At 65.5% G+C, this 56994-nt stretch carries 46 protein-coding genes and 1 rRNA gene (1 of these 47 only partly in view); 33 read left to right on the top strand and 14 right to left on the bottom strand.

Translation table 11 applies throughout. The features are described from left to right. The 8 genes from rrf to ABNW52_RS05325 form a co-directional block, all read left to right on the top strand. Positions 1 to 86 (top strand): 5S ribosomal RNA (gene rrf / locus ABNW52_RS18600); the annotation flags it as partial. A 401-nt stretch (positions 87 to 487) separates the two neighbouring features. Beyond that, complete coding sequence (locus tag ABNW52_RS05295) at positions 488 to 874, top strand: type IV pilin protein (protein WP_349585053.1); 387 nt, start codon at positions 488 to 490, stop codon at positions 872 to 874. Further along, entirely contained in the window at positions 874 to 1338 is a 465-nt protein-coding gene (locus tag ABNW52_RS05300; protein WP_349585056.1) for a GspH/FimT family pseudopilin, read from the top strand. The genes ABNW52_RS05295 and ABNW52_RS05300 overlap by 1 nt, the downstream gene beginning before the upstream one ends. Continuing rightward, the gene (gene pilV / locus ABNW52_RS05305; protein WP_349585059.1) at positions 1316 to 1930 is read left to right on the top strand and encodes a type IV pilus modification protein PilV; all 615 of its coding nucleotides are present in this window, start codon (positions 1316 to 1318) and stop codon (positions 1928 to 1930) included. Before ABNW52_RS05300 ends, pilV begins: the two co-directional genes overlap by 23 nt. Continuing rightward, the gene (locus tag ABNW52_RS05310; RefSeq protein ID WP_349585062.1) at positions 1894 to 2994 is read left to right on the top strand and encodes a PilW family protein; all 1101 of its coding nucleotides are present in this window, start codon (positions 1894 to 1896) and stop codon (positions 2992 to 2994) included. Before pilV ends, ABNW52_RS05310 begins: the two co-directional genes overlap by 37 nt. Continuing rightward, on the top strand, positions 2994 to 3455 hold the full coding sequence (locus ABNW52_RS05315) for a pilus assembly PilX N-terminal domain-containing protein (RefSeq protein ID WP_349585065.1): 462 nt from the start codon (positions 2994 to 2996) through the stop codon (positions 3453 to 3455). The genes ABNW52_RS05310 and ABNW52_RS05315 overlap by 1 nt, the downstream gene beginning before the upstream one ends. A gap of 28 nt (positions 3456 to 3483) precedes the next feature. After that, the gene (locus ABNW52_RS05320) at positions 3484 to 6654 is read left to right on the top strand and encodes a pilus assembly protein (RefSeq protein ID WP_349585067.1); all 3171 of its coding nucleotides are present in this window, start codon (positions 3484 to 3486) and stop codon (positions 6652 to 6654) included. A 228-nt stretch (positions 6655 to 6882) separates the two neighbouring features. Next, complete coding sequence (locus ABNW52_RS05325; protein WP_349586027.1) at positions 6883 to 7323, top strand: ProQ/FINO family protein; 441 nt, start codon at positions 6883 to 6885, stop codon at positions 7321 to 7323. A gap of 80 nt (positions 7324 to 7403) precedes the next feature. On the opposite strand, the gene ABNW52_RS05330 is transcribed toward ABNW52_RS05325, so the two are convergent. Beyond that, positions 7404 to 8306 carry a LysR substrate-binding domain-containing protein gene (locus tag ABNW52_RS05330; RefSeq protein WP_349585070.1) on the bottom strand — a complete coding sequence of 301 codons (903 nt, stop codon included), beginning with the start codon at positions 8304 to 8306 and terminating at the stop codon, positions 7404 to 7406. 112 nt (positions 8307 to 8418) lie between these two features. Here ABNW52_RS05330 and ABNW52_RS05335 point away from each other — a divergent pair, with 112 nt between their 5' ends. The 3 genes from ABNW52_RS05335 to ABNW52_RS05345 are packed head-to-tail and all read left to right on the top strand — an operon-like array spanning position 8419 to position 11193. Further along, complete coding sequence (locus ABNW52_RS05335) at positions 8419 to 9573, top strand: methionine aminotransferase (RefSeq protein ID WP_349585072.1); 1155 nt, start codon at positions 8419 to 8421, stop codon at positions 9571 to 9573. A gap of 10 nt (positions 9574 to 9583) precedes the next feature. Further along, positions 9584 to 10396, top strand: a complete 813-nt coding sequence (locus ABNW52_RS05340; RefSeq protein WP_349585074.1) for a carbon-nitrogen hydrolase family protein — start codon at positions 9584 to 9586, stop codon at positions 10394 to 10396. 29 nt (positions 10397 to 10425) lie between these two features. Continuing rightward, entirely contained in the window at positions 10426 to 11193 is a 768-nt protein-coding gene (locus ABNW52_RS05345) for a transporter substrate-binding domain-containing protein (protein WP_349585076.1), read from the top strand. Positions 11194 to 11288: 95 nt separating this feature from the next. On the opposite strand, the gene ABNW52_RS05350 is transcribed toward ABNW52_RS05345, so the two are convergent. Further along, on the bottom strand, positions 11289 to 11723 hold the full coding sequence (locus tag ABNW52_RS05350; protein WP_349585079.1) for a DUF411 domain-containing protein: 435 nt from the start codon (positions 11721 to 11723) through the stop codon (positions 11289 to 11291). 183 nt (positions 11724 to 11906) lie between these two features. Here ABNW52_RS05350 and ABNW52_RS05355 point away from each other — a divergent pair, with 183 nt between their 5' ends. From ABNW52_RS05355 to ugpQ, 7 genes are all read left to right on the top strand, one after another. Beyond that, positions 11907 to 12773, top strand: coding sequence for an AraC family transcriptional regulator (locus tag ABNW52_RS05355; protein WP_349585081.1), 867 nt, complete (start codon positions 11907 to 11909; stop codon positions 12771 to 12773). Positions 12774 to 12872: 99 nt separating this feature from the next. Further along, positions 12873 to 13841 (top strand): DMT family transporter, encoded by a 969-nt coding sequence (locus tag ABNW52_RS05360; protein ID WP_349585083.1) that lies wholly within the window; start codon positions 12873 to 12875, stop codon positions 13839 to 13841. 211 nt (positions 13842 to 14052) lie between these two features. After that, positions 14053 to 15120, top strand: a complete 1068-nt coding sequence (locus tag ABNW52_RS05365; protein ID WP_349585086.1) for an extracellular solute-binding protein — start codon at positions 14053 to 14055, stop codon at positions 15118 to 15120. 93 nt (positions 15121 to 15213) lie between these two features. Continuing rightward, a complete protein-coding gene (locus ABNW52_RS05370) occupies positions 15214 to 16308 on the top strand; it encodes an ABC transporter ATP-binding protein (RefSeq protein ID WP_349585089.1) in 1095 nt (364 codons plus the stop codon). A gap of 5 nt (positions 16309 to 16313) precedes the next feature. Beyond that, positions 16314 to 17183, top strand: a complete 870-nt coding sequence (locus tag ABNW52_RS05375; RefSeq protein WP_349585091.1) for an ABC transporter permease — start codon at positions 16314 to 16316, stop codon at positions 17181 to 17183. 10 nt (positions 17184 to 17193) lie between these two features. Beyond that, positions 17194 to 18051: an ABC transporter permease gene (locus ABNW52_RS05380; RefSeq protein ID WP_349585094.1), complete on the top strand. Its 858-nt coding sequence runs from the start codon at positions 17194 to 17196 to the stop codon at positions 18049 to 18051. A gap of 17 nt (positions 18052 to 18068) precedes the next feature. Beyond that, positions 18069 to 18806, top strand: a complete 738-nt coding sequence (ugpQ, locus tag ABNW52_RS05385; protein WP_349585097.1) for a glycerophosphodiester phosphodiesterase — start codon at positions 18069 to 18071, stop codon at positions 18804 to 18806. A 67-nt stretch (positions 18807 to 18873) separates the two neighbouring features. On the opposite strand, the gene ABNW52_RS05390 is transcribed toward ugpQ, so the two are convergent. Next, positions 18874 to 19791, bottom strand: coding sequence for a bestrophin family protein (locus ABNW52_RS05390; RefSeq protein ID WP_349585100.1), 918 nt, complete (start codon positions 19789 to 19791; stop codon positions 18874 to 18876). A gap of 186 nt (positions 19792 to 19977) precedes the next feature. Here ABNW52_RS05390 and ubiU point away from each other — a divergent pair, with 186 nt between their 5' ends. The 3 genes from ubiU to ubiT are packed head-to-tail and all read left to right on the top strand — an operon-like array spanning position 19978 to position 22308. Continuing rightward, entirely contained in the window at positions 19978 to 20976 is a 999-nt protein-coding gene (gene ubiU, locus ABNW52_RS05395; RefSeq protein ID WP_349585103.1) for a ubiquinone anaerobic biosynthesis protein UbiU, read from the top strand. Between the two features lie 5 nt (positions 20977 to 20981). Then, positions 20982 to 21887 (top strand): U32 family peptidase, encoded by a 906-nt coding sequence (locus ABNW52_RS05400; RefSeq protein ID WP_349585105.1) that lies wholly within the window; start codon positions 20982 to 20984, stop codon positions 21885 to 21887. Continuing rightward, positions 21874 to 22308 carry a ubiquinone anaerobic biosynthesis accessory factor UbiT gene (gene ubiT / locus ABNW52_RS05405; RefSeq protein WP_349585108.1) on the top strand — a complete coding sequence of 145 codons (435 nt, stop codon included), beginning with the start codon at positions 21874 to 21876 and terminating at the stop codon, positions 22306 to 22308. The genes ABNW52_RS05400 and ubiT overlap by 14 nt, the downstream gene beginning before the upstream one ends. A 314-nt stretch (positions 22309 to 22622) precedes the next feature. On the opposite strand, the gene ABNW52_RS05410 is transcribed toward ubiT, so the two are convergent. Then, the gene (locus tag ABNW52_RS05410) at positions 22623 to 23963 is read right to left on the bottom strand and encodes a HAMP domain-containing sensor histidine kinase (protein WP_349585111.1); all 1341 of its coding nucleotides are present in this window, start codon (positions 23961 to 23963) and stop codon (positions 22623 to 22625) included. Positions 23964 to 23965: 2 nt separating this feature from the next. Further along, positions 23966 to 24670, bottom strand: coding sequence for a response regulator (locus ABNW52_RS05415; RefSeq protein ID WP_349585114.1), 705 nt, complete (start codon positions 24668 to 24670; stop codon positions 23966 to 23968). Between the two features lie 179 nt (positions 24671 to 24849). On the opposite strand from ABNW52_RS05415, the gene ABNW52_RS05420 reads away from it, so the two are divergent. From ABNW52_RS05420 to ABNW52_RS05440, 5 genes are all read left to right on the top strand, one after another. Next, positions 24850 to 26253, top strand: coding sequence for an efflux transporter outer membrane subunit (locus tag ABNW52_RS05420; protein ID WP_349585115.1), 1404 nt, complete (start codon positions 24850 to 24852; stop codon positions 26251 to 26253). Next, the gene (locus tag ABNW52_RS05425) at positions 26250 to 27362 is read left to right on the top strand and encodes an efflux RND transporter periplasmic adaptor subunit (protein ID WP_349585118.1); all 1113 of its coding nucleotides are present in this window, start codon (positions 26250 to 26252) and stop codon (positions 27360 to 27362) included. The genes ABNW52_RS05420 and ABNW52_RS05425 overlap by 4 nt, the downstream gene beginning before the upstream one ends. After that, positions 27359 to 30415, top strand: coding sequence for an efflux RND transporter permease subunit (locus ABNW52_RS05430; RefSeq protein ID WP_349585121.1), 3057 nt, complete (start codon positions 27359 to 27361; stop codon positions 30413 to 30415). Before ABNW52_RS05425 ends, ABNW52_RS05430 begins: the two co-directional genes overlap by 4 nt. 396 nt (positions 30416 to 30811) lie before the next feature. Further along, entirely contained in the window at positions 30812 to 31975 is a 1164-nt protein-coding gene (locus ABNW52_RS05435) for a response regulator (RefSeq protein WP_349585123.1), read from the top strand. 10 nt (positions 31976 to 31985) lie between these two features. Continuing rightward, a complete protein-coding gene (locus ABNW52_RS05440; RefSeq protein WP_349585126.1) occupies positions 31986 to 36263 on the top strand; it encodes a PAS domain-containing protein in 4278 nt (1425 codons plus the stop codon). Positions 36264 to 36313: 50 nt separating this feature from the next. Here ABNW52_RS05440 and ABNW52_RS05445 read toward each other — a convergent pair whose 3' ends face one another. Both ABNW52_RS05445 and ABNW52_RS05450 read right to left on the bottom strand, forming a co-directional pair. Continuing rightward, positions 36314 to 37675 (bottom strand): MBL fold metallo-hydrolase, encoded by a 1362-nt coding sequence (locus ABNW52_RS05445; RefSeq protein WP_349585129.1) that lies wholly within the window; start codon positions 37673 to 37675, stop codon positions 36314 to 36316. A 173-nt stretch (positions 37676 to 37848) separates the two neighbouring features. After that, a complete protein-coding gene (locus ABNW52_RS05450) occupies positions 37849 to 39057 on the bottom strand; it encodes an MFS transporter (RefSeq protein ID WP_349585132.1) in 1209 nt (402 codons plus the stop codon). A 143-nt stretch (positions 39058 to 39200) separates the two neighbouring features. On the opposite strand from ABNW52_RS05450, the gene ABNW52_RS05455 reads away from it, so the two are divergent. From ABNW52_RS05455 to ABNW52_RS05465, 3 genes are read left to right on the top strand one after another with little or no spacing between them, the layout of a single operon-like run. After that, entirely contained in the window at positions 39201 to 40715 is a 1515-nt protein-coding gene (locus tag ABNW52_RS05455; protein WP_349585135.1) for a DUF4118 domain-containing protein, read from the top strand. After that, positions 40702 to 41391: a response regulator gene (locus tag ABNW52_RS05460; RefSeq protein WP_349585138.1), complete on the top strand. Its 690-nt coding sequence runs from the start codon at positions 40702 to 40704 to the stop codon at positions 41389 to 41391. The genes ABNW52_RS05455 and ABNW52_RS05460 overlap by 14 nt, the downstream gene beginning before the upstream one ends. A gap of 16 nt (positions 41392 to 41407) precedes the next feature. Continuing rightward, on the top strand, positions 41408 to 43282 hold the full coding sequence (locus tag ABNW52_RS05465; RefSeq protein ID WP_349585141.1) for a potassium transporter Kup: 1875 nt from the start codon (positions 41408 to 41410) through the stop codon (positions 43280 to 43282). A gap of 73 nt (positions 43283 to 43355) precedes the next feature. Here the strand turns inward: ABNW52_RS05465 and ABNW52_RS05470 are convergent, their stop codons facing one another. The 4 genes from ABNW52_RS05470 to aptA all read right to left on the bottom strand — a co-directional run bounded on the left by ABNW52_RS05470 (position 43356) and on the right by aptA (position 49229). Further along, a complete protein-coding gene (locus ABNW52_RS05470) occupies positions 43356 to 44351 on the bottom strand; it encodes a sensor domain-containing diguanylate cyclase (protein WP_349585144.1) in 996 nt (331 codons plus the stop codon). A gap of 347 nt (positions 44352 to 44698) precedes the next feature. Next, a complete protein-coding gene (locus ABNW52_RS05475) occupies positions 44699 to 46003 on the bottom strand; it encodes an NAD(P)/FAD-dependent oxidoreductase (RefSeq protein ID WP_349585147.1) in 1305 nt (434 codons plus the stop codon). Positions 46004 to 46337: 334 nt separating this feature from the next. Then, positions 46338 to 47831, bottom strand: coding sequence for a CoA-acylating methylmalonate-semialdehyde dehydrogenase (locus ABNW52_RS05480; protein ID WP_349585150.1), 1494 nt, complete (start codon positions 47829 to 47831; stop codon positions 46338 to 46340). A gap of 57 nt (positions 47832 to 47888) precedes the next feature. Beyond that, positions 47889 to 49229 (bottom strand): omega-aminotransferase AptA, encoded by a 1341-nt coding sequence (aptA, locus tag ABNW52_RS05485; protein WP_349585153.1) that lies wholly within the window; start codon positions 49227 to 49229, stop codon positions 47889 to 47891. A 103-nt stretch (positions 49230 to 49332) separates the two neighbouring features. Between aptA and ABNW52_RS05490 the strand changes: the two genes are divergently transcribed. From ABNW52_RS05490 to ABNW52_RS05505, 4 genes are all read left to right on the top strand, one after another. Beyond that, complete coding sequence (locus tag ABNW52_RS05490; RefSeq protein ID WP_349585156.1) at positions 49333 to 50250, top strand: LysR family transcriptional regulator; 918 nt, start codon at positions 49333 to 49335, stop codon at positions 50248 to 50250. A 132-nt stretch (positions 50251 to 50382) separates the two neighbouring features. Further along, positions 50383 to 51726 carry an HD-GYP domain-containing protein gene (locus tag ABNW52_RS05495; RefSeq protein WP_349585159.1) on the top strand — a complete coding sequence of 448 codons (1344 nt, stop codon included), beginning with the start codon at positions 50383 to 50385 and terminating at the stop codon, positions 51724 to 51726. Between the two features lie 65 nt (positions 51727 to 51791). Then, positions 51792 to 52667, top strand: a complete 876-nt coding sequence (locus ABNW52_RS05500) for a helix-turn-helix domain-containing protein (protein WP_349585162.1) — start codon at positions 51792 to 51794, stop codon at positions 52665 to 52667. A 60-nt stretch (positions 52668 to 52727) separates the two neighbouring features. Beyond that, on the top strand, positions 52728 to 54092 hold the full coding sequence (locus ABNW52_RS05505; RefSeq protein ID WP_349585165.1) for an NAD(P)/FAD-dependent oxidoreductase: 1365 nt from the start codon (positions 52728 to 52730) through the stop codon (positions 54090 to 54092). 167 nt (positions 54093 to 54259) lie between these two features. On the opposite strand, the gene ABNW52_RS05510 is transcribed toward ABNW52_RS05505, so the two are convergent. The 3 genes in view from ABNW52_RS05510 to fdhF are tightly spaced (at most 14 nt apart) and all read right to left on the bottom strand, a layout consistent with a single transcriptional unit that may run on beyond the window. After that, positions 54260 to 54490, bottom strand: coding sequence for a formate dehydrogenase subunit delta (locus tag ABNW52_RS05510; RefSeq protein WP_349585168.1), 231 nt, complete (start codon positions 54488 to 54490; stop codon positions 54260 to 54262). 14 nt (positions 54491 to 54504) lie between these two features. Next, complete coding sequence (gene fdhD / locus ABNW52_RS05515; RefSeq protein WP_349585171.1) at positions 54505 to 55350, bottom strand: formate dehydrogenase accessory sulfurtransferase FdhD; 846 nt, start codon at positions 55348 to 55350, stop codon at positions 54505 to 54507. Beyond that, a protein-coding gene (gene fdhF, locus ABNW52_RS05520) for a formate dehydrogenase subunit alpha (RefSeq protein ID WP_349585173.1) crosses the window boundary here: on the bottom strand, positions 55347 to 56994 show its 3' portion. The gene runs 1211 nt beyond the window's last position; the window shows 1648 of its 2859 coding nt (coding positions 1212-2859); its start codon lies beyond the right edge, outside the window — the gene reads right to left on this strand; its stop codon occupies positions 55347 to 55349. The genes fdhD and fdhF overlap by 4 nt, the downstream gene beginning before the upstream one ends.

The following is a 56994-nucleotide window of genomic DNA, read 5'->3' on the forward strand; positions in this document are numbered from 1 at the left end:
CGCCTTCCCATTCCGAACAGGACCGTGAAACGCCTTAGCGCCGATGATAGTGCAGATACCTGTGTGAAAGTAGGACACCGCCAGACTCCCCCACAAACAGCCCAGCTTGAGAGATCAAGCTGGGCTTTGTGCTTTGGTGCGTGGGTGAGGCAGGCCCCACCCGGACCGCCGCCTCACCCCGGTCCCTGACACGCCTGCTGCGGCCAACGTGGGCCGCACCCGCACCGAACCAACCATAAAGCCCGCATTCGCGGGCTTTGGCTTTGGTGCTAAAGTAACTCAATAGATCGTGAGTGGCGTGCCTTGTACGAAGGCAAACTGTTTTATAGTGATAACACAGAAAAGAAATGGTGATGGGGGCGATACACGGGGTAGGTAAAGTGGCAAAATTGCGAACAAGAAAAGTTGTAGTAAATATTTTCAAAACAAACAAATGCTATATGCGTACAGGCTGTGGCATATGGCGAGTCTAATGCGGGAGAGAGCGATGCAGCGTGGCGTGACATTGATCGAGTTGCTAATCGTTGTTGTCGTGCTTGGCATAATTGCAGCGTTTGCTTATCCATCCTACATTTCATATGTCATAAAAACTAATCGATCTGCTGCCATGTCATTTATGACGGAAGCGGCGGCTCGGCAGGAAGAGTTTGTTCTGGATGCCAGACGCTATGCAAGCAGCGTAACTGAACTGGGTGTCAGTGCACCGACAGATGTGACCAAGTTCTATAACATTACGATTACAGCCTTCAATGCCTCTACTCCTCCTGCGTATTCTGTCGTGGCAACGCCGGCGTCGGGCGGTATGCAGGCAACCGATGGTACGCTAACGTTGATGTCGAACGGGCAAAAACTCCCAGCCAACAAGTGGAACTGATGATGAAAGTCCATGCAATGGAGCGGGGTTTTACTTTGCTGGAGCTGATGATTGCTTTTTTATTGTTAGCGGTCTTTACAGCAATAGCAGTGCCCAGTTTTCAGTCGTTTATTGCGCGTAATAAAGTCAAATCCGCTTCCGAGCAATTACAGTCGGCTTTGTTTTATGCGCGTTCCGAAGCTGTAAAAAGAAGCCAGACAATTACGCTTAGTTGTAATGGTGGTGGCTGCCAGCAAGGTTGGGTGGTCGCAACTGCTGCATCTCCAACTATTCAACTTGCAGTTCAGAATGCATTTAACGATAGTTATTTGACTATCAGTGGTGGTACGGCAGCTTCGATTAACCGTAATGGACGTGCAACTGCAGCTGTTTCATTTAACGTCGCCAGGACAGATCAGGGAACGCAGCGTTGCGTTAAGCTTTACCTATCCGGGGTGACCGATGTCTCTGATTCCGGGTGCTGATATGCAGACGGCCAAACACAGGCAGGCAGGTTTTTCTTTAATAGAAGTGCTGGTTGCCATCATTATTCTGTTGATTGGCTTCATGGGTATTGCTGCCTTGAGTTTGAGAGCCAATCAGGTGGAATTCGAGTCGTATCAACGGGCGCAGGCATTAGTCTTGCTCGACGATATGTCGCAGAAGCTTCGCGCCAATCAGGATGCGGCATCTTGCTACTACGCCTACACGGCGGTGGGGCCAAGCAGTGGTACATCCTACCTGGGTACTGGTTCTAGTGTGTCTGGGTACTCATGCGTTGCGTCAGGCACGGTCAGCGTCGATGCTGCTGCCATGGCAACACAGGATGTGCAGGATTGGGATGCGCAGCTGGATGGGCTGGCGGTACAGGGAGGGGCGGGGGCGATGATAGGTGCCCGTGGCTGTATTATCAACGATGCATCAGGGGTACTGATTCAAGTGGCATGGCAGGCCAAGACGGTGACCGCCGCGCCACCGGCTGGCTTGAGCTGTGGTCAGAATCTTTACGGTGATGAGAAAAATCGCAGGGTGATGGCCAGATGGGTAAAGATCGTCAACCTGACGCCGGCTTACTGAAAATGCGTAATCGGCAAGCGGGCTTGAGTATTGTCGAGATCATGATTGCCATGACGCTCGGGCTGATACTGCTTACTGCAGTGGGTGGCTTCTATGTAGCGCAGCACCGCAATCAACGTGAGTTGAGCAATCAATTTGCGCAGATCGAAAACGGGCGCTATGCCATGGATGTACTGACAAAGTATCTGGAGAATGCCGGCTACTATGGCAACTATGTCTATATGGATGACTTTCCGAATGCCTCTGCTACGTTGCCGAGTGCATGTGAAACGGATGCGCAGTATATGTACAGCACGTCTACCGGGACCAATGCACTAGCCTTTGCCGTGCAAGGAGCAACATCTGCAACGATGAGTGCGACTTTCCCCTGTATTCCTGGTGCCAATTTGTATTCCGACAACGATGCCTTCCTGGTACGTGAGGTCGACCCAACGCCTGTTGCTTCTTCGACGCTGGTTGCCCGCAATGTTTATCTGCAAGCAGTCGCTCGCCTGAAGGATCCGGTTATTACCACGGGTAACAAGGTCGCGTCCTTTACGTTGACCAACCTGGATGGCTCGGCCGGGGAAATTCGTCGTTACCCGCCACGTATTTTTTATATTGGCCGCTGTCTGGATGCATCGGCAGGTACTTGCAGTACGGGTAGTGACATACCAACTTTGCGTATGCTGGAGTTGGGTGATACCGGTGCCGCGACCGACTTTACCGATTCACCGATGGTGGAAGGCATTGAGCGCATGGTGATTGAGTATGGGCTGGATCTGAAAGGTAGCAACCACAGCTATGTGGATGCATCCGGCGTGACTCATGTGGTGCAATATGACGGTGCCCCTGACAGCTATAGCCGCTCGCTGACGACTACAGATCAATGGGCACGGGTCGTTGCGCTGCGTATTACGCTGCTGGCCCGGGCGGGCAGGATCACCGCTGGTTATTCCGATACTCGCAGCTACACCCTGGCCTCTGGTGTTAGCTATACCCCTAGCGGCACTGCGGCCAACTATAAGCGCAAGCTGTTCCGCAAGACGGTTTACCTGATCAACGTCGGGTCGAGGAGAAGGTAGTGAATAGGCGCGCTACGGGCAATATCCTGTTTATGACTCTGATGTTCCTGCTGATCTCAACCATACTGGTCACCATGGGCATTCGTCTGGGCATGACTCACTTGCGCATCGTGTCCAATAGCCAGGCACACGACGAGGCGCTGGGGGCTGCTCAACTGGTGATAGACCAGGTGCTCAACCAACCCGTGTCCGCGACAACCGACCCGATTGCCAATCCAGGTGCCTATCCACAAACTTTTCAGGTGGATGCTGATAAAGACGGTAGCAATGACTACACCGTACTGTTGGCACGCCCCAGTTGTCTGGGGTTTCGCGAGTTCGATAATTCTTCCGTGGGTTACCAGACCTATGCCGTGCAATGGGATTTCCAGGCCACGGTGACAGATAGCCGCACAGGGACCCAGGTGATTACTCACCAAGGCGTGCGTGAGCTGACCAAAACGGCCGATCCTTGCAGTTGATCGCAGCGCAGGGGCGAAGGAGCAGGTGATGAAAAAGTGGTTGCTGGCAGTATTGCTGCTGTGTTCGTTTTCCAGCCAGGCGGTGGATCTGCAGAATCAGGATATCGATATCTTTCTGAATAATCCCAATGTCTCCAACTCTGCCGACGTGCCGAATGTATTGATCATTCTGGATAATACGGCGAACTGGAATACACCGTTTACCGCCGAAAAAACTGCACTGGTCAATTTGTTCGGCACTCTATCATCAGGTGCTTTCAATATAGGCTTGATGATGTTTTCTGAAACCGGTGGTAGCAACGGTAACATCGATGGTGGTTATGTCCGTTCTGCTATCAAGAACATGACATCAACCAATCTGGCTGCACTAAGTACGCTTGTTAACGGACTGAACAAGAATGACGATAAGAGTAACGGTGGCAAACTCGGGCAAACCATGCGCGAGGCTTATCTTTATTTCAAAGGCTCGACGGCGTATTCCGGTATCAAAGATAAGCGCGATCTGAATGCATTCACTCCCAGCACTTCCAGCAGTACGACCTATTTGAGTCCGGCAACGGGCGTGTGCCAGAAGAATTTCATCATCTTTATCAACAACGGCCCTGTTCAAGACAACACCTCTGATACCAACAGTGCTACGACAGCGTTAACCAACGTTGGCGGTAGCACCACGATGATTCCGCTGTCCCCGAACGGCAGTCAGGACAATATTGGCGATGAATGGGCGCGGTTCATGAATGGCGCTGACCTCAGCTCGGCGCTGGATGGCCAGCAGAACATCATTACCTATGCCATTGAGGTTCAGCCGAGTACCACCGGCCAGGGGCCAGGTATGACTGCTTTGCTGAAAAGCATGTCCGGTGGTGTCGGCGGTGGGCGATACATCAGCATTACCGATCCGCTCAGTTCGGAGGAGCTCAAAAACGCCCTCAAGGGGGTGTTCGACGAGATCCTGTCGGTCAACAGCGTGTTCACATCCGCTGCCGTAACCAACAGCGTCAACAACTATGGCACCACGCTGGACCAGATCTACGTGGGCATGTTCCGCACCGATGCCGATGCCAAGCCACGCTGGCATGGCAACCTCAAGCAATACCGGCTGGGGCTGTCCGGCAACAAGTACACCTATCTCGACAAGAATGGCCAGGTGGTAGTCAACTCCCAAGGCCAGGTGACGGATACGATCACCAGTTACTGGACAACCAGTTCTTCGTTCTGGACGGCGGCTAACTATCCGGATCAGCAGACCCCTGGTGGAACATCCGATGCGCCAGATGGCTCGCTGACCATCAAGGGTGGTAATGCGCAGCACCTGCGCAGCGATAATCTGACAGCGGACAACCGTATCATCTACACCTGCACCAGCTGCAGCAGTGGCGGCTCATTGGTGGATGACACTGCCAACACTACTGATCCGACACTGTTCAACACCAATAATGCCGGCATCACCACCACGCTGCTGGGCGTCAGTACCACAACGGATCGCGATAAGCTGATCAACTGGGTGCGCGGGCGTAATATCAAGCAGGACGATCCAAGCGCCGGCTCCCTTACTGGTGTGCGCGGCTTTGTGCATGGCGATGTGGTGCACTCCAGCCCGCTGGCGATCAACTACAACCGCAGCGGCCAACCTAGCAACCGGGACGTGGTGGTGTACTACGGTGGCAACGATGGCCTGCTGCGCGCAGTGAAGGGCGGGGCGGACAATAGTGATGGCGGCGAGTTGTGGTCGTTCCTGCCGCAGGAGTTCTATTCCGGGTTGAAGCGCTTGTACGACAACACCACGGTGTTGTCGTCCTCTGCTACCAAGCCGTACTTCTTTGACGGCCCGATTGGCAGCTATCTGCTGGATGCCGACAACGATCGGCGGTACGACAATACGGGTAAGGTCGATGCCACCAAGATGGACAAGGTCTACATCTATCCGACCGCACGTCGTGGCGGCCGGCTGATTTACGCCTTCGACGTCACCGTGCCGGGGCAACCCAAGTTCCTGTGGAAGCACACCAATAGCGACACCGGCTTTAACGAGCTGGGGCAAACCTGGGCCAAGCCCAAAGTGATGAAGATTGCCGGTTACAGCAACCCGGTGCTGGTTTTTGGCGGCGGTTATGATGCCGCGGCCAACGATACCGCGGTCCAGGGCACGGCAACTATGGGGCGTGCCATATTTGTGGTGGATGCGTTTACTGGTGCTTTGGTGTGGAAGGCGGTGCCCACCGGCAGTAGCGATTGTGACTCTGCCACCTGCACCACAGTTAGTGGGCTGAGCTACAGCATACCGGCTGCCGTGGCCACGGTGGATCGCGATCTGAATGGCTCTGTGGATCGTCTGTATGCGTCTGATACTGGTGGCAACCTCTGGCGGGTCGATATTGGCCTCAACTCGGCGGTTACCCCGGCGGTGCCCAGCTTTAGTGTCAACAAGATTGCCGCGCTGGGTGGTAGTGGCAGTAGCGCCCGCAAATTCCTGTATGAACCGGACGTGGTGTTGGGGCAGAGCTATGACCGTGTGCAGCTGGGGTCCGGTGACCGTGAGAAGCCGTTCAGCCTTGCTATCCAGGACATGTTCTTCTCCATCAAAGACCCGGGGCTGACCACTAATGTGATCAGCACGCCGTATACCTTGTCCAACCTCTATGATGCGACCGACAATCTGGTGCAGCTTGGCACTACCAGCCAGCAGGCGGCGGCAAGCAGTGCGCTGGCCTCCAGCCAGGGCTGGTATATCAAGCTTAACGGCGGGCTGAGCAGCCGTGATCTAGGCTGCAGCCTGCTGGGGGGCGAGCGGGCATCCGGCAAGGCGGTGACGCTGGATGGCATCCTGTATTTCTCCACCTTCCTGCCAAACTACACCTACACCTATAGCGGCAGCACCGGTTGCACCGCTACGGCGACCTACAACAGCAATAGTTGCAACCCCACGCTGGGCGCGGCACGGATTTACATCCTCAATTTTGGTGATGGCTCGGCCTACAGCGACGCCACCGACGCGCAGGCGGGCTGGGCGCTGACCGACCGCTATGTGTCGGCAGGTACCGGCTTCCTGGGGGACCCGACCGTGGCCACTCAAGTCGACAGCAACGGCAATATCGTCAACGTGCCGCTGTTCGGCCTGATTTCCGACCCGGGCGGTTTGTCCGGTGGCCTGGGTAACAAGACGCGCGCCAAAGTGTACTGGTACGAACTCACCGACTAAACCCGTTGCCAGCCGGCATCGCCAGCCGTGTGCGATGCCGGTTTAGCTTTTATCGCCTGCTGTAGCTGTCCATGCAACGGGCATGATCGTTGCCGTTAAGTGCTGGTGGCGCACGCCACAACTGGTATACAATCCCGCGCGAATGTTGTCAGCTAACAGAACCTGTGCTTCGTCTCAGGGTCAGGTTTGCATAACCCTGTGAAGAATTCCATGAAAGACAAAGCTAAAGTGGCTAACGAAACCGCGCTGGGTGCAGCGCTGAAGAATGCGGTACAGAGCCTGAGCAAGAAAAGCCAGACTGAAATGATTGCCGCCCACGTGTACGCCAAGTACGACGTGTTCAAGCAGTTCCGCCCGCTGGCGCTGGGTATCCACGAGGTACTGATCGCCGCGCTGCCGCAGTTCGATGCGCAACTGGTATCGCGCGTACTGGCCAACCACTGCCGTCGTCAGCGCTACCTGAAGGCGCTGGCCCGCGGTGGCAAGCGCTTCGATCTGGCGCTGAAAGCGGTGGGCGAAGTGACTGCCGAGGAGAAGGCCGCTGCCGAGCGCATGTGCCAGGCCCGCGCCGAAAAAGTGGCGCCGAAAGTGGCAGACGCACCGGTGGTGGATGCCCCGGCAGCCGATGCTCCGGTTGTCGATACTGCCAGCGAAACCAGCGCCGAATAAGCCTGTCAGGTTTGGCAACAACACCGGCCACGTGCCGGTGTTGTCGTTTCTGCGGCGGGCAACGTTGGCCGCAGGCAGCGTTAACTGCTGCTGACGCTGGCCGACTGCCGGCATTGCGCCAGCAGCCAGTCGCGCACGCTGTGCAGCGCCGGGCGGGCTTCGTCCGGCTTGCTGGCCAGCGCATAGGCGTAGCCGCTGTGCCACGGTGGTGAGAACGGAGCCACCACCTCGCCTTCCGCCAGCTCGCGTGCCAGCAGGGTGATGTCGCCCAGGGTGATGCCGTAGCCTTGCAGCGCGGCGTTCATCGCCTGATCCAGGGTGTCGAATACCGTGCCACCGCGATAATCCACCGCGGTGGCGCCACGGAAGGCCAGCCACTGCCGCCAGTCGCGCTTGTCGTGCGAGGGGTGCAGCAACGGGTAGTGCGTCAGGTCGCTTTCCTGCGCCAGCGGGCGGGCAACCTGCCGCAGCAGCCGCGGCGCGAGCACCGGCGTCATCACCTCCTCGAACAGCAACTGCTCGTTGTCGCTCAGTGCCGCCAGCGGTTTGTAGACGATGGCCAGGTCCACATCCTCCTGCGCAAAGTTCACCGCGTGCTCATGCACCCCGGCTAGCTGTACCGGAATGTCCGGCGACTGCGCAGCAAAGTCGTGCAGCGCCGGCAGCAGCCAGCGCACCACACAGCTGGGCGCCTTGATACGGATCGGTGTGGTCAGCGCTGCCGCTGCGTCCATGCCTTGTTCCAGTACCTTGAAGCCGCGCTGCACATAGCCCAGCAGCAGCTCACCCTGGACGGACAAGCGCAGGCTGCGCGCATAGCGGTGGAACAGCGGGTAGCCCAGATGTGCCTCCAGCTGCGCCACCTGCTTGCTCACCGCGCCCTGGGTCAGGCACAGCTCGTTGGCGGCACGGGTAAAGCTCTGGTGGCGGGCGGCGGCTTCGAACACCGACAGCGCGTACAGGGGTGGGGTCTTGCGTGGCATGTGGCATCCCATGACTGAATTTTTCTCGGTCATAACATGCCGATAAATCGTTTGTCGCACAAGTGCCCATCGCGTTGAATAGCGCAACAACACCACAACGCGGCGAGACATCATGCACACCCCCATTGCCCAACGCTCCAAGCTGCCCCACGTCGGCACCACCATCTTTACCGTCATCGGCCAGCTGGCCGCCAAGCACCAGGCCATCAACCTGTCGCAGGGCGCGCCCAACTTTCCGTGCAGTGCCGATCTGATCCGCCATGCCCACGAGGCGATGCAGGCCGGCCACAACCAGTACGCGCCGATGAGCGGCCTGCCGGCGTTGCGCCAGGCCATCGTCGACAAGGTGGAAGCGCTGTACGGCCAAGGTTACGACGTCGACAGCGAGGTGACGGTGATGGCCAGCGCCAGCGAGGCGCTGTTCTCGGCGGTGACCGCGCTGGTGCACGAAGGCGACGAGGTGATCGTGTTCGAGCCGGCGTTCGACAGCTACATCCCGATGATCGAGCTGCAGGGCGCCACCCCGGTGGTGATCAAGCTGGCGGCGCCGGACTTCGCCATCCCGTGGGACGAAGTGGCGGCGCGCATCACCCCGCGCACCCGCATGCTGCTGCTGAACACCCCGCACAACCCCACCGGCACCGTGCTGTCCGCCGCCGACGTGGCGCGGCTGGAGGCCATCACCGAAGGCACCGACATCGTGGTGCTGTCCGACGAGGTGTACGAGCACGTGGTGTTCGATGGCGAGCTGCATCACAGCATGAGCCGTCATCCCAAGTTGGCCGCACGCTCGGTGGTGGTGACCTCGTTCGGCAAGACCTTCCACGTTACCGGCTGGCGTGTCGGCTATTGCCTGGCGCCGCAGGCGCTGATGGACGAGATCCGCAAGGTGCACCAGTTCGCCATGTTCGCCGCCGACACCCCGATGCAGTATGCGCTGGCCAAGCTGATGGCCGAACCGCAGCACTACCTCGGCCTGTCCGCCTTCTACCAGCAAAAGCGCGATCTGCTGAGCCAGGCGCTGGCAGACTCGCCGCTGCAGCTGATCCCCAGCCGCGGCAGCTTCTTCCTGCTGGCCAGCTTCGCCCACCTGTCGGACGAGAGCGACAGCAGTTTCGTGCAGCGGCTGATTACCGAACACGGCGTGGCCACCATCCCGGTATCGGCGTTCTACCGCGACGGCACCGACCAGCGCGTGATCCGGCTGTCGTTCGCCAAGGACGAAGCCACCCTGCTGGCCGGCGCCGAGCGCCTGTGCCGCATCTGAGGAGCACCGCATGAGCCAGACCTTTACCGCCGCCGCCGTGCAGATGGTGTCCGGCGACGACCTGGCGGCCAACCTGGCGCGCGCCGAGGCGCTGGTGGCCGAGGCCGCCGGCCGTGGCGCGCAGCTGGTGGCGCTGCCGGAATACTTCTATCTGATGCCGGGCGACGAGCAGGCGCGGCTGGCGATTACCGAGCCGTTCGGCGCCGGCCCGCTGCAGCAGCGCATGGCAACGTTGGCCGCATGCCACGGCATCTGGCTGCTGGCCGGCACCCTGCCGCTGGCGGGCAGCCAGCCGCAGCGCTTTTTCAACAGCAGCCTACTGTTCGGCCCGCAGGGGCAATGTGCGGCGCGCTACGACAAGATGCACCTGTTCGGCTTCGACGACGGCGCCGAGCGTTACGCCGAGGCCGATACCATGCAGCCGGGCGACAGTGTCACCAGTGCCGACACGCCGTGGGGCAGCCTACGGCTGTCGGTGTGCTACGACCTGCGCTTCCCAGAGCTGTATCGTCACGGCCCGGCGCCGATGCTGATCACCGCGCCGGCGGCCTTTACCCACACCACCGGCCTGGCGCACTGGGAGCTGCTGCTGCGTGCCCGTGCGGTGGAAAACCTCGCCTTCGTCATCGCCCCCGGCCAGGGCGGCGTGCACCCGGGCGGCAAACGCACATTCGGCCACAGCATGATCGTCGACCCGTGGGGGCAGGTACTGGCCTGCCATGCCGAGGGCGAGGGCATCGCGCTGGCCGCATTGGATCTAGACAGGCAACAGACCTGGCGCACGCGCCTGCCGGCGCTGCAACACCGTCGCATCAACAGCTGATAACAAACATGTCTTCAAAGGAGAATCACATGAAACGCAAGATCGCATTCGCTGCACTGCTGCTGTCCCCGCTGTTTGCCCTGTCTGCGCAGGCTGCCGACAAGCTGCTGATCGCCACCGACGCTACCTACCCGCCGTTCGAGTTCGTCGACGCTGCCGGCAAGGTGGCCGGCTTCGAGGTGGACTTCGCCTACGCCGTGTGCAAGGCGATGCAGACGCCGTGCGAAGTGATCAACCAGCCGTGGGACGGCCTGATTCCCGGCCTGCAGGCGAAGAAATACGACGCGATCATGTCGTCGATGAACATCACCGACAAGCGCCGCCAGGTAGTGGACTTCAGCAAGGTGTACTACCTGATGCAGAACCGCTTTGTCGGCCGCAAAGGGGCGCAGCTGTCGGCCGACCTGAAGGGCAAGGTGATTGCGGTGCAGACCGGCACGCCGCAGGACAGCTATGTCAGCCAGTACTTCAAGGCGGCCACCGTCAAGCGCTACGTCAATGCACAGGATCCGATGCTGGAGCTGACTTCCGGCCGCGCCGACTTCACCTTCGGCAACACCGTGCAGCTGCAGAAGGGCTTCCTGGATACCGCCAACGGCAAGGCGTTCGCCTTCACCGGCCCGGTGTTCGACGGCCGCAAGGACAAGGTGCTGGGCGAGGGTGTGGCGGTAGCGCTGCGCAAGAGCGATGGCACGCTGAAAGAGCGCTTCAACAAGGCGATCGATCAGGTGAAGAGCAGCGGCGAATACGCGGCGCTGCTGAAGAAACACAATCTGGATGGTCTGCTGGAAGACTGATTCGCTCCGCAGTCCGGTTTGCCTGTTGCCTGCCACGTCCGTGGCAGGCTTTTTTCATGGGGCAAGGTTGGCCGCATGCGGCCAACCTTGCGGCCTTATTCCACCGAGAACACCACCGGCTTGGCGCTTTGCTGCCGCGTCAGCGCATAGATGGTGAGCGTGCCCGGCTTCATCTCGCCCATGCCGGGCGAATTGGCCGGCATGCCCGGCGCGCTGATGCCGACGATGTCCGGCTTGTCGCGCAGCAGTTTGCGGATCGCGGCCACCGGCACGTGGCCTTCCACCACATAGCCACCGATCAGCGTGGTGTGGCAGCTTTCCAGCTTGCCGACCTTGTACTGCGTTTTTACCGTGTCCATATCGTTGCGGTTGATGGCATTGACCTTGAAACCGTTGCTGTTGAGATAGCTGACATAGGCTTCGCAGCAGCCACAAGTCGGGCTTTTGTACAGCGTGACTGGCATGGCGGCGGCAAAGACTTGCGGGCTGATCACGGCCAGCGCGAACAGCAGGCGGGGCAGGCGTTTCATGGCGTACTCCTGAAAGAAAACATGGGCGGACTAACGGTAGCAGGCTGGCGCGCAGCGCGGCCTTGACTATCGTCACGCGGGCAAGTGGTGCAGCACAGACCCGGCTGCGGCGGCCGGGTTCCCGCTGTCGTGACGGGGGTTTTCTGCCACAATCGCATTATCCCCACTTGCCTAGCCGTTGCCATGACCTGCCTTTTGCCGACCACGTCTCCCGTCGCGCCGCTGCCGTTGGCCGGCGTGCCGCAGGCGTTCGAGCATCCGGCGGACAACGCCGAATTCTGCCAGCCGGTACCGGGGGTCGAGCTGTACCGCGCGCATATCGTGCGTTACGCCTTCGAGCCGCACACCCATCAGGCGTTTGGCCTGGGCGCGATCGAAAGCGGGGTGGAGCGCTTCCGCTACAGCGGCAGCGAGCATCTGGCGGCGCCCGGTTCGGTGGTGATGATGAACCCGGACGAGCTGCACACCGGCCGCGCCGAAACCGAGCACGGCTGGCGCTACTGCATGCTCTACATCGACCCGGCGGCGGTGGCGCGCATCACTGGCGAGGACGGCTGGTGGTTCGACGACGCCGTGCGCCACGACCCCGCCACCGCGCAGCGCGTGGGGCAGCGGCTGGCGGCGCTGTGGCAGGCGGACGAGCCGCTGGCGTTCGACAGCCAGCTGTACGAGCTGCTGGCCGAGTTCCGCCCGCTGGCGCGGGTGCCACGCCCGGCGCGGCCACAGGCCGATGTACGGCTGAGCGCGGTGGTGGACTACCTGCGCGCCCACCTGGCCGAGCGCTTGACGCTGGAGCAGCTGGCCGCGGTGGCCGGGCTCAGCCCGTATCACTTTCTGCGCCGCTTCCGTGCGCAGTATCACGCTACACCGCAGCAGATGCTGATGGCGCTGCGACTGTTCGAGGCCAAGCGTCTGCTGGCCAGCGGCATGCCGCCGGCGCAGGTGGCCGCCGCCGCCGGTCTTACCGACCAGTCGCACCTCACCCGCAGCTTCGTGAAACGCTACGGCGTCACCCCGGCGCGCTACCAGCAGCAGCTGGGCCTGCGCTAGCGCCCGCGGCGCCGGCGGCCGTATTCAGCGCAATCTGGTACAAGACCGCCGCGTTGCGGCCAACCTACACTGTGCCCAAATCAATCGGGAGTGATACGTATGTTGGCAGGGGTGCTGTACGCCTTGGTGGCGGGCTTGATGTGGGGGCTGGTGTTCCTGGCGCCGCAGATGCTGCCGGAGTACCCGGCCGCGTTGCTGTCGGTCGGCCGCTATCTGGCGTTTGGCCTGATCGCGCTGCCGCTGGCGTGGTTCGACCGCGCCGCGCTGCGGCAGCTGAGCCGTAGCGACTGGCTGGAGGCGCTGAAGTTGGCCGCAGTCGGCAACCTGCTGTACTACCTGTGCCTGGCCAGCGCCATCCAGCGCGCCGGCGGGCCATTGCCGACCATGCTGATCGGCACGCTGCCGGTGGTGATCGCCATCTGCGCCAATCTGCGCGACCACCGCCGCGACGGCCGCCTGCCGTGGTTGCGGCTGCTGCCGTCGCTGTTGCTGATCGCCATTGGCATCGGCTGCGTCAACAGTGTGGAGCTGGATGCGCTGCGCCGCGATACCGGTGCCGACCTGGGGCGCTACCTCGGCGGAGCCGTGCTGGCCTGCCTGGCGGTAGCGTGCTGGACCTGGTATCCGCTGCGCAATGCCGACTGGCTGCGCGATCACCCCGGCCGCAGCCCGCGCACCTGGGCCACGGCGCAGGGTGTGGCCACGCTGCCGCTGGCGCTGGTCGGCTTCGTGCTGCTGTGGCTGGGCAATAGCCTGGGCGGCGGCGAGTTCGCCATGCCGCTGGGGCCGCAGCCAGCGCGCTTCCTGCTGCTGATGGCGGCTATCGGCCTGTTTGCTTCCTGGCTGGGCACCCTGTGCTGGAACGAAGCCAGCCAGCGGCTGCCCACCGCGCTGGTGGGGCAGTTGATCGTGTTCGAAACGTTGGCCGCACTGAGTTACGCCTTCGTGTGGCGGGGCGAGGCGCCGCTGCCGCTTACCTTGCTGGGCGTGGCTTTGCTGGTGGCTGGCGTGCTGTGGGCGCTACGGGTGCGACCGGAGCCGGTGGCGGCGGAAGGGCATGCCGGCTGAGCGCGCGACTGTTGTAAGAAAACATACAAGAAACACTCAAAAAACCAACATCTGAAATTTTTATTAAACATGCACGTAACATGGCCTATATATTCTCTGGTGCTGGCCCGGTGGCCGCAGCACTGCCACAACGGCAGGCGCGGTCGGCGGATTCACGGCCGCCACCGGTGGCTGTGCAGTTGTCCATCCATACACGAGGGAGTGGCAATACATGTTCAAGCAAGCTTCGAAATTGTCCGCCGGCGCACTGCTGGTGGCATGTGCCCTGAATGCCAATGCAGCCGATTCCGTGCTGCGCCTGTTGACCTGGGCCGACTACGCGCCGCAGTCGGTGGTTGACCAGTTCAAGAAGGAAACCGGCATTACCGTTGAAGTCACCCTGTCCAACAACGAAGAAATGATCTCCAAGCTGCGCGCCACCGGCGGCGCCGGCTTCGATCTGGCCAACCCCAGCCAGGACCGCATCACCGGCCCGGCGCGCGAGTTCGGCATCTACCGCCCGATCGACCTGTCCAAGGTCAAGACCGGCAACTTCATCCCGTCGATGCTGGCCGCCACCCAGAAAGTCACCGCGCTGGACGGCAAGGTATACGGCCTGCCGCTGTTCTGGGGCACCGATGGCCTGGTATTGAACTCCGCCAAGAGCAAGGCCGCCGACTACGGCGACCTGTGCAGCCCGCAATACGCCGGCAAGACCGCGGTGCGCCTGAAGCGGCCAACCCTGATCGGCCAGGCTTTCGCCATGGGTAAGGACCCGTTCAAGGCCTACGCCAACGCCAAGGAATACGAGGCGATCATGACCGCGGCCGGCAACAAGCTGATCAGCTGCAAGAAGAACCTCAAGTACTTCTGGGAGAGCAAGGATCAGCTGCTGAACGACATCCGCAATGGTGAAGTGGTGGCCGCGCAGATGTGGGATGCCGGCGGCTGGAAGCTGAACAGCGAAAACCCGACGCTGAAGTTCGTGGCACCGAAGTCCGGCGCGCTGGGCTGGGTGGATACCTTCGCCATTCCGGCCAAGGCCAAGAACCTGGATGCCGCTTACAAGTGGATCAACTTCATCACCCGTCCGGAAATTGCCGCCCAGGTGGCCAAGTCGGCCGGCAGCTTTACCGCAGTGAAGGGCGCCGAGAACTTCATGGACGCGCAGATGAAGAAACAGCTGGCGGAATCCTTCCCGCCGGCGGCGATGAAGAACATCAAGTGGTACCCGGCGATTCCGGCCGGGCTGGAAGAAATCGACGGCAAGGTACTGGACCGCATCAAGGCCGCCAGCTAAGCCAAGCACCGGCCACGCTCGTGGCCGGCAGCGCTGTCCCGAGGCCGCCGTACGCGGCCTTTTCTGTCACTGCATGTCTGATTGAGGCTTTCCATGCCGCATACCCCGCAACATGACGCCATCGACTTGTCGGTGCGTGGCGTCAGCAAACACTACACCGGCTTTACCGCCGTCGATCAGCTGAGCCTGGACGTGGCCAAGGGCAGCTTCTTTTCCATTCTCGGCCCCTCCGGCTGCGGCAAGACCACGCTGCTGCGCATGATCGCCGGCTTCATCGCCCCGGATGACGGCGATATCGTCATCGGCGGCCAGTCCATGCGCGATGTGGCCCCCAACCGCCGTCCGGTGAACATGGTGTTCCAGCATCTGGCGCTGTTTCCGATGATGTCGGTGGGCGACAACGTCGGCTACGGTCTGGCGCGGCGCGGCCTTGGCAAGGCCGACATCCAGCGCAAGAGCGAGGCGATGCTGGAGCGTGTCGGTCTGCCGGGCACCGCGGGCAAGCGCATCGACCAGCTGTCCGGCGGCCAGAAGCAGCGCGTGGCCATCGCCCGCAGCCTGGTGCTGGAGCCAACCCTGCTGCTGCTGGACGAGCCGCTGGGCGCGCTGGACCTGAAGCTGCGCGAACACATGAAGCTGGAGCTGAAGCAGCTGCAGCACGAGATCGGCACCACCTTCGTCTACATCACCCACGACCAGAGCGAGGCGCTGGTGATGTCCGACCAGGTGGCGGTGATGAACAAGGGCCGTTTCGAACAGGTGGGCACGCCGCAACAGCTGTACTACCAGCCGGCCAGCGCCTTCGTCGCCGGTTTCGTCGGTAACAGCAACCGGCTGGAGGTGAGCCTTTCCGGTGCCGGGGAGGGCGTGGCAGCCAGCGGCCTGCCGCTAAGGTTGGCCGCACAGCATGGCGATGCCAGCGGCCAGCAGGCGCTGTTCATCCGCCCGGAAACCATCGCGCTGTCGCGGCGCGAGGCCGATGTGGCCGAGTACGACAACCGCCTGTCGTGCCGGGTGGAAACGCTGTTCTTCGACGGTGCCAACTCCACGGTGCAGGTGCGCGACGCGCGCTATGGCACGCCGTTGCAGGTGGCACTGCCGCACACCGGCCAGCATGCCGACCTGCAGCCGGGCGAGACGGTATACCTCGGCATTCGCGCCGAACATGCCAAAGCCTACCGGGAGTGAGCGCCATGAACGTACTGGCTCCGCGCCGTCTCGGCCTGTTCCTGCTGCTGGCCCCCGCCGTGCTGTGGCTGGCGCTGCTGATCCTGCTGCCGCATGTGGAAGTGGGGCTGCTGTCGTTCCGCGAACGCGTCGGCCCCGGCGAGTTCGCCCCCAGCCTGAAGCAATACCTGACCTTTTTCGACGAGCCGCTGTACTGGCACACCTTTGTGCGCACCGCGCTGATGTCGCTGGTGGTGACCGTACTGGCCTTGCTGCTGGCGTTTCCGGTGGCGTGGAGCATCGCCAAGGTGGCGCGCGGCCGGGTGCGGGCGCTGATGATGGCCGCCATCCTGCTGCCGTTCTGGGCCAGCGAGCTGGTGCGCATGCTGGGCTGGCTGATCCTGCTGCGCGGCTCTGGCGTGGTGCCGCAGCTGTTGTTCCAGCTTGGCCTTACCGCCGAGCCGGTGGAGCTGCTGTACCACGACGCCACCATTCTGGTGGGACTGATCTATAGCTCGCTGCTGTTCATGCTGGTGCCGCTTATCAATGCGCTGGAAACGCTGGACGACAGCCTGATCGAGGCCGCCTACGACCTGGGCGGCAACCGGCTGGACATCCTGCGCCGCATCGTGGTGCCGCATGCCGCGCCGGGCATTGCCGCCGGCTGCATCATGGTGTTCATGCTGACGCTGGGTAACTACCTGACACCGGTGATCCTGGGCGGCAAGAACTCGATGTGGTTCACCGAGCAGATCTACACCCAGTTCATCACCCGCTTCAATTGGGAGCAGGGCTCTGCATTCGCCTTCCTGCTGCTGGGACTGTCGTCGCTGCTGGTGTGGTTGGGGCTGAAGCTCACCGGCCAGCGTTTTGCCGACTCCATGCGCCGTACCTGAGGAGCCTGACATGATTCCGAGTTTGCCGGACAACCGCTGGCTGCTGCGCGGCCGCGCGCTGTATATCACGGTGTTCTTTCTGTTCCTGTTGCTGCCCTTGTCGGTGGTGGCGGTGTTCGCCTTCAACGATTCGCTATTTCCCACCCCGCCGTGGAAGGGTTTCACCCTGGACTGGTTTGTGGCCAACAGTGGCGGCCGCACCGGCCTGCTGTTCGATGGCGAGCTGCTGACCAGCATCTGGCACAGCTGCAAGGTGGCGCTGTGGGTCAGCCTGCTGTCGGTGGGGCTGGGCACCAGCAATGCTTTTCTGCTGGAGCGCGCCGAGTTTCGCGGCAAGGGGCTGTTCACCACGCTGATGCTGGTGCCGCTGGTGATTCCGGGGGTGATCCTCGGTATCTCCATCCTGGCGTTTGCCAGCAATATCGCCAACTTCCTCTACGACCACTGGGAGATCGAGCTGGAGTGGCTGCGCCCCGGCCTGCCGCTGGTGGTGCTGGGGCAGGTGTCCTACATCATCACCATCGCCACGCTGACCATCGCCGCGCGGCTGAAGCGCTTCGACACCACGCTGGAGGAAGCGGCGCTGAACCTGGGCGCCAGCCGCTGGCAGATCCTGCGCACCATCACCCTGCCATACCTGAAGCCGGCCATCATCGGCAGCGGCGCGGTGGCCTTCCTGCTGTCGTTCGAGAACTTCAACACCACGCTGATGCTGGTGGGCAGCGACAGTCCGCTCACCATCCTGATGTACGGCCGCATGCGTGAAGGCGCCTCGCCGGTGCTGAACGCGGTCAGCCTGGGCTTGATGCTGGTGTCGGCGCTGGCGGTGGTGCTGCTGTACCTGCGCAAGCCGAAGCAGCCGGCCTGATCAGCAAGGAGAACAAGATGTTGCAACCGTGGCCTTATCCCTATCTGTTTGCCCATCGCGGCGGCGGGCGGCTGGCGCCGGAAAACACCCTGGCCGGCATGGCCACCGCCGTGCAGCACGGCTACGGCGCGGTGGAGTTCGACGTCAAGCTCAGCCGTGACGGGGTGAGCTTTTTGCTGCACGACGACACCCTGGAGCGCACCAGCAATGGCCAAGGGTTGGCCGCAACGCAGGACATCGCCGCGCTGTCGCGGCTGGATGCCGGCAGCTGGTTCGCGCCGCGCTTCGCCGGCGAGCCGCTGCCTACCTTCGCCAGCATCGCCGCCTACTGCCGCGCGCACCGGCTGCTGGCCAATGTCGAGATCAAGCCCTGCCCGGGGCGCGAGGCGGAAACCGGCCAGGCGGTAGCCACGCTGGCCGCTGCGCTGTGGCAGGGCCACCCGGCGCCGCCACTGTTGTCGTCGTTTGCCTGGGAGGCGCTGCTGGCGGCGCGTGACGCCGCCCCGCAGCTGCCGCGTGGCTGGCTGATCGAGGAACAGTGGCCGCAGGACTGGGCGCAACGGTTGGCCGCATTGCAGGCGGTATCGCTGCACAGCGATCACCTGCTGCTCACCGCCGAGCGGGTGGCGGCGGTGCGCGCCGCCGGCTACCGCGTGCTGGCCTACACCGTCAACGACGCGGCGCGTGCCGCCGAGCTACGGCAGTGGGGCGTGGACGGCATCTTTACTGATGCCTTGGATGTGATCCGGCCATAACAAGGGGCCGGGAAAGCAAAAAGGTTGGCCGCATGCGGCCAACCTTTTTTATTGCTAGTGCAACGACTCAGTGCAGGTAGATGCCATCTGGCTGCGGCGGCGGCACCTGCATCGGCACACCCTGCAGTTCGCGCAGCGAGGCCTCGATGTTGTGGCTCATCGCCGCCAGCGGCAGGTCGTTGCCTTCCTTGCCGAACGGTTCTTCCAGCTCGTCGCCCAGCGTATCTAGCGCCAGGAAAGTGTAGGCGATGAACACCGCAATCAGCGGGGTGACCCAACCGATGCTGGTGGACAAGCCGACGGGCAGCAGCATGCAGTAGATGGTGACGGTGCGGTTGAGCAGCACGCGGTAGGTAAACGGAATCGGCGTGGTGCTGATGCGTTCACAGCCGCCCTGAACCTCCACCAGTGTGTCCATGTTCTTGTCCAGCGTCTGCCACTGCCAATCGTTAATGCTGCCGTCGCGGCGCAGTTCGGCCAGCAGTTGCTGCAGCCAGGCCACAATCAGCGCCGGCTGGTTGCGTGCCTGGTGCACGCGCTGCCATTGCGCCTCCGGCAGCAGGCGCTGCAGGTGCGGGCTAACATCTTCCTGGCGCAGATGGCCCTTCAGCGCGTAGATGAAGGCGCAGATGCCGTCGATCAGCAGTGCCGTCTGCGGGGCATCTGGGGTCAGCGCCAGGCATTTGCCGCTCAGCTCGCGGCTGGCGATCAGCAGGCCGCCCCACAGCTTGCGCGCCTCCCAGAAGCGCTCGTAACTGGCGGAGTTGCGAAAGCCCAGAAAGATCGCCAGCGACACCCCCAGCAGGGTGAAGATGTAGATGTTCAGCGATGACTGCGCATGGCGGCTGATCCACCATGGCGCCCAGATGCTGGCCAGCAGCGAGATGACGAGCACCAGCAGCAGGCGGCTCATGATGCGGGGGACAACCGAGCCTTGCCAGATGAACAGCAGGCGGAACCAGTGGTAGCGGGGGCGAATGATCATGGTGCGGTGGTGGCGGTGTGGGGGCAGCCGTCCATCATAGGCCCTATGTTGCAGTGCGGTAAACGGGGTTTACCCACCTTTTGCGCGCGGCCTGCCGACGCGGCGGCTAAATGCTTGATTTGCGGCAATGGCGACCGGTGGCGGCTGGGCTAAGGTCTGCCCGTTTTGCTTGCAAGGAACTCCATCATGCCGCTTCCCGAACTGGTCTGCCCGGCGGGCAGCCTGCCTTCGCTCAAGGCCGCGGTCGATAACGGTGCCGATTGCGTGTACTTCGGCCTGAAGAACGACACCAATGCCCGCAACTTCGCCGGGCTGAATTTCGATGCCAAAAGCGCCAGCGAGGGCATCCGCTATGCCCGCGCCAAGGGCGTCAAGACGCTGCTGGCGATCAATACCTTTGCCCAGGGCGCGGAAAGCGCGCGCTGGCAGCATGCCATCGACGAAGCCGCCGAGCTGGGCGTCGATGCGGTGATCCTGGCCGATTTCGGCCTGCTGGACTACGCCAGCCGCCGCCATCCGGACTTGCGGCTGCACCTGTCGGTGCAGGGCTCGGCCAGCAATTACGAGGCGGTGAATCTGGCGCAGCAGTTGTTTGGCGTGCAGCGCGCGGTGCTGCCGCGAGTGTTGACGCTGGCACAGGTGGAACAGGTGATTGCCAATACCACGGTGGAAATCGAGGTGTTCGGCTTTGGCAGCCTGTGCGTGATGGCGGAAGGGCGTTGCCTGCTGTCCAGCTACGCCACCGGGCAATCGCCCAATACCCACGGCGTGTGCTCGCCGGCGCGCTTCGTGCGCTGGGAGGAGGGCACGCACGGCATGGATGCGCGCCTGAACGGCATCCTGATCGACCGTTTCAGCCCGGATGAGCCCAGTGGTTACCCCACCTTGTGCAAAGGCCGTTTCGAAGTAGAGGGCAGCACCGGCTACGCGCTGGAAGAACCCACCAGCCTCAACGTGCTGCCGCTGCTGCCGGAGCTGCTGCGCATCGGCGTGGCCGCCATCAAGGTGGAAGGCCGCCAGCGCAGCCCGGCCTACGTGGCGCAGGTCACCCGCGTGCTGCGCCAAGCGCTGGACAAGGCGGCCCAGGGCGGCCGCCACGCCGACCCGCTGGCCATGGCCACGCTGGGCAAGCTCTCCGAGGGCCAGCAAGTGACGCTGGGCGCCTACAACCGACCATGGAAATGACCGACATGTCCCTCCCGCTGCAATTGGTCCTGGGGCCGCTGCTGTATTTCTGGCCGCGCGACCAGGTAATGAATTTCTATGCCGAGGCCAGCACTTGGCCGCTGCAACGGCTGTATCTGGGCGAAGTGGTGTGCTCGCGCCGCCAGCAGCTGCGTACCCAGGACTGGATCGCGCTGGCAGCCGACATTGCCGCTGCCGGCAAACAGGCAGTGTTGTCCAGCCAGGCGCTGCTGGAAAGCGAATCCGACCTCAAGCGGCTGCGCAAGCTGATCGACAACGGCGACACGCTGCTGGAGGCCAACGACGCCGGCGCCGTGCACCTATTGCAGCAGCGCGGCCTGCCGTTTGTGGCCGGCCCGCACCTCAACATCTACAACAGTGACACCCTGCGGCTGTATGGCCGCCTGGGCGCGCAGCGCTGGGTGCCGCCGGTGGAAATGTCCGGCGACACCGTGCGCCTGATCGCTGCGGCCAACCCGGACATCGAAACCGAAGTGTTTGCCTGGGGCCGCCTGCCGCTGGCGCTGTCGTCGCGCTGCTTTACCGCGCGCCATTACCAGCTCAACAAGGACGACTGCCAGTTCCGCTGCCTGGAGCACCCGGACGGCATGACGCTGGCCACCCGCGAAGCGCAGGACTTCCTCGCCATCAACGGCATCCAGACCATGTCCGCCGGCTGCCACAGTCTGCTGGACGAGTTGGCCGCATTGCCGGCACAGGGCGTGCGCGCGGTGCGCATCAGCCCGCAGCACCAGCACCTGGCCGCCGTGGTGCAGGCGTTTGCCGCCGCCATCGCCGGTCAGACGCCGCTGGCCGATCTGGCCCGCCTGGCGCCGGGGCCGCTGGTGAACGGCTACTGGCACGGCGAAGCCGGCATCGCGCTGAAGGAGACCGCCCATGGCTGTGCCTGATCTGAAAGTACCGGCCGCGCTGGCGCGCGTGCTGGGCAAACTGCCGGCTACGCCGCCGGTGTGGGGCCTGACCCGCATGCTCAACCTGCTGGCGGCGCGTGGCGTGCTGCCGGTGGATCACAGCCTGCTGGCCGGCCGCAGCTTCCGCATCCGCGTGCTGGACGCCGGCATCACGCTGCATTTCGCCAGCGACGGCCAGCGTTTTGTCAGCGCCGAAGCCAGCAGCGAGCCCGACCTGCAGCTGTCGGCCGATCTGGCCGACTTCGCCCGGCTGATGCTGCGCGAGGAAGACCCGGACACGCTGTTCTTCAACCGCCGCCTGCGCATCGAAGGCGATACCGAGCTGGGGCTAGTGGTGAAAAACCTGCTGGACAGTGTGGACTGGCAGCACACCCCGCTGGCGCGTTTCATGGCGGTGTAGCCGTTGCCGGCAGGAACAAGGTTGGCCGCAGCGATGCGGCCAACCTTTTTTGATGTGTATGCACTGGCCGCTGGGAATAACTCGCGGCTTTGTCGCTACGGAATGGGGGCGCCGGGGAGCGCTTTTGCACGGCGTGCCAACCTTTCACCGGGCTATGGATCAGCCGCCTTGGCACTGGGGCTGGAAGTGACGGACGGCGGCTAGCAGCGTTTGCGCTCGGAACAGCAGCAGTCCTGACGCCGGGCGTTGGCTAGGTGCGCGTTGAGAGCGTACACCTGGCGTCCCCGCGACAGTGCCAGTAAGGCGCGCCGCCGCTACGGCTGTCGCGGCAGCATGATACGCACCTCCAGCCCACCGCCGTCGCGCGGCAGGGCGGTGATGCTGCCGCCGTGCGATTCCACCGCGCGGCGGGCGATGGCCAAGCCGAGGCCGAAGCCGCTGCTGTCCTGGCCGTCCTCGCCCACGCGCAGGAACGGTTCGAACATATCCTGCAGCGCGTGTTGCGGCACGCCGGGGCCGCGGTCGGCCACGCTGATCTGCAGCGCGTCTGCGCTGCTGTGCGCTAGGATGTCCACCCGCGTGCCGGCGGCGGTGTATTTCACCGCGTTGCGGATCACGTTCTCGAAGGCGCGGTACAGCAGCTCGGCGCCGACTTCGGCGACGAATTCGCCGTCACTGCTGAAGCTGACATCGCGGCCCAGGGCCTGCGCTTCGAACTGGGCGTCGTCGGCGATGGCGGCCAGCAGTTCCACCAGGTCCACCCGCTCGCGCGCCACGGTGCCGGAGCCGGCCTCCAGCCGCGCCAGGGTCAGCAGCTCGCCCACCAGGGTGTCCACCCGTACCACTTCCCGTTCGATGCGTTCCAGCGTGTTGTCCAGCCGTGCCGGGTCCGGCCGCTGCCGTGCCAGGCCGATGGCGGCCTGCAGCCGCGCCAGCGGCGAGCGCAGCTCGTGCGATACGTCGTGCAGCAGGCGGCGCTGGGCGCCGACCAGTTGTTGCAGTTGCTGTGCCATGCCGTCGAATTCGCTGGCCAGATCGCCGATTTCGTCGCGGCCGCGGCCCAGGCGGCGGCCGATGCGAGTGTCCAGCCGGCCGGCGGCCAATTTCTGGAACGCCCAGCTGAGCTGGCGGATCGGCTTGGCGGCACGCCAGGCCAGCAGCGCGCTGCACAGCAGGCTGATCAGGATGGCGGTGGAAATCGGCAGCAGCGCCGGCGGCGGCTTGATGTGGGCGAAGCGCAGCATGCGCGCCAGATCGTCGCCGCGCACAAACAGCAGGTAGCGGCTGCCGTCAGTGCTGGCGATGTCGCGGCTGAATGGCTGCTGCCTGGCGGCCCGCTGGCGCGCACTGGCGATGTCGGCGGCGGGCAGCGTGCGGCCCAGAAGCTCGCGGCCGCTGGCGTCGAGCACATACGGGGACGGCAGCTCGCTGCTGTGCGGCCAACCTTGCAGCAGCTGGCGCGCGGTGCGGGTTTCGTGATTGGCCAGCGCGGTGGCGATGCCGTTGAATACCAGCTCCAGCTTTTCCGCCTCAAAGCTGCGCTCGGCCTGCGGCATCGCCCAGCGCCACAGCGAGGTGGCGCCGATGATGCTGCCCACCGTCACGGCGATGAACAGCAGCAGGATCAGGAAGCACTTCCAGAACAGGCGGCCCATGTTCAATCCCCGTCGCGGATCAGCTGGTAGCCCTGGCCGCGTACGGTCTGTATCCAGCTGCGGCCGTCGCTGCCGGCAGCCAGTTTCTGGCGGATGCTGCTGATGTGCACGTCGATGCTGCGGTCGAAGCGGGCCAGCGGCCGCCCCAGCGCCACTTCGGATAACTGCTGCTTGCTGACGATCTGCCCGGCGTGGCGCGCCAGCAGCTCCAGCAGGCGGAACTCGCTGCCGGTCAGCTCCAGCGGCCGGCCGTACCAGTGTGCGGCCAACCTTGCCGGCCACAGCTGCAGCGCGCCGGCCTGCAGGCTGCCATCACCCGTTGCCGGCCCGGTGGGCGTGTCGACGGCCTGGCCGCGGCGCAGGATGGCGCGCAGCCGCGCCACCAGCTCGCGCGGGGTGCACGGCTTGGGCACGTAGTCGTCGGCGCCCAGCTCCAGCCCCAGAATGCGGTCGATGTCGTCGCCGCGCGCAGTGAGCATCAGTACAGGCAGCCGGCTGTGGGCGCGGATCTGGCGCAGCGCCTCCACGCCGTTCAGCCGCGGCATCATCACGTCCAGCACCACGATGTCGTAATCGCCGCTCAGCGCTGCCTGCACGCCACTGGCGCCATCGTGTACCCGCTGGGTGGCAAAGCCTTCCTGCTCCAGATACTCGGCCAGCATGGCGCTCAGCTCCACGTCGTCGTCTACCAGCAATACCTTGTTCATGCTGCCTGTCTTCGATAAATCATCGCCCTGATGATAGCCGCTGCCGTTCACGGTGTCGGGCGGCTTTACACGTCTTTACCTTGCCGCCGCGTCTTTACCTTTCTTTACCTTGGCTTAACCGCGCTTTACCCGCCGCGCGGCGACCATCCGGGCTATCCGTTTCCGTGGAGACACCCCGCATGTCGTTCCGACTTTCCCTCCTGCCGTTGTTGCTGGGCCTGGCGTTGACCGGCTGCGCCACGGTGGGGCCCGACTACCAGGCGCCGGCCGTGCGCATGGACGCGCAGTGGCAGGCCGCACTGCCGCATGGCGGCAGCACCGGCGCGCTGCTGGACTGGTGGCAGAGCTTCAACGACCCGACGCTGTCCAGCCTGCTCAAAGCGGCCGAAGCCGACAGCCCGACGCTGGACCAGGCGCTGGCGGCGATTGCCAGCGCCCGCGCCAGCGATAGCCAGGCCAGCCTGTCCGGCCTGCCCACCCTGAGCGCCAGCGGCAGCGATAGCCGCAGCGGCAGCCAGGGCGGCAACGTTGGTCGCAGCAGCAGCGCGGCGCTGGATGCCAGCTGGGAGATCGACCTGTTCGGCGGCGTGCGCCGCAGCCAGCAGGCCAGCAGCGCCGCCTTGGCCGCCAGCGAGGCCGACTGGCACGACGCGCGGGTGTCGCTGGCGGCCGAGGTGGCCAGCGAGTACGTGAGCTACCGCGCCTGCCAGCTGCAGCTGGCGCACGACCAGGACAGCTACCGCTCGCAGCAGCAGACCGCCAGCGCCACCGCCGTATCGGTGGCGGCCGGCTTCAGCGCCCCGGCCGATGGCGCCTTGATCGATGCCAGCCTGGCCAGCGCGCACAGCACCTTGCTGGCGCAGCAGGCGGAGTGCGAAGTCAGCATCAAGTCGCTGGTAGCACTGACCGGCCTGTCCGAGCCGCTGCTGCGCGACAAGCTGGCTGCTACCGCGGCGGCGATCCCGCAGCCGGCCAGCCTGCAGCTGGACACACTGCCGGTGCAGTTGCTGAGCCAGCGCCCGGATCTGGTCTCGGCCGAGCGCAGCCTGGCGGCGGCCAGCGCCAAGATCGGCGTCGCCGAGGCCGAGCGCTACCCACGGCTGTCGTTGACCGGCAGCCTGAGCAGCACCACCACCCGCGGCAGCGGCAACAGCCAGGGCTGGTCGTTCGGCCCCACGCTGAGCCTGCCGATCTTCGATGGCGGCAGCAGCAAGGCCGCGGTGCTGACCGCCCGCGCCAATTACCAGAGCGCGCTGGCCAGCTACAAGAGCGCGGTGCGCAGCGCGGTGGAAGAAACCGAGCAGGCGCTGGTGCGGCTGGATAGCGCCACCCAGCGCGAAAGCAGCGTCGCCGCCAGTGCGGCCAACTATCGCCGCTACTTCATGGCTACCCAGCAGCAGTGGCAGGCCGGCAGCGCCAGCCTGCTGACGCTGGAAGAGGCGCGCCGCAATGCGCTGTCGGCCGAACAGTCTTTGATCACCGTGCAGCGCGACCGCGTGCTGTACGGCATTTCGCTTTACAAGGCACTGGGTGGCGGCTGGCAGCTTGGCAACGCCACCGCCGCCAAGGGAGAAGCAGCATGACCCGCAAACACACCCTCACTCTCGCCGTGGCCACCGCGCTGGCGCTGGCTGCTGGCGGCTGGCTGTTGTGGCCGGCGAAACCGGCAGCGGCCGCCAGCCAGCCGGCAGTCGCCGATCGCGCTGCGTTGACCGTCAGCGTGGTGCAGCCGCAGCAGCAACGTTGGCCGCAGCAATTGCAATTGAACGGCGCGCTGGCGGCGTGGCAGGAAGCCACCATCAGCGCCGAAACCGGCGGCCTGCGCATTACTGCGCTGCATGCCGATGTCGGCACAGTGGTGCAGCGCGGCCAACTGCTGGCCGAGCTGTTCAGCGCCGGCGTCGCCGCCGAGGTGCGCCAGGCCGAAGCGGCGCTGGCCGAGGCGCGGGTGACGCTGGCCGGCGCCCGTTCCGATTTGTCGCGCGCCAGCGCGGTGAAGGACAGCGGCGCGCTGTCGGCACAGAAGATCGAGCAATATGCGCTGGCGGTGGAAACCGCCGCCGCCGGGGTGAGCTCGGTCGAGGCCAAGCTGGCCAGCGCCCGCATCACCCTGGCGCAGACGCGCATCGTGGCGGTGGACGACGGTGTGATCACCAAGCGCAGCGCCACGCTGGGCACGGTGGTGTCGTCCGGCAGTGAGCTGTTTACCCTGCAGCGCCAGCGCCGGGTGGAGTGGCGTGCCGAAGTGGCGGCGCAGCAGCTGGCGCTGGTCAAGCCGGGGCAGGCGGCACTGCTGACGCTGAGCGATGGCCGCCAGGTCAGCGGCAAGGTGCGGCAGCTGGCGCCGGCGCTGGACAGCAGCACGCGCATGGCGCTGCTGTATGTCGATGTTGCCGCCGACAGCCCGGCGCGCGCCGGCATGTATGCCAGTGGCAGCCTGCTGCTGGGCGAGACCGCAGCGCAGACGGTGCCGGCCAGTGCCGTGGTGGTGCGCGATGGCCACAGCTATGTGTTCGTGGTGGACGGCCACGCGGTGGTGACCCAGCGCGAGGTCAAGGTTGGCCGCAGGCAGGCGCAGCGGGTGGAGCTGCTGTCCGGGGTCAAGCCGGGCGAGCAGCTGGTGCAGAGCGGCGGCGGCTTCCTGAATGATGGCGACAGCGTGCGCGTTGTGCGCGGCAAGGAGGCGACATGAATTTCTCCGCCTGGTCGATCCGCAACCCGGTGCCGGCCATTCTGCTGTTCGTGGTGCTGAGCGCCGCCGGCCTGTTCGGCCTGCACAAGCTGGGCATCCAGAACTTTCCGGACATGGATTTCCCCACCATCACCATCAGCGCGTCGCTGGAAGGCGCGGCGCCATCGCAGCTGGAAACCGAGGTCGCCCGCAAGATCGAGGACGAGGTGGCCACGCTCGGCGGCATCGAGCACATCACCACCACCATTACCGATGGCGCGGTGAGCATCAGCGTGGAGTTCGCGCTGGAGAAAAACAGCGAGGAAGCGCTGAACCAGGTGCGTAACGCGGTGGACAGCGTCAAGGGCGAGCTGCCGGCGGACATGGCAACGCCGACGGTGTCCAAGGTGACCACCAGCGGCAGCGCCATCGTCACCTACACCGTGGCGGCGCCGACCATGAGCGAGGAGTCGCTGTCGTGGTTTGTCGATAACGAGGTCAACAAGGCGCTGCTGTCCACCAGCGGCGTGGGCAAGGTGGAGCGCGTCGGCGGCGTGGACCGCGAGGTGCTGGTGGCGCTGGACCCGGTGCGGCTCAACGCGCTGGGGGTCAGCGTTTCCACTGTCGCCAGCCAGCTGACTGCGGTGCAGAAGGATGCCTCCGGCGGCCAGGGGCGGCTGTCCGGTGCCAACCAGTCGCTGCGCACGCTGGGCGCGGTGGGCAGCGTGGACGAGATCGCCGCGCTGTCGATTCCGCTGGGTGACGGCCGCCACGTGCGGCTGGACCAGCTGGCCACGGTCAGCGATGCCCATGCCGAGCGCACCACCTACGCCATGCTGGACGGCAAGCCGGTGATCGGCTTCCAGATCACCCGTGGCAAGGGCGAGAGCGAAGTGGCGGTGGTGGCGCGCGTGCGCGCCACCGTGGCGCAGCTGCAGGCACGCTATCCGCGCGTGCAGTTCACCGAGGCCTACAACACGGTGGAGTCGATCGAGGACAACTACGACGGCTCCATGCACCTGCTGCTGGAAGGCGCGGCGCTGGCGGTGCTGGTGGTGTGGTGGTTCCTGCGCGATACCCGCGCCACGCTGGTGTCTGCCACCGCGCTGCCGCTGTCCATCATTCCCACCTTCGGCATGATGTATTACTGGGATTTCAGCCTCAACACGCTGACGCTGCTGTCGCTGGCGCTGGTAATCGGCATCCTGGTGGACGATGCCATCGTGGAGGTGGAAAACATCGTGCGCCACCTGCGCATGGGCAAGACGCCGAAACAGGCGGCGATGGAGGCCGCCGACGAGATCGGCCTGGCGGTGGTGGCCACCACGCTGACGCTGGTGGCGGTGTTCCTGCCCACCGCCTTCATGAGCGGCATCACCGGGCGCTTTTTCCGCCAGTTCGGCATGACCGCCGCGGTGGCGGTGCTGGCCTCGCTGCTGGTGGCGCGCTTGCTGACGCCGATGATGGCGGCCTACCTGCTGAAAGCGCATCCGGAGCGGGCGGAAGACAGCAAGCTGATGACGCGCTATCTGGGCTGGGTGCGCTGGTGCCTGGCGCATCGCAGGACCACGGTGGCGGCGGCGACGGCGTTCTTTATCGCTTCGCTCAGCCTGGTGCCGTTGCTGCCGACCGGTTTCGTGCCGGCCAGCGATCTGGCGCGCACCAGCGTCAGCATCAGTCTGCCGCCGGGCAGCACGCTGCAGCAGACACGGGCGGCGGCGGCCGCGGCGCAGCAGCGCATGGTTGGCCTCAGCGGCGTGCGCCATGTGTTCAGCTCGGTGGGCACCGCCACCAGCGGCGGTGGCCCTGGCGCCACCAGCAGCAACGACAGCAATACCGCCACGCTGACGGTGACGCTGACGCCGCGCGGCGAACGCAGCGAGAAGCAGGCGGCGATTGAAGGCCGCATCCGCGCGGCGCTGAAAACCCTGCCGGGGGCACGCATCAGCGTCGGCGGCGGCAACACCGGCGAAAAACTGCAGGTGACGCTGGTGGGCGACGATGCCGCCACGCTGACCGGCGCGGCGCAGACGGTGGAGCGCCAGTTGCGCACGCTGAAGGGCATCGGCTCGGTGACGTCCGATGCCAGCCAGCAGCAGCAGGAAATCCAGATCACGCCGGACAACGCCCGTGCTGCCGAGCTGGGGGTGACCAGCAGCGCGCTGGCGTCCACCGTGCGCATGGCCACCTATGGCGACTTCTCCAGTTCGCTGGCCAAGCTCAACCTGCCGCAGCGCCAGGTGGACGTGCGGGTGCGGCTGGACGATGCCAGCCGCCAGAACCTGGACGCCATCGGCCAGCTGCGGGTAGCGGCCAGCAACGGCAACGTGCCGCTGGCCAGCGTCGCCAACATCGGCATGGGCAGCGGCCCCAGCCAGATCAACCGCCTGGACCGCATGCGCCAGGTCACCGTCGACCTGGAGCTGGGCGGGCGCAGCATGGGTGAAGTGCAGCAGGAGGTGAATGCCTTGCCTGCGCTGAAAGCACTGCCGGCCGGGGTGAAGCAGCGGGCGTCCGGTGACGCCGAGCGCATGGCCGAGCTGTTCGGCAGCTTCGGCGGTGCCATGGCGGTGGGGGTGCTGTGCATCTACGTGGTGCTGGTGCTGCTGTTCCATGACTTCCTGCAGCCGGTCACCATTCTGGCGGCGCTGCCGCTGAGCGTGGGCGGCGCGTTCCTGGCGCTGCTGCTGACGGGGAACAGTTTCTCGATGCCGTCGATCATCGGCCTGCTGATGCTGATGGGGGTGGTGACCAAGAACTCCATCCTGCTGGTGGAGTACGCGGTGATGGCGCGGCGCGAGCGCGACATGAGCCGCTTCGACGCGCTGGTGGATGCCTGCCACAAGCGGGCGCGGCCGATCCTGATGACCACCATCGCCATGGGTGCCGGCATGCTGCCGATCGCGCTGGGGCTGGGCGCCGACCCGAGCTTCCGCGCGCCGATGGCGATAGCGGTGATCGGCGGGCTGCTGACCTCCACCACGCTGAGCCTGCTGGTGGTGCCGGTGGTGTTCACCTATATCGACGATCTGTTGCAGTGGTTCAAGCGCCACCTGCACCGCCGCGCGCATTGAGCTCGGCGCGGGCGCAACGCCCGTAGTCTGCGGCCAACCCTGTCTGCCGGTGCGGACAGGGTTTTTGTTTGTATGCGGGGCGGGGCCGCAATTAAACGCAGACGGGCTAAGGCGACGCTGCTGCTTGGGCCGCGTGACGGCCTGCCGCGCTGCGGTGCCGCGGGGCCGGGCCGGTTTTCCCGCCGGGTGGCTACGGCCGGCAGCGGCCGGCGTATGCTTGACAAATAGTTTGAAAAGCGCCGCGTTATTGCCAACCATGCATAGTGCGGTCTGGTTGATGTTGCGCAAGGGCATCTTCTGCCGCACCACGACAATGCGTAGCCATTACGTTGGCCGCCCGACTGTCTGCGGCTGGCCACTTGTTTACCTGAACGCCGTTACCCACCTGGAACTAGCATGCAGACCAAACCACTGCTCTACGTGATTGATGATGATTCGCTGACCGTGCAAATGATCGAGGATGTGCTGGGCGAGCAATTTGCCGTGCAAGGCAGCGTCAATCCGCTGCAGGCCTTGCAGCAGGTGGGGACGCTAGCGCCCCAGATCATTCTGCTGGATATCAATATGCCGGAACTGGACGGTTACGAGGTTTGCCGCCGCTTGAAGGCAGATTTTGATACCCAGGATATTCCGGTGATGTTCCTGTCTGGCCTGACCACGCTGGAAGATCGCATGGCCGCCTACGATGCCGGTGGCGAGGATTTTATGGCCAAGCCGCTGGAGCTAACCTTGCTGGGCGCCAAGCTGGAGGCGCTGCTGCGCATCCGCCAGCAGCGCGAAGCGCTGGCGCAGCAGGCCAGTTACGCCACGGCGACCGCCATGACGGCGATGAGCAACGCGGCCGAAATGGGGCAGGTGGTGCAGTTTGCCCGCCAGGTGATGCTGTGCGAGGACATGGGCGGCCTGGCTCGCGAGCTGCTGGAAGCGGCGGCCAGCTACGGCCTTTCCTCTGCCGTGGCATTGCGAAACGAGAGCGGGGCGCTGGAAATGAACCAGGCGGGCGAGCTGAGTGCCATGGAGTCCGGGGTGCTACAGCTGATCGCCAGTTGCGGCCGCATCGTGGCCATGGGGCAGCGCGCGGCATTCAACTACGGGGGCGTTACCCTGATGGTGCGCAATATGCCGCTGGATGATGAGGAGCGCATGGGGCGCCTGCGTGACAACCTGGCTGCCATCGCCGAGCTGGCTGCCGCCCGGCTGGCAACGCTGGCGCTGGCGGATCTGGCCGCGTCGCGTGGCGCCATGCTGGCCTTGCAGCAGCAGGTGGTGGAGCGCGAGGCCAGCCTGCGTAAAGTCCTGTCCAGCGTGCAGGCCAGCGTGACGGCCATGGAGCAGCAACGCCGTGACGACCGCTTTCTGGCCACTGCGCTGCTGGAAAGCATGCTGGGCGAGCTGGAGCGCGAATACATCCACCTGGGCCTGACGGAGCGGCAGGAAGCCAATCTCAACAATGTGCTGCGCGCCGCCAGCAGCCGTATCCTCTCCCTGTATGGCGGAGACTTCCAGGCACTGGAGAGTCTCAAGCAGGTGTTGGCCGACATGCCGCCGTTGGTCAGCTGAGTAACCGCACATGCGCATAAAGCACCACTTGCTGCTGTGGTTCGTGCTGGGTAGCCTGTTGCCGCTGCTGCTGGTGGGCGGGCTTGCCTATCAACGCTTTGCCAGTCATTACCGCGAGTCCACGCAGGCGCAACTGCAGGCGCTGCTCACTGTCCGCCTGAACGAGATCGCCGACTGGTGGCAGGGCCAGACCACCATGATGCGCCTGCTGTCGTCTGACAATGATCTGGATGCCTGTGTGCGGGCTTTCTCGGCCCAAGGGGTGTCGACCGCGACCACCTGCACTTTCGTGGAAGAGGCCAATATCGTCATCGGGCAGAACGACATGCTGCTGCTGGACCCGCGTGGCAAGGTGCTCTTCAGCCCCAATCATCCGGCATGGCGCGGGCTGGACTTGGCCGATCCCCGGCAATCCTCGTCGCGTATGGCCGGGCAGCTGCAAGAGCTGATTACCCTGCCGACCAGCGGCGTGCGTTTCATCCCGCATGCCCCGTTTGCCCCGGTAAAGACCTATGCGGCGTTCTGGCTATCCCCGGTGCTGCAGCAGGACAAATTGCTGGGTTTTCTGCTGATCCGTGTCAACGAAGAACATCTGCAACATATCACCGGCAATTATGCCGGCATGGGGGCGGACGGCGAAAACCTGCTGGTGACGACGCAGGAGCGCGGAGAGGCGATGGTGATTGCGCCGTTGCGCCGCACGCCGAATGCCGCCTTCCGCCTGAAAATCACGCCGCAGATGCAAGCCGGCCAGGCCATGTGGGAGGCGCTGGATGGTGGCGTGGGCGTGGGGCGCAGCCTCGATTACCAGGGGCGTCCCGTGCTGGCGGCCTGGTCGGCGTTGCCATTGCTTGGCGGGGCCATCATGGTCACCCGCGACGAGGCCGCGGTGATGGCGCCGTTGCAGCAACAGCGGAACCAGCTGATCGGCATACTGCTGGTGGTGGCGGTGTTTGCCTGCGCGATTACCTTCTGGCGCGCCCGCAAACTGGTGGTGCCGATCAACACCTTGCTGCAGGCCAGCCAGCGCATCAGCCGCGGCGAACCGGGGGTCAGGCTGCCGCCACTGGATGGCCGGGAGTTCCAGTCGCTGGGCAACACCTTCAACGCCATGGCCGAGCAGCTGGAGCGCAGCCAGTTGCAGCGGCAATTGCAGCTGGAGGATGCCGAGCGCATGGCCAAGCTTGGCTATTTCATTGCCAACAGTGATGGCCGCCCGGACGAATGGACCGAGCAGCTGTATCACATCCTGGAATACCCGACGGAGCAGCCACCACAGATCAGCAGTTTTCTGCAGCGTATTCACCCGGATGATCTCCAGAACGTGCTGCTGGCGCATGCGGCCAACCTGCAGCACGGTTACGAGGTGGATTTCCGGCTGCAGATGCCGGATGGACGCATCAAGTACCTGCGCGAGGTCGGCCGGCACGAGTTTGATAGCAGCGGGCAGCCGTTGCGCCGGGTGGCCGTGGTGCAGGATGTGACTGTGGCATGGCAACTGGCCCACGAGATGGATGCGGCGCGCGAGGCACTGGAACAGGAACGGCTGGCGCGGGCCGAGGAGGCCGCCAGCAATGCCGAGGCCAAGGCGCAGGCCATCTTGCAGACAATGGGGGAAGGAGTGCTGGGCCTGGCTGCTGATGGCCGCGTGGTGTTCTGTAACCCGGCGGCGGCGATGATGCTGGGGGCCAGCAGCGAGGCGCTAAATGGCCGGCAACTGGACGATTTCCTCTATCACTACAATGCCTATGGCCTGCGGTTGGTGCCCCCGTCGCCATTGCTGCGCGCCTTGCAGCAGGGGCTGCCGTGCAGCAGCCACCGGGAGCAGTTCGGCAGCGCGCAGCGCGAACGCTTCCCGGTGTTCTACCAGCTGAACATGCTGGCACGGCCGATTGGCGAGCTAGGTGCCGTGCTGCTGTTCCGCGACATTACCCTGCAGCGGGCCAACGAGATGCGGCTGGAGCAGATGTCGCGTGCGGTCACGCAAAGCCCGGCCGGGGTGATGATTACCGACCCGCAAGGCTTGATCGAGTTCGTCAATCCGCGTCTGCTGCAGATGAGCGGTTACGACGAGCAGGAATTGCTGGGCCAGCGCCCCGGCTTGCTCAAGAGCGGCAAAACCGGGCCGCAAGTCTATGCCGAATTGTGGCGGGCGCTGTTGTCCGGCGAAAGCTGGCACGGCGAATTGCTCAACCGGCGCAAGGATGGCCGCGAATACTGGGTGATGCAGATGGTGTCGCCGGTGCGCGATGCCGCGGGGTGCATCACGCACTACGTCAGCGTGCAGGAGGACATCACGGCACAGAAACAGCTGGCGCAGCGCATGCAGGAGGCGGTGGCCGCCGCCGAAAACGCCACCGAGGCCAAGAGCGCGTTCCTGGCCAATATGAGCCACGAAATCCGCACCCCGATGAACGCCATCATCGGTATGACCGACCTGGTGATGCGCGAACAGCTGCCGGCCAAGGCGCGCGACTATCTGGGCAAGGTGGTGCGCTCCGCACGCGGCTTGCTGGAAATCATCAACGACATCCTGGATTTTTCCAAGATCGAGTCTGGCTATCTGCAGATCGAGCAGTCGCCGTTCCTGCTGGAAGAGGTGCTGGCGCCACTGGCCGACATCCTGGCCATGCGGCTGGATGGCAAGTCGCTGGAGCTGGTGTTCGATGTCGCGCCCGACGTGCCCAGCCGCTGGCAGGGCGATGCGCTGCGGCTTGGCCAGGTCCTGCTGAACCTGCTGGGCAATGCCGTGAAGTTCACCACCACCGGCTATGTGTTGCTGACCGTGCGCTGGCAGGGTGGGGTGCTGCATTTCGAGGTGCAGGATAGCGGGATCGGCATGAGCGAAGCGCAGCTGGCCCGCTTGTTCCAGCCGTTCTCGCAGGCGGATGCCTCCACCCAGCGGCGTTATGGCGGTAGTGGCCTGGGGCTGGTGATTTCCAACCAGTTGGTGCAATTGATGGGCGGCGAGCAGATCCGCATTGACTCGCAGCCCGGCAAGGGCAGCTGCTTTGCTTTCAGCCTGCCGCTCCCCGCCTTGGCCGTGGCCGCAGCGGCGCCGTGGCAGCCAGAGGGCAAGCTGTTCCATGCCCGCTTGAGCGAGCAGTACCGCGGCTGCTTGCTGCCGCTGTGCCAACGCCTGGGCATGGAAAGCAGCGAGATTGTGACCCGCACACAGCTGCTGGCCTTGCTGGCGGCGTGGCGCACGGAAGACGTGCTGCTGCTGGACAGTGATGCCGCCGACTGGCGCGAGCTGGTACGGGACATCCCCTGGCCGGCCAATGCCAAGCTGATTTTGTTGAGCCGCCACCATGTCAGCTCGGGCGCGCTGCTGCCGGTCGCCTCGCGCAGCCTGCCGGTGTGCGAGGTCTGGCTCAAACCGCTGACCATCGGGCGTTTTTACCAGGGCATGCAGCGGCTGGGGCAGGCCATTCCCGCCGCCGACGAGGCCGCGAATAACACCTTGCCGCGGCTCGATGGCTGCCATGTGCTGGTGGTGGACGATGTGCCGCTGAACCAGGAAGTCGCCGCCGCCTATCTGCAGGAGGCGGGCGCCAGCGTCTGCTTTGCGGCCAACGGTGCCGAGGCGCTGCAGGCCTTGCAGCAGGGGCTGCCGGATGCGGTGCTGATGGATTGCCACATGCCGGTGATGGATGGCTTTGTGGCAACGCAGCAGATCCGCGCCAACCCGGCCTGGCAGGCGCTCAAAATCATTGCCCTGACCGCCAATGCCTTGTCCGGCAGCCGCGAAGAGGTGCTGGCCGCGGGCATGGATGACTACATCAGCAAACCGATCGATCCGGTACGCCTGTTTGCCGTGCTGGCCCAAGCCGGGCTGCAGGCGCGACCGGCGTCGGCCGCGCACGTCGCCACGCCGCCTGCCGCCGTGGCCGGCCCCGAGCTAGCCGCGGCGCCAGCCGATGAGTGGCAGCAGTTGGCCGCCGCGGGGGTCAATGTCGAGGATGGCACCGCCCGCGCGGTGGGCATGCAGCATGTGTATCGCAAATGGCTGCTGCTGTTTGCCAGCAATATGGCCAGCTTTGCCGACGACAGCCAGGCCGCGCTGCAGGCCGGCGATGGCGAGCTGCTGCTGCGGCTGGTGCATACCCTGCGCGGCGCCGCCGGTAATGTCAGCGCCGACGAGGTGGCCCGCCAGGCGGGCGAGATCGAGCAGGCTATCCGCCAGGGCGCCGCGGTCGCGACGCTGGCGCCGCAGCTGGCGGCGCTGCTGCAACAGTTGGCCGCCGTGCGGCAGGCGGTGGCCGCGCTGGCGCAGACAGCGGCATAAGCCGCCGGGCCGGCCGCCTGCCGGCCTTGCGGCCAACCTTTGCCGGTAGCTCAGTCCAGCGCCACGCGCTGCGCCTGTTCGGCCACGCCCACCGGCCAGTGTTTTTCCACGCTGATGCGGCGGCGCAGTGCATCGGCGGCATCCGGCTCGCCATGCACGATGAAGGTCTGCCGTGGCGGCTGTGCGAAGCCGTTCAGCCACTGCATGATCTCGTCGCTGTCGGCATGGGCGGACAGGTGTTCCATGGCCACCACCTCGGCGTTGATCGGCACCTCCTGGCCATGGATGCGCACGCTGTCGGCGCCGGCCACGATCAGCGCGCCGCGGGTGCCGCCGGCCTGGAAACCGGAAAACAGCAGCGTGTTGCGCGGGTTGGGGGCGAAGGCCTTCAGGTGGTGCAGCACGCGGCCGCCGGTGGCCATGCCGCTGGCGGCGATGATCACCGCCGGCTCGCGCAATTCGTTCAGGCGCTTGGATTCCTCCACCGTGCGCACCATCTGCGCCACCTGGCACATGCCCAGGCAGTCCTCGTCCGACAGCTTGTGGCTGTCGCGGAACTGCTGGTACACCGCGGTGACATCGCTGGCCATCGGGCTGTTCAGGTAGATCGGCAGCTGGCGCGGAATGCGGCCGGCGCGTTTCAGCCGGTACAGGAAGTACATCAGCACTTGCGCCCGTTCCACCGCAAACGACGGAATGATGGTGATGCCGTGCCGCGCCACGGTGCGGTTGATCACCTGTTCCAGCACTTCTTCCGGCGCCTGTGGCGGGTGCCGGCGGTTGCCGTAGGTGGATTCCAGCAGCAGGTAGTCGGCGCGCTGCACGTATTCCGGCGGTTTCATGATCGGGTCCTGCTGCCGGCCCAGGTCGCCGGAGCCGACCAGGGTGACGCCGTCGGCCACGATCTCCACCGTGGCGGCGCCCAGGATATGGCCGGCCGGGCGCAGCAGTAGCTGCACGCCCGGCAGGATGTCGCGACGCTGGTGGAACGGCAGCGGCACGAAGTATTCCAGCGCCTTCTCGGCATCGGCCTCGGTGTACAGCGGCAGCGCCGGGCTGTGCTTGGAAAAGCCGCGGCGGTTGGCGTAGTCGGCTTCTTCTTCCTGCAGGTAGCCGCTGTCCGGCAGCAGGATGGAGGCCAGCGCGCAGCTGGCCTCGGTGGCGTAGATGCAGCCGCGAAAGCCATCGCGCACCAGCGCCGGCAGGTAGCCGCTGTGGTCCAGATGGGCGTGGCTCAGCACCACCGCGTCCAGGTCGGCCGGATTGAACGGCAGCCCGCTCCAGTTGCGCAGCCGCAGCTGCTTGAAGCCCTGGAACAACCCGCAGTCGAGCAGGATGCGCTTGCCGGCGCATTCCAGCAGGTATTTGCTGCCGGTTACCGTGCCGGCGGCGCCGAGAAAGGTCAGATGCATGGTGACTCCGTTTCGCGTGCGTAAAAGGTTGGCCGCAGTGGCCGCTGCGGCCAAGGTGGCGGGCAGGGCGGCGCGGCTGCTGGTTTGATCCTAGTCCGGCGCCGCGCGGTTGGCTTGCGCTGGCGCAAATGCATGTCAGCGGCTACCGCTGGCTTGGCATTGCGGCGCCGTGCTCAGGGCTTGCCGGCAGGGGTCGTTGCCGCCGGCAGCGGCAGCGCGCGCGGCCCCAGCCAGCGCCACAGCAGGCCGGCGGCCGTTAGCGCGCACGCAGCGGAAAAACCGAACGCCAGCAGCGGGCTGCCGGCCTGGTACAGGTAGCCAAACAGCAGCGAGGCCGGCAGCAGGCAGGCGCCGCTGGTGAGGTGGAACCAGCCAAAGGCGGTGCCGCGGCCATCGACGGGCGCCAGATCGGCCACCAGCGCTTTCTCCACACCTTCGGTGGCGGCCATGAACAGACCATAGCCGGCAAACAGCGCGAACAGCGGCCAACCTTGCTGGCTCTGCAGGCCGAAGGCCAGATAGAACAGCCCGTACAGCACATAGCCGCAGACCAGCAACTGCACGCGCCCGACGCGATCGGACAACGCCGCCAGCGGGGTGGAGAACAGCATCGCCACCGCCGACACCGCCGCCCACAGCAGCGGGATCTGCGCCAGCGGCACCCCCAGCTCCTGCGCCCGCAGCAGCAGGAACATGTTCGACGAGTTGCCCAGCGTGAACAGCGCCAGCACCAGCAGGTAGCGGCGCAACGGCGGCGGCATGTCGTGCAGCCGCCAGCTGAACGGCCGCGCGGCCGGGTGGGGCGGCCTGGCCGGCTCGCGCAGCCAGCAGGTCAGCGCCAGGCACAGCGCCGCCGGCAGCGCCGACCACAGGAAAATCGTCTGCAGCGGCACCTGCCGCGCCAGCAGTGCGGTGGCCAGCAAGGGTCCGATGACCGCGCCGGCATTGTCCATGGTGCGGTGCAGGCCAAACGCCAGCCCGCGCTGGCGCGCATCCACGCTGGCCGCCAGCAGCGCATCGCGCGGCGACGAGCGCAGGCCCTTGCCCACCCGGTCGGCAAAGCGGATCGCCAGCAGCCACGGCCAGCTGCCGATAAAGGCGATCAGCGGCCGCCCCAGTCCGGCCAGACCGTAGCCGAACAGCAGCCACGGCTTGCTGCGCCGGGTGCGGTCCACCACCACGCCGGAAAACAGCTTCAGCAGGCTGGCGCTGGCCTCGGCGATGCCCTCGATCAGGCCCAGCGCCTTGGGCCCGGCCATGAGCACCGAGGACAGGTATAGCGGGATCAGCGGGTAGAGCATGTCGCTGGCGCTGTCGTTGACCAGGCTGATCAGCCCGATCAGCCACACGGTGCGGGGCAGGGCAAACAGGGTGGCCAGCATCGGGGCTCCTTGCGGGCAGGTGGGGCCTGCCGGCAGTGGTGCCGGCGGGCGTTTACAGCTTGTTTACAGCAAGCCAACAACTCTCTACAAATTTTTTACGGGCGCTGCCCTATCGTTACAGCATCTGGATAAACGAGCGCAGCATGAAACCGAATCAAGCCTTTGCCGGCCGCCAGGTGTCCGTATGGCGACGCTACGGTCTGGTGGTTATCGCCTGCCTGCTGGTCACCCTGCTCACCGCGCCGTTCCGCGACACGCTGCAACTGGCCAACGCAGTGATGCTGTTCCTGCTGGTGGTGTTCCTGGTGGCACTGAAGCTGGGGCGTGGCCCGGCGGTGTTCGCGGCTTTTCTTAGTGTGGCACTGTTCGATTTCTTCCTGGTGCCGCCGCACTTCACCTTTGCCGTCAGCGATGGGGTGTACCTGATCACCTTCGCGGTAATGCTGGCAGTGGGGCTGCTGACCACCGGGCTGACCACCAGCCTGCAGGATGAAACCGAGCGCGTGCGCCGCCACGAGCGCGAAACGCGCGAGCACTACGAGCTGGCGCGCACCCTGACCGGCGCCGCCAGCATCGAGCAGGTGGAAGCGGCGGTGGCCAGCTACGCCGCGCATCAGCAATGCCGCGTGCGCTGCTTCTGGCTGACGCCGGAGCGGCAGCTGGATACATCGCACAGCGAGCTGGTGGAAAGCCACCTGCTGCAGATGGCCTTCAGCAGCCAGCAGCCGGTGCGCGGCGATGCCGAAGCCGGCCCGCCGCCGCTGTACCTGCCGCTGCGGGCGCCGATGGGCATGCGCGGCGTGCTGGCCATCTACCCCGAGCACATGGACGGGCAGGATTTTCTGCAGCGCGAGCCGCGCTTCATCACCCTGGCCTCGCTGCTGGCCATCGCGGTGGAGCGGCTGCACTACGTGGATGTGGCGCGGCAGACCGAGATTGCCATCAGCGCCGAAAAACTGCGCAGCTCGCTGCTGGCGGCGCTGTCGCACGACCTGCGCACGCCGCTGACCAGCCTGCTGGGCATGGCCGACGCGCTGGCCGCCCGGCCGCTGCCGGAAGCCGAGCGCGAGGCGGCGCGGCTGATCCGCGATCAGGCCGGCGCGGTGCACAAGATGATGACCAACCTGCTGGACATGGCGCGGCTGCAGGCCGGCAAGCTGCCGCTGCGGCGGGAATGGCAGCTGTACGAAGAGGTGATCAGCACCAGCCTGCAGTTGCTGCGGCCAACGTTGGCCGCCCACCCGCTGACGTTGGAGCTGGCGCCGGATCTGCCGCTGGTGCGCTTCGACGCGGTGCTGATCGAGCGAGTGCTGTGCAACCTGCTGGAAAACGCCGCCAAGTACGCGCCGGCGGGCAGCCCGATCCGCATCCGCGCCTACACCGAGGGCGACGCGGCCTGCCTGGCAGTGTGCGACGCCGGCCCCGGCATCGACCCGGCGCAGCTGGAGCGGCTGTTTGCGCTGTTCGAGCGCGGCGACGCCGAATCGGGCAAGCCGGGCATGGGGTTGGGGCTGGGCATCGCCAAGGCCATTGCCGAGGCGCACGGCGGCAGCCTGACGCTGTCGGCCACGCCGGGGGCGGGCACCACTGCCTGCCTGCGGCTGCCGCTGGGCACCCCGCCAAGCATGGTGACGGAGGACGAGCATGAGCCAGGCTGAACTGCGCATTCTGTTGATCGAGGACGAGCCGCATATCCGCCGCTTCGTGCGCAGCACGCTGGAGGCGCAGCAGTGGACGGTGTACGAGGCCGACTGCGGCCAACGTGGCCTGGTAGAAGCCGGCAGCCGGCAGCCGGACCTGCTGATCGTCGACCTGGGGCTGCCGGACATGGACGGCGTGGCGTTGATCCGCGATTTTCGCCACTGGTCGCAGGCGCCGGTGCTGGTGCTGTCGGCGCGCAGCGATGAGGCCGACAAGATTGCGGCGCTGGATGCCGGCGCCGACGACTACCTGACCAAGCCGTTCGGCGTCGGCGAGCTGCTGGCGCGGGTGCGGGCGCTGAGCCGGCGCCATGCCCGCCAGCTGGAAGCCTCGCCGCTGCTGAGCTTTGGCGAGGTCAGCGTCGACCTGGCGCGGCGCGAAGTGCGCCGTGGCGGGGTAGAGGTGGCGCTGACGCCGATGGAGTACAAGCTGCTGTGCGCGCTGCTGCGCGATGCCGGCAAGGCGCTGACCCACCGCATGCTGATGCAGGCGGTGTGGGGGCCGGGGCATACCGACGACAGCCACTACCTGCGTATCTACATGAGCCGCCTGCGCCAGAAGCTGGAGCAGGACCCGGCGCAGCCGGTGCATTTCATCACCCTGTCCGGGGTGGGCTACCGCTTCCAGTTTTGATGATCGGAAACCGACCATGAGTTCACCGCAACCCGGCGGCCGCCTGGCCGCACTGTCCCTGGCCGCGCTGGGGGTGGTGTATGGCGATATCGGCACCAGCCCGCTGTACACCATGAAGGAAATCTTCGCCGGCTCGCACCCGGTGCCGCTGAGTCACGCCAACATCCTCGGCATCCTGTCGCTGGTGTTGTGGTCGCTGCTGGTGGTGGTGGCGTTCAAGTACGTCACCATCATCATGCGCGCCGACAACAAGGGCGAGGGCGGCATCATGGCGCTGATGGCGCTGGTGCTGCATCACGCAAAAAGCCGGCAGCAGGTGGCGTTGCTGATGCTGCTGGGACTGTTCGGCGCCGCACTGTTCTACGGCGACAGCATTATCACCCCGGCCATCTCGGTGCTGTCGGCGGTGGAGGGGCTGGGCATCGCCACCCCGGCGCTGACGCCGTATATCGTGCCGCTATCGCTGACAGTGCTGTTCGGCCTGTTCGTGATGCAGAAGCACGGCACCGAGAAGGTGGGCGCCTTGTTCGGCCCGGTGATGGTGCTGTGGTTTCTGGTGCTGGGCGTACTGGGGGTGCGCGAGATCGTGCAGAACCCGCCGGTGCTGGCCGCTTTGAACCCGTGGCACGCGGTGCAGTTCTTTGCGGCCAACCCGCTGCTGGGCTTTCTGGCGCTGGGTGGCTCGGTGCTGGCGCTGACCGGCGGCGAGGCGCTGTATGCCGACATGGGCCACTTTGGCCGCCGCCCGATCCAGCTGGCGTGGTTCAGCCTGGTGCTGCCGGCGCTGGTGCTCAACTACTTCGGCCAGGGCGCGCTGCTGCTGCGCAACCCGCAGGCCATCGCCAACCCGTTCTACCTGCTGGCACCGGGCTGGGCGCTGCTGCCGATGGTGCTGCTGGCCACGCTGGCCACCGTCATTGCCTCGCAAGCGGTGATTTCCGGCGCCTATTCCATTACCCGCCAGGCGATCCAGCTGGGCTACGTGCCGCGCATGGCCATTTTGCACACCTCCAGCCGCGAGATCGGCCAGATCTACCTGCCGGCGGTGAACTGGGCGCTGCTGGTGGCGGTGGCGCTGCTGGTGGTGGGTTTCGGCTCCTCCGGCAAGCTGGCTGCCGCCTATGGCATCGCCGTCACCGGCACCATGGTGATCACCACCATCCTCACCGTCATGGTGGCGCGGCAGCAGTGGCACTGGTCGCCGCTGAAGTGCACGCTGATTCTGGGCAGCCTGCTGCTGGTGGACTGCGCCTACTTCGGCGCCAATGCCTTCAAGCTGTTCGAGGGCGGCTGGTTCCCGCTGGCGATGGGGCTGCTGATCTTTACCGTGATGACTACCTGGAAACGTGGCCGCGAGCTGGTGCACGACAAGTTGGCCGCCGACGGCATGCCGCTGACGCAGTTCGTCGAGCTGATGGCGCCGGCAGTGCCGCGGGTGCAGGGCACCGCCATCTTCATGACCTCGGATCTGCTCAGCACGCCGCATGCCTTGCTGCACAGCATGAAGCACTACAAGAGCCTGCACGAACGGGTGGTGCTGCTGAAGGCGGAGGTGGCGGATATGCCGCATGTGCCGGCCGCCGAGCGGGTGCGTGTCGAGGCGCTGGGCGAGCAGTTCTACCGCGTACAGGTGGTGTTCGGCTTCATGGACGAGCCGGACGTGCCGCTGGCGCTGGAACAGTGCGCGGCACAGGGGCTGGCGCTGGAGATGATGGACACCTCGTTTTTCCTCGGCCGCGAGACGCTGATTCCCAAGGTGGGCGCCGGGTTGATGAGCCGCTGGCGCGAAAAGCTATTCCTTACCATGTTCCGCAATGCCGGTGCTGCTTCGTCCTATTTCAAGCTGCCGCCCAACCGGGTGGTGGAGCTGGGGTCGCAGCTGGCGCTGTAGGCTAACGTTGGCCGCAACGACAACGCCCACCGACTGGTGGGCGTTTGCTATCGGGCCGGGCCGCGTGGCCGGCCTATGCTTGCTGGCGTAACGGGCTGTGCTGGTAATGGCGCACGCGGCGGCGGCCATCCGCTTTGGCCTGGTACATGGCGGCATCGGCGTGCTGTACCAGGGCTTCGGCATTGTTGCCGTCGTGCGGGTAGATGCTGGTGCCGATACTGGCGCCCAGATCGATGTGCAGGTCATCTAGCAGCTGTTCCCGGTTCAGTAGATCGAGCAATCGCTGACCGACTTCTTCCACCGGTGGCGGTCCGGTTTCGCCCTGCAGGTAGATGATGAATTCGTCGCCGCCCAGCCGTGCCACCACGTCGCCGTCGCGCACCACCTGCAGCAGTTGCCGCGCCACCTGCTGCAGCAGCCTGTCGCCAATGACGTGACCGTGCTGGTCGTTGACCTGCTTGAACAGATCCAGATCGACAAACAGCACTGCCAGATTGCCGCCGTTGCGGTTGGTGCGCTCGATGGCATGGTTCAGCCGCTGGTAAAAGGCGCTGCGGTTCAGTAGCCCGGTCAGCGCATCGTGCTGCGCCATATGCTGCAGCGCCAGCTCGTTTTCCTTGCGCTGGGTAATGTCGGCATGGGCGCCCATGATGCGCAGTGCCTTGCCGTCGGCGTCGCGCTCGATCACGCGGCCGCGATCCCACAGCCAGGTAATGCGCCCGTCCAGGCCGATGGTGCGGTACTCCGCCTCGTAGCTGTCGGTCTCGCCGAGCAGATGGGCAAAGTAGTGGTTCACCACGCGATCGCGATCATCCGGGTGCACCTTGGCATACCAGGCTTCGAAGTGCGAGGCCATGTCACCCGGCTTGAAATCCTGCAGATTGAACACCTGCAGCTCGCCAGTGGGCGGCTGGCCCTGCCACAGACACAGTCCGGTGCCATCCAGCGCGGCATTGAGTTTTTCCTGCTGTGTCGCAATCAGCAGCCGCGCCGCGGCCAGCTCCTGGCGCAGGCTGGCCAGCTCGTGTTGCAGCGCTTGCGCATCGGTGGGGAGGGTGGGATGTGCCATGGCGATAGGGGGGGCGGATGGAACAATCTATCCAACACTATACCAAGAGTGAGATATGTCGGGTGGGTAAGGGGTGGGTTGCGGGGGCGGCTGGTAGGTATCGTCCTGGCAGCCAAGCTGCTACAAAGCATGCGGCCAACGTTGTGTAGCGCCAGATTGCCCTACGGGGTTTCGCGGACCATTAGGGCGAGCGGGGTTGTCAGGGGGCGGCGGCACGCCCCCTGGCCCGTCCGCCGGGCGGAACCGGCGACTTCAAACAACATCCGCGCAGCGGATACAAAACCGGATGCAGTAACCGTTGGGGCTTGCTGGGCTCGCGCCAAGCTGCACAAGCTGGCAGGCCAGACTCAGCGCAGCTTCTCCCGCAACTGGTAATACCACATGCCGGCCGCCAGCAGCGGGTTGCCGAGCTTGCTGCCCAGCGGCACACGCACGTGTTTGCAGGCGGCAAAGGTGTCGAAGCGCGCCAGCGTGCCGGTGATGGCCTCGGCCATGATCTCGCCCATGATGTGGCTGCTGGCCACGCCGTGGCCGGAGTAGCCCTGGCAGTACCACACGTTGTCCGACAGCTTGCCCAGCTGCGGGATGCGGTTCACCACGATGCCCATCGCGCAGCTCCACTGGAAGTCGATCTCCACGCCCTTCAGCTGCGGGAAGGTGCGTTCGATGCACGGGCGCAGTTCGCCGGCGATGTCGCGCGAGTCGCGGCCGGAGTAGTTGGCGCCGCCGCCGAACAGCAGGCGGCCATCGGCGGTCAGGCGGTAGTAATCCAGCACGAAGCGGCAGTCGTACACCGCCAGGTCCTGCGGGTTGAGCTGCTTTGCCAGTTCGCCCAGCGGGCGGGTGGTGACGATGCCACCCATGGCCGGGAAGATCTTGCCGCCCAGCTTGTCCTGTTCCAGCTTGTGGTACACGTCGCCGGCCAGCAGCACCTGTTTGGCGTTGATGCGCCCCTGCGGCGTGACAATGGCCGGCTTGTCGCCATGCACGATGTCCAGCACCTCGGTGTGTTCGAAGATCAGCGCCCCCAGGCTGGCGGCGGCGCGCGCCTCGCCCAGGCACAGGTTCAGCGGGTGCAGGTGCAGGTTGCGGGTGTTCTTCAGCGCGCCCACATAGATGTCGGTGGCCAGGTGCTGGCGCACGCCGGCGGCGTCCAGCAGTGTCACCTGCTCGCCCATGCCGCGGCGCTGGGCTTCTTCGTAGCTGCTGCGCAGCTCGGCCATGTGCGCCGGCTTCATCGCCGCGTGCAGGTGGCCGTGCTTGAGGTCGCAGGCGATGCCGTACTTGGCCACACGCTGCTGGATGATGTCGTGGCTGCGCCAGCGCAACCACCAGATGAAATCGTCCACCGCATTGCCCAGCGTGTTGTGCATCTGCTGGCGCATTGCCTCGTCACCGGACAGGCTGCCGGTGACCTGGCCGCCGTTGCGGCCGCTGGCACCCCAGCCGATCTTGTGCTGTTCGACGATGGCCACTTTCAGGCCGCGTTCGGCCAGCTCCAGCGCGCTGGCCACACCGGTGAAGCCGCCGCCGATGATGGCGACATCGACCTCCACCGTGCCTTGCAGCGGGGGGTAATCGCTTTCCTGCTGGATGCTGGCGCTGTAGTAGGAAGGGCCGCGCGGCTGGCTGCCGCGAAAGGGTGCGTTCATGTCTGACTCCGTAATGCTGGCTTGCCGCGACGGCGCGTGGCCGCGCACAGGCAGCTAGGCAAGGTTGGCCGCAGCGGCGCGAGGCGGCTGGCGGACGAGATAACGGGGGCGCTGCGCGGGCAGCGGCAGTCAGGCGGGGTCGGGGTGCGGGTTGCGCGCGTGGCGGCAGTGGTACTGTGCCCAGAACGCCAGTACGGCATTGATCACGCCGAGGCGGACGTGACGACGCGGGGGCAGCATGTGGCTGCTCCCGCGCGTAATGCTGTGCTGGCCGTGGTGGCGTGGCATGGCAGTTTGGTCGGCAGCCACCGGGCGGTGGCTGCCGTGGCCCGTGTTACAGGCTGGGGAAGGCGAATTGCGACGCCTCGTGGCTGGCGCGCTGCGGCCAACGTTGGGTAATGGTCTTGCGCTTGGTGTAGAAGCGCACGCCGTCCGGGCCATAGGCATGCAGGTCGCCGAACAGCGAACGCTTCCAGCCGCCGAAGCTGTGGTAGGCCACCGGCACCGGCAGCGGCACGTTGACGCCGACCATGCCGACTTCGATTTCGTCGCAGAACAGGCGCGCCGCTTCGCCATCACGGGTGAACAGGCAGGTACCGTTGCCGTATTCGTGGTCGTTGATCAGCTGCATCGCTGCTTCCAGGCTGCCGACGCGCACGATGCACAGCACCGGCCCGAAGATTTCCTCGCGGTAGATGCTCATCTCCGGCGTGACCTTGTCGAACAGCGTGCCGCCGACAAAGAAGCCGGATTCGCAGCCGGCCACCGACAGCTGGCGGCCATCGACCACCAGCTCGGCGCCCTGCGCCACGCCGCTGTCGATATAGCCCTTCACCTTGTCGCGCGCCGCGCCGGTGACCAGCGGGCCCATGTCCAAGCCGCAGGAGGTGCCGGCACCGATCTTCAGCGCCGCGATCTTCGGCACCAGTTTTTCCACCAGCTTGTCGGCCACCTGGTCGCCGACCGCCACCGCCACCGAAATCGCCATGCAGCGCTCGCCGCAGGAGCCATACGCCGCGCCCATCAAGGCGTTGACGGTGTTGTCGAGGTCGGCATCCGGCAGTACCACCGCGTGGTTCTTGGCGCCGCCCAGCGCCTGCACGCGCTTGCCGCGCTTGGTGCCCTCGCTGTAGATGTACTCGGCGATCGGGGTGGAGCCGACGAAGCTCAGTGCCTTCACTTCCGGCGCCTCGATCAGCGCGTCGACGGCGGCCTTGTCGCCGTGTACCACGTTGATCACGCCCTTGGGCAGGCCGGCTTCGTGCAGCAGCTGGGCAATGAACAGGGTGGAGCTGGGGTCGCGCTCAGACGGCTTCAGGATGAAGCAGTTGCCGCACACGATGGCCAGCGGGTACATCCACAGCGGCACCATGGCCGGGAAGTTGAACGGGGTGATGCCGGCCACCACGCCCAGCGGCTGGTGGTCGGACCAGCTGTCGATATTCGGGCCGACGTTGCGGTTGTATTCGCCCTTCAGCAGCTCCGGTGCGCCGCAGGCGTATTCCACGTTCTCGATGCCGCGCTGCAGCTCGCCGACCGCGTCTTCGATGGTCTTGCCGTGCTCTTCGCTGATCATGGCGGCGATCTGGTCACGGTTGGCTTCCAGCAGCTGCTTGAAGCGGAACATCACCTGCGCGCGCTTGGCCGGCGGGGTGTTGCGCCAGGCCGGAAACGCCGCCTTGGCCGCGTCGATGGCGGACTGGATGGTGGCCTGGTCGGCCAGGGCCACCTGGCGCACGGCTTCGCCGATGGACGGGTTGAACACCGGGGCGGTGCGGCCAACGTTGGTGACGAGCTCACCATTGATCAGATGGGCGACGGTAGTCATGTCATTACTCTCCGGAATGCGGGAAATCGGTTGCCTCCCCGTGCGGGGAGGGGGCTATCAGGCGGTCTGGTTCAGTACGTCGCCGACGGCGTTGAACAGGGTGTCCAGCTGCTGCGCAGTGGTGTTGAAGGTCGGCCCGAACTGCAGGGTGTCGCCACCGAAGCGCACGTAGAAACCGGCCTGCCACAGCTTGATGCCGGCCTCGTACGGGCGGATGGCGGCGTCGCCGTCGCGGGCGGCCAGCTGGATGGCGCCGGCCAGGCCGCAGTTGCGGATGTCCACCACGTGCTTGCTGCCGCGCAGGGCATGCAGCTTTTCCTCGAACACCGGCGCCAGCGCGGCGGATTGCTCGATCAGCTGGTCGCGTTGCAGCAGCTCCAGGGTGGCGAGGCCGGCGGCGCAGGCCACCGGGTGGCCGGAGTAGGTGTAGCCGTGGGTGAACTCGATCATGTGCTCGGGTGTGCCCTGCTGCATGAAGGTGTTGTAGATCTCGCTGGAGGCGATCACCGCGCCCAGCGGAATCGCGCCGTTGGTCACCTGCTTGGCGGTGTTGATGATGTCCGGGGTGACGCCGAAGTAGTCGGCGCCGGTCCACTTGCCCATGCGGCCGAAGGCGGTGATCACCTCGTCGAAAATCAGCAGGATGCCGTGCTGGCTGCAGATCTCGCGCAGGCGCTGCAGATAGCCCTGCGGTGGCACGATCACGCCGGCGGAACCGGACATCGGTTCCACGATCACCGCGGCGATGTTGGAGGCGTCGTGCAGCTCGATCAGTTTCAGTAGTTCGTTGGCCAGCTCCACGCCGCCGGTTTCGGCCATGCCCTTGGTGAACGCCAGGCCCGGTTGCAGGGTGTGCGGCAGGTGGTCGGCGTCCATCAGCTGGCCGTACATCTTGCGGTTGCCGCCGATGCCGCCCAGCGCGGTGCCGGCGATGTTGACGCCGTGGTAGCCGCGGGCGCGGCCGATGAAGCGGGTCTTGCTCGGCTGGCCTTTCAGGCGCCAGTAGGCCTTGGCCATCTTCACCGCGGTGTCGGCACATTCGGAGCCGGAGCCGGTGAACAGCACGTGGTTGAGGCCGTCCGGCATCAGGCCGGCGATCTTGTCGGCCAGGCGGAAGGCCAGCGGGTGGCCGTACTGGAAGCCCGGCGCATAGTCCAGGGTGCCCAGCTGGCGAGCTACCGCTTCCTGGATTTCCGGACGGTTGTGGCCGGCGCCGCAGGTCCACAGGCCGGACAGGCTGTCGAAGATGCGGCGACCCTTGTCGTCGATGAAGTAGTTGTTCTCGGCGCCCACGATGATGCGCGGATCACGCTTGAACGCGCGGTTGGCCGAAAACGGCATCCACTGGGCATCGAGATTCAGATCGCTGACGGCAAATTGGTCGTTGCAGTTGTTCATGACGTGGCTCCTGTGAGCGCTTATTGATGGCGCTAGCTTGCACCAGGAGTAAATGTGAGTTAAATCACATCTTTCTCACGTTAAGTTGAGTGTTTATTCAACTATGAGCAAGAAGACATCCCTGAGCCAGGTCAGCGATTTCGATATCCGCCTGCTGCGCCTGTTCAAGACCGTGGCCGAGTGCGGCGGCTTCTCGGCGGCGGAGAGCGTACTCGGCATCAGCCGTTCCGCCATCAGCCTGCACATGGGCGATCTGGAAAAACGGCTCGGCATCCGTCTGTGCCAGCGTGGGCGCGCCGGTTTTGCGCTCACCGACGAGGGGCGCGAGGTGCTGCACGCCAGCCAGAGCCTGCTGGCCGCCATCGAAGGCTTCCGCAGCCAGGTCAACCAGCTGCACCAGCAGCTGCGTGGTGAGCTGAACATCGGCATCGTCAACAGTCTGGTGACGCAGTCGCGCATGCGCATCACCCAGGCGTTGCGCGCGCTGAGTGAACAGGGGCCGGGGGTGCGCATCAATATCGGCATGATGACGCCCAGCGACATCGAGCTGAAGGTGCTGGACGGCCAGCTGCACGTCGGTGTGGTGCCGCTGGTCAGCCCGCTGGCCGGGCTAGACTACATCCCGCTGTACGAGGAGGACTCGCTGCTGTACTGCAGCCAGGGCCACCCGCTGTTCTGGCGCGCCGATGCCGATATTAGCGATGCCGACATCGCCGCCGCGCCGGCGGTGATACCGGGCTTTCGCCTGCCGCCGGAGGCGCAGCAGTGCCAGCAGGCGCTGGACGGCAGCGCTACGGCTTCCGACCGCGAGGGCATTGCCTTCCTGATCCTCACCGGGCGCTACATCGGCTACCTGCCGGACCACTTTGCCGCCAGTTGGGTGGCGCAGGGCAAGCTGCGCGCCATCCGCCCGCAGCAGCTGCACTACCAGGTGCCGCTGACGGTGGTGACGCGCAAGGGGCGGCGGCCCAATCTGGTGCTGGAAAAATTTCTGCACGAGCTGGCGGTCAGCAACGACTGACTCGCCGCGCGGCGCGGCGGGCGGGGCGGATGGCAAACGGCTATCGCCGCCGCCGGTTTTATCGCATGCTGCGCAGCATGGCCGTGCGGCCAACGTTGGCCGCACGGCCGGCTCACTTCATTCGGGACGCGCATGGCTACCACCCTGAAACTGTCTGAACTCATCAGCGCGCTCAGCTACGCGCTGGATATCACCGAGGGCCAGCCGGAAGGCCACTGCATCCGCAGCTGCTGGATCGGCATGCACATCGGCCAGGCACTGGGGCTGACGGCGCAGCAGCTATGGGATCTGTACTACACCATCCTGCTGAAAGACCTGGGCTGCAGCAGCAACGCGGCGCGCATCAGCGCGCTGTATCTCACCGACGACCGCCAGTTCAAACAGGATTTCAAGCTGGTCGGCGCCAGCCTGCCGCAGATGCTGGGCTTCGTGTTCAGCAACACCGGCACCCACGCCAGTAGCTGGCGCCAGCGCGCGCAATCCATCCTCAATGTGCTGCGCCACGGCAAGGAAATGGCCGACGAGCTGATCAACACCCGCTGCCATCGCGGGGCCGACATCGCGCGCCAGCTGCGTTTCAACGATAACGTCGCCGCCGGCATCCAGGCGCTGGACGAGCACTGGGATGGCTCCGGCCGGCCGCTGGGGCTGTTGGGCGAGACCATTCCGCTGCCCTCGCGTATTGCGCTGCTGGCGCAGGTGCTGGACGTGTTCCATGTCACCCACGGCCGCCATGCCGCGCTGGCCGAGGTGCAGGCGCGGGCCGGCAGCTGGTTTGACCCGCAGCTGGTGGTGGTGGTCGGTCAGCTGGGCGCCAGTGCACCGTTCTGGCAGCAGCTGGAAGCCGACGATATCGACCAGGCGGTGCTGGCGCTGGAGCCGGCACAGTGTGCGGTGCCGCTGGACGAGGATTACATGGACGAGATCGCCGAAGGCTTTGGCCAGGTGGTGGATTCCAAGAGCCCGTTCACCGCCGGCCACAGCCTGCGCGTCGGCCATTACGCCGACTGCATCGCCGCCGAGCTGGGCATGGCGCCGGCACGCCGCCGCTGGCTGAAACGCGCCGCCTTGCTGCACGATGTGGGCAAGCTGGGAGTCAGCAACACCATCCTCGACAAGCCGGGCAAGCTGGACGCCGACGAATGGGCGGCGGTGCAGCGCCATGCCGGCTACACCGAAGCCATCCTCGAGCGCATCGAGCATTTTGCCGAGCTGGCGCGGGTGGCCGGCGCGCACCACGAAAAGCTGGATGGCAGCGGCTACCCGCGCGGGCTGGGTGCCGACGCCATCGCGCTGGAAACCCGCATCATCACCACCGCCGACATTTTTGACGCCATCAATGCCGAGCGCCCCTACCACCCGGCCACGCCGGTAGCGAGGACGCTGGACATCATGCGCCAGCACCTGCACAGCGCCATCGACGCGGAGTGCTTTGCCGCGCTGGAGCGGGTGCTGCGCGCCGAGGGGGCGCTCTAGCCGGCAGGCGCCCGCGTCCGCCGCCTGCGAGGCGCGGGCGGCGTGCATGCCAGCGCAGCAATAACATGGCGATCCGCACCCGCGACGGGCAGGCGCGCAGCGTAAACAAGACATGGCAGACAGGACAGCACAGCATGGACAGCCCCGGCTTCAACGATGACACCTACCAGGTAGTGCTGCGCTATCACCAGGCATGGCGGCAGCGCGACCTGGTGGCCATCCTCGCTTGTTACCACCCGGACATCGAATACCACGATCACCTGCAGAACCGGGTGTTTCGCCGCGCCGAGCTGCGCGACTACGTGCAGGCGGCGCTGCCGAGCGGCAGCAACGAGCGGCTGGAGCATGTCGACCGCATCCGCGTGGATGGCGATACCGCTTTCATCCAGTACCAGCTGGCGCTGCACGGCGGCCGCGCGCTGTTTTGCAGCAGCGAGGCGATCCGCGTGCGGCAGGGGCAAGTGTGGTGCATCCACGAATACGCCACCTTGCAACAGCCGGCGCAGACCGCCGGCAGCGGCGACACGCGCAGTGCGCTGGCGCGGCTGGGGCTGTCGGCGCGGCAACTGAGCAGGTTGGCCGCAGATCTGGACAGCTACTTTCGCCAGCAACGGCCGTTTCTGGACCCGGATTGCAATCTGCAGGCGGTGGCGGCGGCCACCGGCTACAGCCGCAACCAGCTGTCCTACCTGCTGAACCAGGTGCTGTGCCGGCGCTTTTACCAGTACGTCAACGAGGCGCGCGTGCGCTACCTGCTGGCCACGCTGCCACAGCAGCTGGCGCCGGCACGTATCGACGAGCTGGCGTTTGCCGCCGGCTTCAACTCGCTGTCTGCCTTCTACCGCGCCTTCCGTGACCACACCGGCATGACCCCGTCCGCCTATCTGCGCCAGCATTGCTGCGTGCCCGCAGCAACGACAAGCCCACCGCCCGCCGGCTAGTGTTGCCCCGTCAAGTGCGGGAGTGGCGTTATGGTGCAAGCGAGCAATATCAGTCTCTGGATGGATCAACTGGCGCCGGTCACGCCGGCGCCGCCGCTGGCGGGCGATACCACTGCCGACGTGGTCATCGTCGGCGCCGGCTTTACCGGGCTATGGAGCGCCTATTACCTGAAGCAGCAGCAGCCGCAGCTGGATGTCGTGGTACTGGAGGCGCACACCGCCGGCTACGGCGCCTCCGGCCGCAATGGCGGCTGGGTGATCGGCGAGCTGGCCGGCGAAGATAGGCTGCTGGCCGGGCTGGAGCCGGCGCGGCGCGATGCCTGTCTGGCGCAGCTGCGCGACATCCCGGCCGAGGTTGGCCGCGTGGTGGCCAGCGAAGGGCTGGACTGCGACTTCCGCCACGGCGGCGTGCTGTACTGCGCCGCGCGCTACCCGGAGCAGGAGGCCCGGCTGCGGCAGCAGCTGGCGCACTGGCATGCGCATGGCCACGGCACGCAGGACTTTGCCTGGCTGGAGGTGGCGGCGCTGCAACAGCAGCTGCGGCTGGCGCAGCCGTATGGCGCGGTGTTTTCGCCGCATGTCGCCACCATCCAGCCGGCCAAGCTGGTGCGCGCGTTGCGCCGCCGCGTGCAGGAGCTGGGGGTGCGGCTGTATGAGCACAGCCCGGTGCGCACCATCCGCCGGTACGAGGCGCTGACAGCGCGCGGCCGGGTGCGTGCCCGCTGGGTGGTAGCGGCGCTGGAGGCGTATAGCGGCAGCCAGGCCGGTGTGTGCAGCCAGCAGATTGCGGTGCAGAGCATGATCATCGCCACCGAGCCGCTGCCGCAGGCGCTATGGGATCAGATCGGGCTGGAGCACGGTCAGGCATTCAGCGAGTGGAGCCGGCTGGTGAGTTACGGCCAACGTAGCCGTGACAACCGGCTGGTGTTCGGCGCGCGCGGTGGCTATCGCTTTCAGGGCCGGCTGCGCACGCCGTTCGTGCTGACGCCGGCGGAGGTGGCGCTGCGGCACAAGCTGATGTTGGAATTGTTTCCGATGCTGGCGCAGGTGCGCATCACCCACGGCTGGGGCGGCAATCTCGGCGTGGCGCGCGGCTTTGCGCCGCAGGTGGTGGTTGATGCGGCCAACGGTGTGCTGAGCGCCGGCGGCTACGGCGGCGAGGGCGTCGGCGCCAGCAATCTGGCCGGCCGCACCCTGGCGGCGCTGATCTGCGGTACGCCGGATGAATGCTTACAGATTCCCTGGCAGACCACGCCGGACAAGCTTCGACGTTGGGAGCCGGAGCCGCTGCGCTGGCTGGGTTACAACGGCATCATGCGTAGCTTCGATTGGGAAGATCGGGTGCTGAACGACAGGCACAGCGCCAGCTGGAAGCGCCGGCTGGCACAGCAGCTGGCGCGGCGTATGGATGGCTTGCTGCAGTAGGGCGTGGCGTTACGCCGGGTAGTGCCTGGTGGCGGCCGTGACGCGGTGGGGCGTGCTGGTGATGGCGCCGGCTGGCGCCGCGCATGGGCGGGGTGATGCCACCGCGCGCCGCTTGTGGCGATGTACGGCCAACAGCGGGGCGGCAGGCAGGCTCTGCCGCCGCGGTGTTAGTGTGCAGCCGGCTGCCAGCTGTCGTCGGCCTGCAGCGCCTCGCGCACGATGGGGCTAAGGTTGGCCGCATCCTGCTGCAGCGCCTGCAGCAGCGCACGGCGCATGCGTGGCTCCCAGAAGCGCTTGATGTGCAGGGTAATGCCGGCCAGCGCTTCCTGGTGATCCGGCATGGCTTCGAAGAAGCTGCCGATCTGGTTGGCCATGTGGGTCAGGTGTTGGGTGTCCATGGGCGTTCTCGGGGTCAGTCGCGGGGAGTGTCGGGGGCGGCGGCGCGGATGCGCTCGGCGTGGCTGTAGGCCACCCAGCGTTCGGGGCGGGCAAAACCGATCAGGCACAGCCCGGCCGCCTGCGCCAGCTCGGTGGCCAGCCGGGTGGGGGCGGAGATCGCCACCAGGCAGCCAAAGCCGGCGGTGACGGTTTTCTGCACCATTTCCATGCTGGCGCGGCTGGTGACCACCACGAAGCCGTCCCGCGCCGGCGGGCGCGATTTCAGCACCGCGCCGATCAGCTTGTCCAGCGCATTGTGGCGGCCAACGTCTTCGCGTACCACGCGGATGCTGCCATCGTCGCCGCACCAGGCGGCGGCGTGGGTGGCACCGGTCAATTGTTGCAGCGTCTGGTGCTGGCGCAGGCCGGCCAGTGCGCGGCGGATGGCGTCTTCGTGTACCACGCCGGGGTGGGCCAGCGGCGGCAGCGGCCGTAGGGCATGCGCCAGGCTTTCGGTGCCACACAGGCCGCAGCCGGTGCGGCCGGTCAGGTTGCGGCGCATTTCCTTCAACCGCGCAAAGCGGGCGCTGGCGATCTCCAGCTTGACGGTGATGCCGTCGCAGCCGCTCTCCTGCTGGATGTCGAACACCTCTTGCACGCTATCGACGATGCCTTCGCTGAGGGCGAAGCCGAGCGCGAAGTCTGCCAGGTCCAGCGGCGTGGCCAGCATCACCGCGTGCGAGACGCCGTTGAACTCCAGCGCCACCGGCAGCTCCTCCGCCAGCGTGTCCTGCTGTGCGCTCACCGTGCCAGCCTGCCAGGTTTGCACCTGGCAGCGGCTGGCGCCGGCGGGGGCGGGTGGTTGTTCCGGTGCCATCATGCCTTACCTTCTGGACTGCCGGCCTGCTCCAGCAGCTCAAGCTGGGTGCGGTTGAAGCGCTGGTAGCCCTGCTGCCATTCCGACGGCTGCGTTACCGGCAGCACCTGCACCGCGGTGACCTTGTATTCCGGGCAGTTGGTGGCCCAGTCCGAGTTGTCGGTGGTGATCACGTTGGCGCCGGATTCCGGGAAGTGGAAGGTGGTGTACACCACGCCCGGCTGCATGCGCTCGCTGACCTTGGCGTGCAGCACCGTTTCGCCGGCGCGGCTGCTGACCCCGACCCAGTCGCCATCCTTGATGCCGCGTTCCTCGGCGTCGTGCGGGTGGATTTCCAGAATGTCTTCCGCATGCCAGGCCACGTTGTCGGTACGGCGCGTCTGCGCGCCGACGTTGTACTGCGATAGGATGCGGCCGGTGGTGAGGATCAGCGGGAAGCGGCGGTTGACCTTCTCGTCGGTGGCCACGTACTGGGTGACGAAGAACTTGCCCTTGCCGCGCACGAAACCGTCGATGTGCATGGTCGGCGTGCCATCCGGCGCGTCGTCGTTGCACGGCCACTGCACGCTGCCGAGCTTGTCGATCTTCTCGTAGCTGACGCCGGCAAAGCTGGGCGTCAGGCTGGCAATCTCGGCCATGATCTGCGACGGGTGGCTGTAGTCCATCTTCAGCCCCAGCGCGTTGGCCAGCAGCTGGGTGACTTCCCAGTCGGCGTACTTGGCCAGCGGTTTCATCACCTGGCGCACGCGCGAGATGCGGCGCTCGGCGTTGGTGAAGGTGCCGTCTTTTTCCAGGAACGAGGAGCCGGGCAGGAACACGTGCGCGTACTTGGCGGTTTCGTTGAGGAAGATGTCCTGCACCACGATGCATTCCATCGCCGACAGCGCGGCGGTGACGTGCTGGGTGTTGGGGTCGGACTGCACGATGTCCTCGCCTTCGCAGTACAGGCCCATGAAGCTGCCGGACAGCGCGGCGTCGAACATATTGGGGATGCGCAGCCCCGGCTCCGGGTCCAGCGTTACACCCCACGCCTGCTCGAACAGCTGGCGGGTGGTGGTGTCGGAAATATGGCGGTAGCCCGGCAGCTCGTGCGGGAACGAGCCCATGTCGCAGCTGCCCTGCACGTTGTTCTGGCCGCGCAGCGGGTTGACGCCGACGCCTTCGCGGCCAACGTTGCCGGTGGCCATCGCCAGGTTGGCGATGCCGATCACCATGGTGGAGCCCTGGCTGTGCTCGGTGACGCCCAGGCCATAGTAGATGGCGGCGTTGCCGCCGGTGGCGTACAGCCGCGCCGCGCCGCGCACCAGTTCGGCCGGTACGCCGGTGATGTCGGCGGTGGCTTCCGGCGAGTTTTCCGGCTTGCTGACGAAGTCTTTCCAGTCGTGGAAGGATTTTTCCTCGCAGCGTTCGGCGATGAAATCGGCGGCCAGCAGCCCTTCGGTGACGATCACATGCGCCAGCGCGGTGACCATCGCCACGTTGGTACCCGGTTTCAGCGGCAGGTGGTAGTCGGCCTGCACGTGCGGGCTGTCCACCAGGTCGATCTTGCGCGGGTCGATCACGATCAGCTTGGCGCCTTCGCGCAGCCGTTTCTTCATGCGCGAGCCGAACACCGGGTGGCCGTCGGTGGGGTTGGCGCCGATCACC

The organism is Vogesella oryzagri, from assembly GCF_040148885.1.
In the GTDB taxonomy this organism is placed as follows: Bacteria; Pseudomonadota; Gammaproteobacteria; order Burkholderiales; family Chromobacteriaceae; genus Vogesella; species Vogesella oryzagri.

Bases quoted from the DNA above. Each gene is read 5' to 3' on its own strand.
- pilV (WP_349585059.1), top strand. From the start codon at position 1,316: ATGTCTCTGATTCCGGGTGCTGATATGCAGACGGCCAAACACAGGCAG.
- ABNW52_RS05350 (WP_349585079.1), bottom strand. From the start codon at position 11,723: ATGAAACGCCTGCCCCGCCTGCTGTTCGCGCTGGCCGTGATCAGCCCG.
- ABNW52_RS05425 (WP_349585118.1), top strand. From the start codon at position 26,250: ATGACCCGCAAACACACCCTCACTCTCGCCGTGGCCACCGCGCTGGCG.
- ABNW52_RS05460 (WP_349585138.1), top strand. From the start codon at position 40,702: ATGAGCCAGGCTGAACTGCGCATTCTGTTGATCGAGGACGAGCCGCAT.
- ABNW52_RS05320 (WP_349585067.1), top strand. From the start codon at position 3,484: ATGAAAAAGTGGTTGCTGGCAGTATTGCTGCTGTGTTCGTTTTCCAGC.
- ABNW52_RS05440 (WP_349585126.1), top strand. From the start codon at position 31,986: ATGCGCATAAAGCACCACTTGCTGCTGTGGTTCGTGCTGGGTAGCCTG.
- ABNW52_RS05295 (WP_349585053.1), top strand. From the start codon at position 488: ATGCAGCGTGGCGTGACATTGATCGAGTTGCTAATCGTTGTTGTCGTG.
- ABNW52_RS05445 (WP_349585129.1), bottom strand. From the start codon at position 37,675: ATGCATCTGACCTTTCTCGGCGCCGCCGGCACGGTAACCGGCAGCAAA.
- ABNW52_RS05400 (WP_349585105.1), top strand. From the start codon at position 20,982: ATGTCCCTCCCGCTGCAATTGGTCCTGGGGCCGCTGCTGTATTTCTGG.
- fdhD (WP_349585171.1), bottom strand. From the start codon at position 55,350: ATGATGGCACCGGAACAACCACCCGCCCCCGCCGGCGCCAGCCGCTGC.
- ABNW52_RS05465 (WP_349585141.1), top strand. From the start codon at position 41,408: ATGAGTTCACCGCAACCCGGCGGCCGCCTGGCCGCACTGTCCCTGGCC.
- ABNW52_RS05355 (WP_349585081.1), top strand. From the start codon at position 11,907: ATGACCTGCCTTTTGCCGACCACGTCTCCCGTCGCGCCGCTGCCGTTG.
- ABNW52_RS05455 (WP_349585135.1), top strand. From the start codon at position 39,201: ATGAAACCGAATCAAGCCTTTGCCGGCCGCCAGGTGTCCGTATGGCGA.
- ABNW52_RS05475 (WP_349585147.1), bottom strand. From the start codon at position 46,003: ATGAACGCACCCTTTCGCGGCAGCCAGCCGCGCGGCCCTTCCTACTAC.
- ABNW52_RS05380 (WP_349585094.1), top strand. From the start codon at position 17,194: ATGATTCCGAGTTTGCCGGACAACCGCTGGCTGCTGCGCGGCCGCGCG.
- ABNW52_RS05330 (WP_349585070.1), bottom strand. From the start codon at position 8,306: ATGCCACGCAAGACCCCACCCCTGTACGCGCTGTCGGTGTTCGAAGCC.
- ABNW52_RS05420 (WP_349585115.1), top strand. From the start codon at position 24,850: ATGTCGTTCCGACTTTCCCTCCTGCCGTTGTTGCTGGGCCTGGCGTTG.
- ABNW52_RS05510 (WP_349585168.1), bottom strand. From the start codon at position 54,490: ATGGACACCCAACACCTGACCCACATGGCCAACCAGATCGGCAGCTTC.
- ABNW52_RS05480 (WP_349585150.1), bottom strand. From the start codon at position 47,831: ATGACTACCGTCGCCCATCTGATCAATGGTGAGCTCGTCACCAACGTT.
- ABNW52_RS05360 (WP_349585083.1), top strand. From the start codon at position 12,873: ATGTTGGCAGGGGTGCTGTACGCCTTGGTGGCGGGCTTGATGTGGGGG.
- ABNW52_RS05365 (WP_349585086.1), top strand. From the start codon at position 14,053: ATGTTCAAGCAAGCTTCGAAATTGTCCGCCGGCGCACTGCTGGTGGCA.
- ubiU (WP_349585103.1), top strand. From the start codon at position 19,978: ATGCCGCTTCCCGAACTGGTCTGCCCGGCGGGCAGCCTGCCTTCGCTC.
- ABNW52_RS05375 (WP_349585091.1), top strand. From the start codon at position 16,314: ATGAACGTACTGGCTCCGCGCCGTCTCGGCCTGTTCCTGCTGCTGGCC.
- ABNW52_RS05410 (WP_349585111.1), bottom strand. From the start codon at position 23,963: ATGGGCCGCCTGTTCTGGAAGTGCTTCCTGATCCTGCTGCTGTTCATC.
- ubiT (WP_349585108.1), top strand. From the start codon at position 21,874: ATGGCTGTGCCTGATCTGAAAGTACCGGCCGCGCTGGCGCGCGTGCTG.
- ABNW52_RS05390 (WP_349585100.1), bottom strand. From the start codon at position 19,791: ATGATCATTCGCCCCCGCTACCACTGGTTCCGCCTGCTGTTCATCTGG.
- ABNW52_RS05370 (WP_349585089.1), top strand. From the start codon at position 15,214: ATGCCGCATACCCCGCAACATGACGCCATCGACTTGTCGGTGCGTGGC.
- ABNW52_RS05505 (WP_349585165.1), top strand. From the start codon at position 52,728: ATGGATCAACTGGCGCCGGTCACGCCGGCGCCGCCGCTGGCGGGCGAT.
- ugpQ (WP_349585097.1), top strand. From the start codon at position 18,069: ATGTTGCAACCGTGGCCTTATCCCTATCTGTTTGCCCATCGCGGCGGC.
- ABNW52_RS05430 (WP_349585121.1), top strand. From the start codon at position 27,359: ATGAATTTCTCCGCCTGGTCGATCCGCAACCCGGTGCCGGCCATTCTG.
- ABNW52_RS05450 (WP_349585132.1), bottom strand. From the start codon at position 39,057: ATGCTGGCCACCCTGTTTGCCCTGCCCCGCACCGTGTGGCTGATCGGG.
- ABNW52_RS05340 (WP_349585074.1), top strand. From the start codon at position 9,584: ATGAGCCAGACCTTTACCGCCGCCGCCGTGCAGATGGTGTCCGGCGAC.
- ABNW52_RS05495 (WP_349585159.1), top strand. From the start codon at position 50,383: ATGGCTACCACCCTGAAACTGTCTGAACTCATCAGCGCGCTCAGCTAC.
- ABNW52_RS05500 (WP_349585162.1), top strand. From the start codon at position 51,792: ATGGCGATCCGCACCCGCGACGGGCAGGCGCGCAGCGTAAACAAGACA.
- aptA (WP_349585153.1), bottom strand. From the start codon at position 49,229: ATGAACAACTGCAACGACCAATTTGCCGTCAGCGATCTGAATCTCGAT.
- ABNW52_RS05310 (WP_349585062.1), top strand. From the start codon at position 1,894: ATGGGTAAAGATCGTCAACCTGACGCCGGCTTACTGAAAATGCGTAAT.
- ABNW52_RS05345 (WP_349585076.1), top strand. From the start codon at position 10,426: ATGAAACGCAAGATCGCATTCGCTGCACTGCTGCTGTCCCCGCTGTTT.
- ABNW52_RS05415 (WP_349585114.1), bottom strand. From the start codon at position 24,670: ATGAACAAGGTATTGCTGGTAGACGACGACGTGGAGCTGAGCGCCATG.
- ABNW52_RS05335 (WP_349585072.1), top strand. From the start codon at position 8,419: ATGCACACCCCCATTGCCCAACGCTCCAAGCTGCCCCACGTCGGCACC.
- ABNW52_RS05435 (WP_349585123.1), top strand. From the start codon at position 30,812: ATGCAGACCAAACCACTGCTCTACGTGATTGATGATGATTCGCTGACC.
- ABNW52_RS05300 (WP_349585056.1), top strand. From the start codon at position 874: ATGATGAAAGTCCATGCAATGGAGCGGGGTTTTACTTTGCTGGAGCTG.
- ABNW52_RS05470 (WP_349585144.1), bottom strand. From the start codon at position 44,351: ATGGCACATCCCACCCTCCCCACCGATGCGCAAGCGCTGCAACACGAG.
- ABNW52_RS05490 (WP_349585156.1), top strand. From the start codon at position 49,333: ATGAGCAAGAAGACATCCCTGAGCCAGGTCAGCGATTTCGATATCCGC.